Raw genomic sequence first — 57,671 nt, forward strand, 5'->3', positions numbered from 1 at the left:
CCATGAGCTGGCACAGCATCGGCCACATGGCCGCCGGTTCGGTCACCTTCATCGCCCTGATCGCCGCTTGCTACGTCCTGGCCCGGCACTTCAGGGCAGCCGGCGCGGGCGGCACGGCCGTCGCCGGAGCCATCGCCGGAACCGCCCTCCTGGCCGGCGACACCTGGGCCATGACCGGCAGCCCGGCCGGCTCCGCGACCCTGGCCGTCGGCGCCATCACCGCGATGTGCTTCCTCACCGCCGCCGCCCTGCACACCCGCCGCTGACCACCCTCCCCCAGCTGGTCATGGTGGTGGCCTCCCAACCCACGACACCACCGCCAGCACCAGCCACCAGCTCCCGGCTGGTCATGGCGGTGGCATCCGGACCGCCGACACCACCGTCAGCACCAGCCACCAGACCCCGGCTGGTCATGGCGGTGGTATCCGGAACCACGAGACCACCGTCAGCACCAGCCGGCAGATCACGGCTGGTCAGGGGGGTGGTATCCGGACCCACGAGAGCACCGTGAGCACCAGCTGGCAGATCACGGCTGGTTGTGGTGGGGGTGTGTGGGGAGCTGACCGCCGCCGGCTCACGGTCCGTCCCGGGTCCGGATCGCCGATTTCCGGTACGGGACTCGCCGGCGTACCGGAAGAGATCCTCGAAAATCCTCGGCGGAACGTGTCGGATGGCGGTGCCGGCGTTCGTAGCGGGATTGTGGAGCGGTCGGAGTGACCGCCGGGCGACAGGAGATGATCTCGATGGCGCAGTACCTGATCTCGGTGCTTCACGACGCGGCGGAGCTCGCCACCGACGCGGAGATGGCGGCGATCGACGTCTTCAACGAGGGACTGCGGGCGGACGGGCACTGGGTCTTCGCGGGCGGGCTGGCGTCGCCCGACTCGGCCACCGTCGTCGACGCGCGGGCCGGCGGGCCGATCTACACCGACGGGCCCTACCTGGAGTCCAAGGAGTTCGTCATCGGCTTCTGGATCGTCGAGGCACCGCACCTGGACGTGGCGCTGCGGCTCGCCGGGAACGGGTCGAGGGCCTGTAACCGGCGGGTCGAACTGCGGCCGTTCCTGGACGCGTGACCGGCGTCCAGGAGGCGCTCACCCGGGTTCACCGCGAGGAGTGGGCCCGGGTGGTCGCGACGCTGGCCAGGCGTTACGGCGACCTCGACCTGGCCGAGGAGATGGCCGCCGAGGCGTTCGCGGCAGCCGTCGAGCGCTGGCCCGCCGACGGTGTCCCGCCCGCTCCGGGCGCCTGGCTGACCACCACCGCCCACCGCAAGGCCATCGACCGGCTCCGGCGCGAGGCCCGGCGCGACGAGAAACACCGGGAGGCGCTGATGCTGTCCGGCACCCCGGAGCCGCTCGGCGTGATCGACGACGACCGGCTCCGCCTGGTCTTCACCTGCTGCCACCCGGCGCTCGCCATGGAAGCCCGGGTGGGGTTGACCCTGCGGATGGTCGGCGGCCTGACCGTGTCCGAGATCGCCCACGCGTTCCTGGTCCAGGAGACCGCCATGGGCCAGCGCATCACCCGCGCCAAGGCGAAGATCAAGGCAGCCCGGATCCCGTACGGGGTGCCGCTGCGTGACGATCTCCCGGCCCGGGTGACCGGGGTGCTCGCCGTGCTCTACCTGATCTTCAACGAGGGCTATCTGGCGTCCGGCCCGGGCGCCGGGGCGGTCCGCGCCGACCTGACCGCCGAGGCGATCCGGCTGACCCGGCTGGTGCACGCCCTGCTGCCGGCCGACGGCGAGGCCACCGGGCTGCTGGCGCTGATGCTGCTGACCGAGGCCCGCCGGCCCGCCCGGGTGTCGGCGAGCGGTGAGCTGGTCACGCTCGCCGAGCAGGACCGTGGCGCCTGGGACCGGGCGCTGATCGCCGAGGGGCACGCCCTGGTCCGGGCCCGGCTCGCCGCCGGGGAGGCACCGGGTCGCTACCAGATCCTGGCCGCGATCAACGCGGTGCACACCGACGCCCGGGATGTCCGGGACACCGACTGGTCACAGATCCTCGCCCTGTACGACCAGCTGGTCCGCGTCGATCCGTCGCCGATCGTGCGGCTCAACCGGGCCATCGCGGTCGCCGAGCTGGACGGGCCGGAGGTCGCGCTGGCGGAGATCGCCGGGCTGCCGCTGGCGGAGTATCACGCCTACCACGCGGTCCGCGCCGACCTGCTGCGCCGCACCGGCCGCAGCACGGAGTCGCGGGAGGCGTACGACCGGGCCATCGCGTTGAGCGGCAACACGGCCGAGACGGCACACCTCATCCGCCGGCGGGACCAGCTGGGCGCCCCGTGACGCATGACCGCCGGTCGGCTCGACGATCGACGTCCGCCGGGAGTCCGAGGCGATCGTCGTGGCGCAGCCGCCCGGCCCCGGACCTGCGCCTGCTCATCGATCGCGAGACGGAGATCCTGCTGCTGATCGCGCGCGGCCTCGCCAACCAGGAGGTCGTCGACACCCTCGCCATCTCCATCAAGACCGTGCGGACGCACATCGGCAACCTGCTGGCCAAACTGCTCGCCCGGGACCGGGCCCAGCTCGTCGCCGCCTGCGAGAGCGGCCTCGCCGGCCCACGCCACCGCTGACCCGAGCGACGGAGAGCCGTTCTCACCGGGGTGTAAAGGTTTCGGCTTGGCCGGACATCTGCTGGGTGTAGGCCAACGAGGAAGAGAGACACCATGCGTCCCGAGCAGAACTCATCGCCCCGCTCAGTCACGGTCAAGGGATCACGGACCCGCCGTCGCGTGTTCGCCGTCGCGGCCGGTTTCGTGTTGGCCGCCGGTGCCGGTGGTGTCGCGGTGGCCAACGGGCTGCCGTTCTCCGACAGCGACCCCAGCGGCGGCATGTGCGCGCGCACCCTGTCGGCCGAAGCCGACCTGTCCCAGCCGGTCGGCGAGTTCGACCCCGCCAACCCGGCCAAGGCATGCGCGGACAGCTGGCAGCAGATGTGGCCCGACACCCCGAAACCGGCCGGCTTCGTCGCCTGCCACCACCCCGGAGCCACCGCCGGCGGCTCGGTGATCTACCCCGCCGCTAAGGACGCCGACCCCGCCACCGCCTGCGCCTCGATCGGCAGCAAACCGATAACGGGAACAGCGGCGTAAGGACCTTGCGCGTGCGTGTTGCCCGCGGCCTCGGCGCCGTGGGCAACACATCAGCTTGCCGAGGGCCGGACCGCGAAAGGGAACACCTACCGATGAAGCAGATGTTCAGGTCCCGGGCGGGACACCACGACAGCGAACCCACCGGGGAGCAACGGCTCGAGAAGCTGTTCAGAGCCCACGCCGACGCCGTGCTGACCTTTCTCCGGCATCGGACCGACCACGAGACGGCTCAGGACGTGCTCACCGAGACGTTCCTGATCGCCTGGCGCAAGCTCGATGAGGTTCCGGCAGATCCGCGGGGCTGGCTCTACGGCGTCGCCCGGCGAGTACTGGCCAACCACGTACGGTCCCAGGGACGCACAGCGGCGGTCGTCGAGCGGCTGCAGACCGAGACCCGGTTCGCCCCGGACCAGTCCGGGATCGAGGACGCCATCGGCCGCCATGACGTGCTGGCCGCGCTGGCCGCGCTGCCCGAAGCCGACCGCGAGGTGCTGCTGCTGGCAGGCTGGTACGACCTCACCGGCGCCCAGGCCGCACAAGCACTCGGCTGCAGCCACGCGGCGTACGCCGTGCGCCTGCACCGCGCACGCCGGCGGCTGCGCGACATCCTCGGCACAGCGACCATCACCCGCGGCAGCTCCACCGCCACCCGCCCGGCATGGGAGGCCCACTCGTGAACGACGACCTGCGATCCGTACGCCAGACCCGGCCCACGCCCATCACCGGATGGGCCGACTCCGCCGAAGGCCGGGCGGTCCTGGACACCATCCTTGCCCGGACCCGCACCGAGATCTCCGGGCACAAGGCCAAGCCTCGCCACCGCCGGCTCGTCGCCATCGCGGCCGGTTTCGTGTTGGCCGCCGGTGCCGGTGGTGTCGCGGTGGCCAACGGGCTGCCGTTCTCCGACAGCGACCCCAGCGGCGGCATGTGCGCGCGCACCCTGTCGGCCGAAGCCGACCTGTCCCAGCCGGTCGGCAAGTTCGACCCCGCCAACCCGGCCAAGGCATGCGCGGACAGCTGGCAGCAGATGTGGCCCGACACCCCGAAACCGGCCGGCTTCGTCGCCTGCCACCACCCCGGAGCCACCGCCGGCGGCTCGGTGATCTACCCCGCCGCTAAGGACGCCGACCCCGCCACCGCCTGCGCCTCCATCGGCAGCAAACCGATCACCTAGGCGGCTGACCCATCAGGAAGATCCCGGTCCGAGCGGGCCGGAAGCGGGAGAAGCCACGGTACGACCGCTGAGCCCACGGATCACCAAGCGAGAAGGAACCCTCTGATGCGCCCGCACACCCAAGTACTCGTCGCCGTGACCGGAGCCACGATGCTGGCCCTGACCGGTTGCGGCTCGTCAACCGGTTCGACGACCGCGACCGGCCAAGCGCCCGCCGCCGTCACGAGACAGGCCACTTCCACCACCCCGACCAGCGACCCCGGCGACGGCAAGCCCGCCGCCACCCCGACCAGCGACCCCGGCGACGGCAAGCCCGCCGCCACCCCGACCAGCGACCCGGGCGACGGTGGTTGCCCGGCTCCGGCGGCCACTCTCGAAAAGCTGATGAAGCTGGATGCCGGCCACCGGATCGACAAGTCCAGCATCAAGTGTTCCCAGGGCTGGGCCGTCGCCGGCGTCATCACTGCCGACAAGTCCCAGCAGGGTGACGGGAAGTTCCTGTTCGAGTTCGCCAACTCCACCGGCAGGTGGACGGTCAAGGGCGAGGGCAGTTCGTTCGACTGCGCCACGCAGGGCATCCCGAGGAGCACCGGCTTCTGCGGCTGAGAGGGAAATCGCGGCCGGCGAGGCCGCTGGCGGAAGCTGCCAGCGAGGCCGCTGGCGGAAGCGGCCAGGCCGGCCGCTGGTGGAAGCAGCCAGCGAGGCCGCTGGAAGAAGCGGCCAGCCCGGGCAGCCCACGGCAGGTGATCAGGCGACGGCGGCCGTCAGCGTCAGGACGAAGGTCGCTCCCGGAACGGGCCGGTCTGCCACCTCCAGGGTGCCGCCAAGCCGGACGGCCAGTTCGCGGGCGAGCGACAGCCCGAGGCCCGTCCCGCCCGCGTGGCGGTCCCGTGCGGCGTCCAGCCGGGTGAACCGGTCGAAGATCCGCTCGCGGTCGGCCGGTGGGATGCCCGGCCCGTCGTCAGCGACCTCGACGCGCAGCCGCACGTGTCCGGGGCCGGCCGGCGAGGCGTCGACACGGATCTCGACGCGTTTCCCGGCGTGGCGGACGGCGTTGTCGAGCAGGTTGCGCACTATCCGTTCGAACGGCGAACGGGCCAGCCGTACCCGGATCGGGGGGTGCTCCCGGCAGGTCGTGGTGAGGCCGTCACGGGTGAGGGTCTCCGCGGCCATCCGGGTCAGCACGGCCACGACGTCGACGTCGGTCTCCGGATGCGCGGGTGCCGTGTCCGCGTCCAGGCGCGCCAGCAGCAGCAGGTCGTCGGCCAGGCCGGTGAGCCGTTGCGCCTGCGCCACCGCGGTCGCCGCGGTCGCCGGCCAGTCGGTGCGGTCCGGGTATGCCTGGGCGACCTCCAGGCCGGCCCGCAGGATCGCCAGCGGGCTGCGCAGCTCATGGGCGGCGTCGGAGACCATCCGGCGTTGCGCCTCGTCGGCCCGCTGCAGCCGGTCCAGCATGGCGTTGATGGTGACCGCCAGCGCCGCGATCTCGTCGCCGGTGGGCGGCACCGTGACCCGGTCGGCCAGACTGCTGGCGGTGACCGCCGCGGTGCGGGCCCGGATGGCCTCGACCGGGCGCAGTGCCCGGCGGGTGGCCAGCCAGGCGTTGAGGGCCACCAACCCCACCGCCGGGGGGATGGCGGCCAGGAGGATCCACTCGACCGTCGCGGTCGCCCGACCGGCCGCCAGCGGGGTGACGAAGACATAGATGGCGAACGTGGTGCCGGGCGTGCGGCGCAGCTGCTGTTCGTAGTCGCCGAAGTCGACCGGGTTCACCTGGACCCGGACGCCGGTGACCGGCTCGCCGTCGAGCTCGTGGTCGCCCGCCGGGTTCGCCAGCCGTACCGTGGGGAAGACCTGCGGGACGTCCATGGTGATATCGATGGGGAGCGGTTCCGCGGCCGGCATGACAGCGCGCCCGCCGGTCTCGTACGGGCCCAGGTCGGGGCTCGCGGTCAGCACCCGTCCGGCGGTGTCGACCACCTCGAAGGTCACGTCCGGGTAGAAGGCGGGCTGCAGCCCCGTCGCGCCGTCGATGGCCGAGACGGCCAGGCCCATGGCGTTGACCTGCCGGATGGCACTGTGCCGCCCGGCTTCCCACTGCTGCTGACCGACCAGATGGCGGACCCACCATCCGCCGCTGACCAGTATCACGGCCGCCGCCGCGGCGGCGGCGAGCGCGGACTGTGCCCGCACCGACCGCAGGCCGCGTACCCACCGGCGTCCGGCCGGCAGCCGGTCGCTCATGCCCCGGTCCGGTCGTCGACGAGCTGGTAGCCGACGCCCCGGACGGTGCGCAGGCTGCTCCGGCCGAACGGCAGATCGACCTTGCGACGGAGCCGGCCGACGCGCACCTCGACCAGGTTGGGGTCGTCCACGTCGCCGGACCACACCTGGCGCAGCATCTCGGACTTGGTCACCGGCTCGCCCGCACGATGCGCGAGCAGGTCCAGGATCGCGAACTCGCGCGGCGTCAGGGGGACCGGCACGGTACCGCGATGGCAGCTCCGGGTGGCCCGGTCCAGCACGAGATCGCCGACGGTCAGCAGCACCGGGACGGCGGCCGGGCCCCGGCGCACCAGTGCCCGCAGCCGGGCGACCAGCACCGGGTAGGAGAAGGGTTTGCTCAGGAAGTCGTCGGCGCCGGTGTCCAGGGCCTCGATCTGGTCGTAGTCGCCGTCCTTGGCGGTCAGCACGAGGATCGGCGTGCGGATCCCCTCGCGGCGCAGCGTCGCGCACACCCGGTAGCCGTTGAGTCCCGGCAGCATCAGGTCGAGCACGATGCCCGCGTAGTCCTCGAAGCGGGCCAGTTCCAGCGCGCTCACCCCGTCGCCGGCGACGTCAACGGCGTACCCCTCAGCGGTCAGCCCCCGCTGGAGGATGGTCGCCAGTTCGGGTTCGTCCTCGATCACCAACACGCGCATGGGGTGCAGCTTCGCATAGCCCGTGATCGTTTCCTGATCGGTTCGTCAGGTCGGGTCAGGTGACGGTCAGCCGGGCCGGTGCAGGGTCTCGCCATGATCACCCTCACCCGGGATGTCGTCCCGGTGTCTGTCGCCACCCCCGTACGCCGTACCGGCGGGGTGCTCGCCTGGTCCTTCGCGGCGGCGCTGGCCGTGACGTACGCGCTGCTGTCGGTGCTCGACCACGAGCGGCTCCGTACCACCGGATTCGATCTGGGGATCTTCGAACAGGCGGTCCGCTCGTACGCCGAGGGCGGTCCCGGGCTGGTACCGCTCAAGGGACCGGGCTTCCCGCAGCTCGGCGACCATTTCTCGCCCGTGCTGGTGGTGCTGGCGCCGCTGTACCGGGTCTTTCCCTCACCGCTGACGCTGCTGGTGGTCCAGGCACTGTCGCTGGCGGTCGCGGTCGTACCGATCATGTCGCTCGCCCACCGGCGTCTGGGCGGGTTCGCCGCGATGGTCGCGGGAGCCGGGTACGGCCTGTCCTGGGGAATCGCGTCGACGGTCGGCTTCGACTTCCACGAGGTGTGCTTCGCGGTGCCACTGCTGGCGTTCAGCCTTACCGCGGTCGCGGACCGGCGCCCGCGGGCAGCCGCCCTGTGGGCGATGCCCTTGCTGCTGGTCAAGGAGGACCTGGGGTTGACCGTGGCGGTCATCGGGCTGCTCGTCGCGGCCGGCGGGTCCCGCCGTCTGGGCGGCGGACTCGCGGCCGGCGGGATCCTGGGCACGGCTCTGGCGATGGGTGTCGTCGTTCCGGCCCTCAACCCGGACGACGGCTACGCCTACACGGCGACGGTCGGTTCCGGGCTGCCGGACGCGGTGTCCGGAGTCAAGCTGCTGACCGTGCTCGCCCTGCTGGCGCCGACCGCCGGTCTCGCCCTCCGATCGCCACTGGCGTGGGCCGCCGTGCCGACGCTGCTCTGGCGCTTCGCCTCCGGCAATCAGAACTACTGGGGCACCGGCTACCACTACAGCGCCGTCCTCATGCCCGTCATGATGCTGGCGTTTGTCGACGGGATGACTCGCTGGCGGATCGCTGGCGGGCGCGTCCGCTCCCGGCTGGCTTCCGCCGCGTTGCCGGCGAGCCTCGCCGTCACCCTGATCCTGCTCCCCCACTACCCGTTGGCGCGGCTCGCCTCGGCACAGCTCTGGCACCGGGATCCTCGCGACGCCGCCGCGCACCGGGTCCTCGACCTCGTTCCGGACGGCGCCACGGTGGCCGCCGCCAACCGGCTGGCCCCGCAGCTGACCAGCCGGGCGACGGTCACGCTGTTCGGCTTCGACTACCCCGACCCGGCTCCGGAGTTCATCGTCGTCGACACCCGGACCGTGGACTTCCCCCTCCAGCCCGGCAGCCAGCGCCGCAGGATCGACACCGCGCTGGGCAGCGGTTACCTACGCGTGGCCAACGACGACGGATTCCTGCTGCTGAGGCGCCCCTGAGAGGCCGGCGGGACCCGCCGCTCGATGACCGGCGACCGGCCACCGACTCGTGGTGGGTGCGGACCGCGTACCGAAAAGCGCGAAGCGCACAAGCGACCCGCAAGCGAGAAACCAACCGCACCGACCGACCCGAGGGCGAAGCCCGGGTGTCGAACCCGGAAGCGGGCAGACTCACCGCAACCATCGCACCGTGGGGTTTCCGGGGGCTCGGCCCCCGGAGCGGACAAGACAAGGGGCCCCGGTCCGCGCGTTCCGCGGACACAGAGCCCCTGCCACTTGTGGGCGATACTGGGATCGAACCAGTGACCTCTTCCGTGTCAAGGAAGCGCGCTCCCGCTGCGCCAATCGCCCGCGAACTGTGCCGTTTCCACGGCAAAGCGAGGTGGAGACGGGATTTGAACCCGTGTACACGGCTTTGCAGGCCGTTGCCTCGCCTCTCGGCCACTCCACCGAGCAGACCGGTGCCCAGTGGAACCGGCAACAGCCTCTCCGAGCGGAAGACGGGATTCGAACCCGCGACCCTCACCTTGGCAAGGTGATGCGCTACCACTGCGCCACTTCCGCGTTCGCCGCCCGGTTTCCCCGGCGACGGATGAAACATTAGCCGAGCCCCCGGCCGGATGCCAAAGCGGGTCCCGCATCTCGCGATCCGCGACACCCGGGCATCCGGACAAATCACCAAAAGAGCAGGTCAGAGGCATCAGCCACGAGCCGGCCGCTCGGATCCGGACGGGTGATCCGTGGTCCGGCTCAGATCAACACCGGTTTCCGGTACGCCCGGAGCACGGTCCCGCCCCGCGCCTCAGTGCGCGTCACCCAGCAGGCGGCGTACCTCGGCGACCAGCTCCGCCTGGAACGCCGCCACGCTGCCGTCCACCACGCCGATCCGGTAGTCCGAACCGGTCTCCGGGTCGTCGGCGAGCTGCGTGTCACGTTTCCCGGCCGAGCCGTCGGCGTGGCCGGCGGTGTACGCCAGGAATGCTTCTTCCATCATCGGGGTCTCCTCGAACACGCGCGACAATCTCGCATGACTACGGATGGCGGGGGGCCATCCGTTCGATCGGTCCGCACCGGTGAGACGTCCGTCCGAATCCGGCCGCGGGTCCGGCGGCAACGAGGCGCCCGGCCGGAACCCGCCGCCGTTCAGTTGATCGAGGCCGGCGCGGCGATCGAGCCGGCGGCCGGCGGGACGGGACCACGGCGGACACGATCAGCCGCAGACGCGCGGGACGAGACGACGGCGGACACGATCAGCCGCAGACGGGCGGGACGGGACGACGGCGGGCACGATCAGCCGGAGACGGGCGGGACGGGACGGCGGCGGGCCGGGCGGGGGCCGCGGTTCCACCACAGGGAGAGGCCGGCGCCGGTGACCACCAGCAGGGCGCCGGCCAGGACGAACCAGAAGCTGATCTCGACGTTCTCCCGGTGCAGGCCGATGGCCTTGGGCAGGTCGCCGAGCACGCCGTTGAGCTCGTCGGCGTCCTGGGCCGTGAAGTACCGGCCGCCGGTGAGGTCGGCGACCTGGGTGAGCGCGACTTCGTCGATCTCCTGGACCCGGCCGCGCCCGCCGCCGGGGAAGCCGCCACCGCCGGGGAAGCCGCTGCCGCCGGGGAAGCCGCTGCCGCCCAGGAACGAGTCGCCGCTGACCTGGTCGGCGGTGCACACCATCGGGGACGGTTCGGTGGTGCCGAAGCCGATGGTGAAGATCCGGACCCGGCGGGCCGCCGCCTGCCCGGCCGCGGTGACCGGGTCGACGCCGGTGGTGTTCGAGCCGTCGGTGAGCACCACGATGGTGTCCGGCTGGTAGTCGCCCACCGCGCCCGGCGCGGCCGGACCGGACACGGAGCCGTCCAGGTCGGCGCCGGTCGCGGCGACGTCCGGGTTCCGTTCGGCGATCGCGTCGATGGACGTGAGGATGGCCTGGCCGATGGCGGTGCCGCGGGCGGTCCTCAGGGTGTCGATCGCGTCGAGCAGCCGGTCCTTGTCGGTGGTCGGGGTGACCAGCAGGCCGGCGATGCCGGAGAAGGCGACCAGCCCGATCTTGGTGCCGTCGCCCTGTGACCTGACGAACCGGCGGGCCGCGTCGGTCGCCGCGGCCAGCCGGTTGGGCCGCACGTCGGTGCTGCACATCGAGCCGGAGACGTCGATGGCCAGCAGGATCGAGGTGTTGTTGGCCGGCACCGCGACCCGGGCCTGCGGCCGGGCCACGCCGACGGCCAGCGCCAGCAGGCCGGCCAGGAAGAGGTGGACCGGGATCCGGCGCTGCCAGGCGGACCGGCCGGGCAGCGCGGCCCGGATCAGCGCCACGCTGGAGACGGTCACCGCGGTGCGCTTCCGGCGCCGGTTCAGCCACCAGCGGGCGACCGGCAGCAGCGGGACGACCAGCAGGGCCGTCAGCGCCCACGGCCAGTGGAACGACATCACACGATCCTTCCGTGCCAGCGGGAGCCGAGCAGGCCGCCGAGCGCGAGCAGCAGCAGCGCGGCCCCGGCGAACGGCCCGGTCAGCTCCAGCGGCTCCCGCTTCGTGGTCAGGCGCAGATCGATCGACTCGGTGGTGTCGCGGAGCGTGCCCGGGTCGCCGGCCGCGTGGTACGACCCACCGGTGACCTGGGCGATCGCCGTCAGCGTGCGCTCGTCCAGCGCGGTGTTCAGCTGGTAGCCGTCGACCTTCACCGGCGCGCCCCGGGCGGTGCCGACGCCGACCGTCTGGATCCGCACCCCGGCCGCCGCGGCCAGCTCGGCGGCGGCCTGGACGTCCGGTCCGCCGGTGTTCTCCCCGTCGGAGAAGACCACGATGGTGGCCGACGGCCAGTAGCCGAGCGCGCTGGTGTCCGGGACCGAGCCGTTCGCCGGCAGGCTCACCGGTTTGCCGGTGATGGTGCCCAGGCCGACCAGGATGGCCTGGCCGAGCGACGTGCCGCCGCTGGGCCGCACCCGGCCGATGGCGGCCACCGCGGCGGCGTGGTCGCCGGTCGGCGCCTGGGTGAGCAGCGCGGTGTCGCCGAAGACCAGCACCCCGACGTCCACCGAGCCGGGTTGCCGCTCGACGAACCGGGTCGCCGCGGCCTGCGCGGCGGCCAGCCGGGTCGGGGTGACGTCGGTGGCGGCCATGCTGTTCGAGATGTCGAAGGCCAGCAGCACGGTGCCGGCCACCCGCGGCACGGCGACCTCTGCCTGCGGCCGGGCCAGCCCGACCAGGAGGATGGGCAGGGCGGCGAGCAGCAGCGCGTACGGTAGATGGCGCCGCGGGCCCCCGCCGGCCGGCGTGCCGAAACCGGCGGATCGCCAGGCGGCGGAGCGGCGGCGTTGCAGCGCGACGTAACCGGCGATCGCGCCGCCGGTCACCACTACCGCGACGAGCAGGACGACCGGATAGCGGAAGCTCATCGGCGCACCTGCCCGGCGGTGCGCACCATCCGCACCAGGGCGGAGAGCAGGTCCTGGTCGGTGGTGATCCGGTGAGCGGCCACCCCGGCCCGGCGCATGACGGCGGCCAGCTCGGTCTCCCGGGCGTCGACCTCCCCGGCCAGCCGGCCGCGCAGCAGCGGGTCGCTGGTGTCGACGAGCAGTTGCTCGCCGGTCTCGGCATCCTCGACCAGGATCAGCCCGAGGTCGGGCAGGTCGAGTTCGGCCGGGTCGACGATCCGGACGACCACCACCTCGTGCCGGTGGGTGAGCCTGCCGAGCGGGCGGTCCCAGCCCGGGTCGCCGATGAAGTCGGAGATCAGGAAGAGCAGGCTGCGCCGGCTGGCTGTGGTCTTCGCCGCCAGGTTGAGCATGGCGGTTAGATCGGTACCGGCGGCCGGCGTTCCGGACCTCTTCGGCTTCGCCGCCGGGGAGGGCTTGAGCAGCTCGTGGGCGATGCGCAGGATCTGGTCGCGGCCGGTGCGCGGCGGGATCACCCGCTGCGCGGCGTTGTCGAAGAGGATGGCGCCCACCCGGTTGCCGCCCTGTGAGACGAGCCGCGCGAGGCTGACCGCCAGCTCGGTGGCGACCGAGTCCTTCCCCTCGTGGGCGCCGAACCGCATCGAGGCCGACCTGTCCACCACCAGCCAGGCGGTGAACTCGCGGTCCTCGGTGTACTGCCTGACGAACGGCTCGTCCAGCCGGGCGGTGACGTTCCAGTCGATGTGCCTGACGTCGTCCTCGGCGGTGTAGGTGCGCAGGTCGGTGAAGTCGACCCCGGCACCGTGCCAGATCGTGCGGTAGGCGCCCTGCAGCCGCCCGTCGAGCCGGCGGCCGAGCCGCCACTCCAGGCGCCGCAGCAGCCGCTCGGGAGGGCTGCCCATGGGTCAGCGGCCCCGGCCGGTGGGCTCCGGGAACGGCAGGTTCGCCAGGATCTTGGCGAGGATCAGGTCGGCGGTGACGTCGTCGGAGAGCGCCTCGTAGGACAGCACCATCCGGTGCCGCATCACGTCCAGGGCCAGGTCGGAGAGATCCTCGGGGATCACGTACTCCCGGCCGCGGAGGTAGGCCAGGGCGCGGGCGGCGAGCACCAGGCTGATCGAGGAGCGCGGGCTGGCGCCGAACGTGACGTAGCGGGCCAGGTCGCCGAGCCCGACCCGGGCCGGGTCGCGGGAGGCGTTGGCGAGCTGCACCGCGTACTCGATCAGGGACGGGTCGACGTACACCTGATCGGTGGCCTGCTGGAGGCCGACCAGGGTGGCCGGGTCGATGATCCGCTGGATCACGGCGGCCGGGGCGAGCGCCCGCTCGACCACCACGAACTCCTCGGTGGGGCTCGGGTAGCCGATCACCACCTTCACCATGAACCGGTCGACCTGGGCCTCCGGCAGCGGATAGACGCCCTCGTTCTCGATCGGGTTCTGGGTGGCCATCACCAGGAACGGGTCGGGCAGCTGGTGGGTCTCGCGGCCGATGGTGACCTGCCGCTCCTGCATCGTCTCCAGCAGCGCGCTCTGCACCTTGGCCGGCGCCCGGTTGATCTCGTCGGCCAGCAGCAGGTTGGTGAAGACCGGGCCGAGCTGCACCTGGAACTCGCCGGTCGGCTGGTGGTAGATCCGGGTGCCGACGATGTCGGCCGGGACCAGGTCGGGGGTGAACTGGACCCGGTGGAAGTCCCCGCCGATCGCGGTGGCCAGGGACTTCACGGCCAGCGTCTTGGCCAGGCCGGGCACGCCCTCGACCAGGATGTGGCCGCGGGCGAGCAGCGCCACGATCAGGCGCTCGAGCAGGAGGTCCTGGCCCACGATGGTCTTCTTGACCTCGTAGAGCACCTTCTCGATCGGTCCGGCGGTGGCCGGCGGGGCGTCGGTCCAGCTCATGAATCCCGTCCCTCGCTTCGTTGTGCCTGTCCTGCCATCACAGCGGCGGCGCCCGGCCGGGGCCGTTGTCACCGCCGCCCAGGGCCGCGCCGATCGGCACGGCGAACCCGATGCCGATGAAGGTGCCGGCGTCGGTCGGGTTGGCCAGCGCCACCACGATGCCGACCACCTGGCCCTGGTCGTTGATCAGCGGGCCGCCGGAGCTGCCCGGGTTGACCGCCGCGTCGAACTGGATCAGCCCGGCGATGCCGCCCCGTGCGCTCCGGGCCAGCTCGCGGTCCAGCCCGGAGACCACGCCGCTGCTGGTGGACGCGGTCAGGCCGAGCGGGTTACCGATCGCCACCACCGTGTCGCCGACCTCCACGCCGCCGCCGAGAACGGCCGGGACCAGCGGGTCCGGCAGTTTCGCCGGGGCCAGGGTGGCGATGTCGAGGGCCTGGTCGCGCGAGGCGACCCGGGCGGACGAGGTGGTGCCGTCGGTGAAGGTCAGCTTGATCGTCTCGGCGCCGTCGACCACGTGGAAGGCGGTCAGCACGGTGCCGTCCTCGTTCGCGATCACGCCGGTGCCGGTGGCCGACTCGGCCGCCTTCCTCGCGTCGTGGCCGGTGGTCTGGATCAGCACCACCGAGGGGAGCAGCGTCTGGTAGACCTCGCCGACCGTGAGCGGGCCCGGTGACGCGGACGGGCTGGGCTTGGCGGCGGCTTGCGACCGGGTGGTGTCACCGCCACGGGTGAACGCCACCCAGGTGATCACCGCGGCCCAGGCGACGACCAGGGCGATCACCGCCCAGCGGCGGCGCGCGGGAGTGTTCAGGCTGCTCAGACGGCTTGGGGTAGGCTCCTCCACGGCCGGTCCCGAGGGTTCGGAACCGTCCGGCCGGAGCACGGTCATCACGGCACGACCGCCACACTCAGCATTTCTTGACGCTACAAGCGATTTCTCGGAAATCTTCATGCGTCACCCAATGGTTTCCGGTACGCAAGATCGGCCATCAACCAGCAAAGCGGGTATATCGCCTCGCCGTGGGTTTGACAGCCGACGCCTACCTCGGGGACAGGGTCCCCATGGTCCGGGCGGTGACGCTGGGGTTCCCCGACGAGCCGAGGAGCCCCGTATGAACAAGCCCGAGGAAGCCACGCTGGCGGTCGGCGCCGTTCCGCCGCGTGATCCGTGGAGTGAGCCGGCGCGGGACGCTTCCGGGCCGCCCGCCGAGATCGTGCCGACCGCTCCGGAGTGGACCCGGACCGGCCCGATCCTGGAGATCGGCGGGGCCGCCGCCGCGCCGCCGGCTCCCCCGGCCGCCGGAGCACCCCAGCGCAAGCGGTCCTGGAGTCCGCGCATGATCCTGATCGCCGCGGTTCTCGGCACGGCGGTCGCCAGCTCCGGCATCACCGCCGGCATCATGGCCGCCACCGGCGGCACCGGCTCGGCGGGCGTCACCCAGCAGCAGGGCGGCCCGGGCGGCGGCGGGATGCCGGGCGGTGGCTTCGGCGGCGGCATGCGCGGGCAGAACGGCCAGCCGGGCGGCACCCTCGATCAGGGCCAGGGCGCTACCCAGGACGGTGCCGCCGGTGCCGACGGCACCACGGGCTCCGCCGGCACCACTGGTTCCACGGGCTCCACCGGCACGTGAGCACTCCCGTGGGGCGCGGCCACGGCGGGCGCGCCCCACGGCGTACCGAAAACCGGTCCGACCGGTGGCACCGGGCGGCGGTCCTGTTCGCTCAGGCGTAGTAGTCGTCGAGCGTCTCGACCGTGGCCGTGCCCGGCAGGGGCTGGTCCCGCGCGCCGCCCGGGTACGGGATGCCCAGCTCCCGGAAGTAAACGGCGGCCAGCAGCTCGGTGTGGTGGTGGAAGATGACCGACGAGCGGGGTGACGCGGGAACCCGCTCCTTGGTGACGTTCTCCACCGCGCGGTTCAGGTATCCCCACAGCCGCAGGTGCTGTCCGGAGTAGAGCTCGCGGGCGCGGGCCCGGTCGATGTCGGTGCCCAGGAACGCCTCCGTCACCCGCTGCCGGACACCCCGCACGTAGGAGACCACCTCGTCCGGCATCGCCGCGAGCAGACCGGAGTGCTCCAGCGAGCGGGCATCCTGGTTGACGGCGGTGACCGCACCGGACCCGTCGATCCGGAACAGGCACACGTCCAGTTCACCGGCCGCCTCCAGGGCGCTCGCGGTGTACCCGGACGTCGAGTAGAACAGGTGGTACGGGCTGTCCGGGCGGGCCCCGCGCAGCTGCTGGACCACCGGGGCGCCGACCGGGGTGCCCTGCATCTTGACCTGGGCGACCGCCTCGGCGGCGACGACGTCGAGCCCGTTGTCCCGGCTGCCCCCGGTGAGCGCCGCGTCCGGGAAACCGAACTCCCGCATGTGCCGGCAGGCGATCATCTCGGCGGCACGCCAGTCGGTCGGCAGGATCGGCTGCTCCGGCAGCGGCCGGGCCGGCGCGTCGGACAGCAGTCGCGGGTCCGGCGGCAGCGGCACGCCGGGACTCTCCGGCAGCCGCATGATGTGCTCCCCCGCACCCGTCGTGAGGATGGCGAACTCCGGTGACTCCAGGCTGTCCAGGAACACCTTGAAGTAGAAGTGGCGCCCGTCGATCGCCTTGAGCGCGTTCGTCCAGCCGGTCACCTCCCAGGGGGCACCCGGATCGCTGGAGTGACCCGCGGAGGACGGCGTACCCGGCAGCACCGCGATGCCACCGGTGCCGCGGTCGACCAGGAACCAGGCCCGGAGGGTACGCACGGCGAGGTCGAGCGGCCGCTCCCGGCGGGACAGGCGGGGCAGCGGCACGAGGGTGCTCTGCGACACCGCGTCGGCGATCAGCTCCACGTGGTCGCCGGGCAGCAGGGCGTTCAGGATGACGGCGCCGACAGCCGGGTGGATCGGCTGCGGCTCCCGGCCGCCGGCGTAGCGGCGCCAGGCCCAGGCCGAGCGGGCGTCCTCATGCAGTGGGTTGGTCATGGTCCTCTGTCCCCCATCGAATGATCTTGAAGTAGATCACTCGAAGTGCACAGTGCACAGTGGGCCCGCGGTTCCCGGCTGTTCGACCGGGCCGAACTGGCCGTGAGGACGACCGCAGGAAACCGAGGAGATCCACTAACCTCGTGCTTTAAACTTAAATAAATAACTGGAGCGCTACCGTGTCACACCCGTTCCCGCCTCCGCACGGCTACACCCCGCACGGCGAACACCCGGCCGGCCAGCCCGCCTATCCGCCGGCGCCCGCCCCCGGCCAGCAGGTGCAGCAGTACCCGCCGCAGTACGGGGCGCCACCGGTGCCCGGGTACCCGCCGCAGCAGTACCCGCCGCAGCCGTACCCGGCTCAGCAATATCCGCCGCAGCAGTACCCGGCGCCGCAGTACCAGCCGTATCCGCCGCAGTACGCCCCGCAGCAGCCGCAGATCGTGATCCAGAACCACACCAGCGCCATGGCGTTCGGCGGCGGTCACGGCCTGCGCAAGCGCAACTCGGTGGGCATACACATCCTGCTGGCCATCTTCACCTACGGCCTGGGAAACATCGTGTACGCCTGGTACGTCTACGACTGGAACCGCAGACGAGGCCTCTGACCGGCGCCGCGAGGCGATCCGAGGCCCCGGGCACCGACGCCTGCGGGCCTCCGGCGTCCCGGCCCCGGGACCGGCCACAGAGTCGTGATGGGTGCGGACCGCGTACCGGAAAGCGCGAAGCGCACGAGCGACCCGCGAGCGAGAAACCAACCGCACCGACCGGCCCGAGGGCGAAGCCCGGGTGTCGAACCCGGAAGCGGGCAGACTCACCGCAACCATCGCACCGTGGGGTTTCCGGGGGCTCGGCCCCCGGAGCGGACAAGACAAGGGGCCCCGGTCCGCGCGTTCCGCGGACACAGAGCCCCTGCCACTTGTGGGCGATACTGGGATCGAACCAGTGACCTCTTCCGTGTCAAGGAAGCGCGCTCCCGCTGCGCCAATCGCCCTGGCTTCGCTTCGTGAGAAGCTTCGCGAGGTGGAGACGGGATTTGAACCCGTGTACACGGCTTTGCAGGCCGTTGCCTCGCCTCTCGGCCACTCCACCGAGTCGGCCCCGCACGGTTACCTGTGAAGGCCTCTCCGAGCGGAAGACGGGATTCGAACCCGCGACCCTCACCTTGGCAAGGTGATGCGCTACCACTGCGCCACTTCCGCGTTGCCGCCCGGTCTCCCCGGCGACGGACAAAACCATATCCGGTCACCTGCGGCTTCGCCAAACCGGGGTCCCCCGGCGTGTCGTGACCAGGGCAAACGCGCCCGGAGAAAGGGAGATGCGGCGGGGACCCGGGTGCGGTGGGATGGGTGGCATGCGGATCCGGCAGATCAGTGGCGACGAGCGGACCACGAAGATGTTCCCGCTCCAGGCCTACGCGTGGCTTCCCTCCCCGGCCACCAGCGACGAGGACGAGGTGAAACACCGGGCGAACGCGCCGTTCTTCGAGACCACCACGATGCTTGTCGCCGAGGCCGACGGGGTGGCGATGGCGTGCGCCGCCGCCCTGCCGATGCGGCAGAACGTGCGTGGGCTGGTGCTCGAGATGGCCGGGATCTCGGCGGTCACCTCGGACCCGGAGGCGCGCCGGCGGGGCGTGGTCCGGCAGCTGATGGAGCGGCTGCTCCGGCAGGCCCGGGAGGAGGGTGCCGCGGTCAGCGCGCTCTACCCGTTCCGGCCCAGCTTCTACGCCAAGTTCGGCTATGTCGGGATTCCCCGGGTGCGGGTGGCCCGGTTCGCCCCGGCCGGGCTCGGTGACCTGCTGCACCACGAGCTGCCCGGCTCGGTGCGGCGGCTGCCCGGCAAGGAGGCGTTCGACGAGTACGACGCACTGGTCCACCGCCTGCTGCCCGAGCGGCACGGGTTCGCCGTCTTCGACGCGGCACGCACCGGGGTGCTCCGGGACGAGCCGGTGTGGATCGCGCTGGCCCGGGTCGGCGACGAGGTGGTCGGCGGCCTGCGCTACCGGATCGAGCAGCACGGCGGGGACCTGAAAGCGTCGAACCTGTTCAGCACCGGCCCGCTCGGCCGGGCGCTGCTGCTGCAGTTCCTGGCCCGGCACGTCGACCAGGTGGCCACCATCGAGCTGCTGGTCGGCGCGGACGAGCTGCCCGAGCTGTGGGGCACCGACCTGGCGATGACGGTGACCGGCACGGTCGCCAACCCGGTGCGGAACGCACCGATGGTCCGGGTGCTGGACGTGCCCGCGCTGGCCGGCAGTGCGGCCGGCAGCGGCTCGGTCACCGTGGAGATCGCCGGCGACGAGCTGATCGGCGGGGTGTGGCAGCTGGGCGCGGACGACGGGCGGCTGACCGTGAAGCCGGGCGGCACCCCGTCGGTGACCCTGACCGCTGCCGGGTTCAGCGCGCTGGCCTACGGGGTGCTGGACGCCACCGAGGTGTTCACCCGCGGCCTGGGCGAGCTGGAGCCCCGGCTGGACGACTTGTTCCCGCGCCTGATGCCCTACATGTTCGCCGACTTTTAAAGAACCGGCAGCTGGAGAACCGGCAGCTAGAGAACCGGCAGCCCCGGCGAGGTGAAGGCCCGGCCGTCCTCGGTCACGACGGCCGACTCGTAACCGTCGGCGACCCGCCCGGCCAGCCAGCTCAGGCCGGGCTCACCCATCGCCAGGGCCGCTGTGGCGTAGGCGTCCGCGACCGCGAGATCCGGACCCACCACGGTGACCGAGCGCAAGCCGGTCGCCGGCTGACCGGTGCGCGGATTCCAGACGTGCGCGCCGCGCTCGTAGACGCCCGAGGTGGCCACCGCCCCCTCCCGGACCCCGAGGACCCAGGCGAGCTTGTCGGCCTTCCACGGATGCCGGACGCCGACCCGCCAGGGGCCGCCGTCCGGCCCGGCGCCGCGCATCCGGACGTCCCCGCCCGCGTTGATGTGGTGCCGGGTGGAGCCGGCCGCGGCCAGCCGCTCCGAAGCCACCTCGACGGACCAGCCCTTCACGTAACCGGACGGGTCGAGCGGCCCACCGGCGTACGCGTCGAAGTAGCCGTCCGTCTCCCGCCACAGGTCGGCGCAGCGGTCCAGGACCAGGCGCAGGTCGGCGGAGCCGGAGGCCGGGGTCAGCTCACCCCGGCGCAGCCGGCTGACCTCGCTGTCCTCCCGGTACGTGCTGAACCGCGCGTCCACCTCGTGGAGCCAGTCGCAGGTCGACGTGATCAGCTCGCGGATCCGTTCCCCGGGGAGGTCGTCGGCGATGTCGATGCTGACGACCGTACCCATGACGTGTTCGACGTGACGCACGGTGCTGGACGTTACGCCCCGGCGGCGTCCAGCGCGGCCTGCAGGGAGGTCACGTACGACTTGCTGGTGAAGGTGGCGCCGGAGACCGTGTCCACGTCGGCGCTCTGCTCCTTCAGGGTCTCCTGGCCGAGCTTGGCCACCGCGTTCGGGTTGATCGTGCCGCTGTAGCCGTTCTTCGGGTACGTCGCGTCGGCACTGGCGATCTTCCCGCCGCTCACCTTGATGGTGACCCGGACCGTGCCGTACGGATTCTGCACGGCCTTGCCCTGGTAGGTGCCGGCCTTGAGTCCGGTCGCCTCCTCGGCCGGCTCGGCCGTCTTCTTCTTCTTTTCGCCCGGCTTCTTCGACGGCGCGGCGGAGGAGGCCGGGGCCGGTTCCTCGGTCACCTCCTGGGCGGCCGGCGCGGCCTCCACCGGGACCGCCGCGGGCTGCACGCTCAGGCGGACCCCGAGGATCAGGGCCGCACCGGTGAGGGTGCCGACGGCAGCTGCGGTACTACGGCGCATGACGAGACTCCAAGAGGATGGGGGTCAGAACTCGAACGGGTCGAGGTGGAGCTGGCTGTCCGGGACCTCGAGCTGCTTCAGCGTGGCGACCGCGGCGTTCACCAGCCCGGGCGGGCCGCACAGGTAGACGTCGCGCCGGTTCACGTCGGGCACCAGGCCGCGCAGCCCGGCCTCGGTGAACAGTCGCCGCGGCCCCGGATCGCTCCGGGAGCCGACGATGTAGCGCACCCAGGCGTCCCGCTGCTCGGCCAGCTCCTCCAGCTCGGCGCGGAAGACCAGCTCGTCCGGCCGGCTGGCCCGGTAGATCACGATGGTGTCCGGCGGCATGTCCTCGAGCAGCGCCCGGATCGGCGCGATCCCGCTGCCACCGGCGATCAGCAGCGCCCGCCGCCGGGTCCGCCGCTGCGCGGTGAACGTGCCGAACGGGCCCTCCGCCCAGACCGGCGTGCCCGGCCGCAGCTCGCCCAGCTTGGCGGTGTGCCGGCCGGCCACCGTCACGGTCAGCCGCAGCCACTGCCGGTTCGGCGCGGCGGAGAGCGAGAACGGGTGCGACTGCCACCAGCCGTTGGCGTTCAGGAACCGCCAGCGCATGAACTGCCCGGCTTGGGCGGGCAGCTTGTCCAGGCGCTGCGCGGCGATGTAGATGGAGAACGTGTTGGCGCCCTCGGCGACCACCTCGGCCACGTGGAACCGGTGCCGGGCGTTCAGCCAGACCGGCTCGACGATCCGGCCCCAGACCAGCGCGGCCAGCACGAGCGCGCCCAGGCCGGGCCAGAAGTAGGAGGCGAACCGGCCGCTCAGGTCCGCGCCGGTGGCGACCTGGTGGCCGTAGCCGAGCAGCAGGACCAGGTAGCCGGTGAGGTGGATCAGGTGCCAGAGCTCGTACGGCAGGTGGGTGCGCAGCCAGCGGATCGAGGTGAACGAGAGCAGCACCAGCAGGCCGGTCGCCACCGTCGCGCTGATCATCTCGGGAAACGTGGTGATCACGCTCCACGCCTGGTCGACGACGGTGGTCTGGGCCAGCAAGGCGTACCCGTAGACGATGGTGACGATGTGCGCGAGCACCGCGACCAGCAGCGAGGTGCCCAGCCAGCGGTGCCAGCGGAGCAGGTCACGCGAGCCGACCCACTCCTCCAGCCAGGAGACCCGGCTCATCATCAGCAGCTGGATGAAGAGCAGGTAGCCGCCGACCAGGCCGCTGACCCGGCCGGCGGCCATCATCGTCGTGGCGGTGTCGCTCACCGCGCCGGCCTGGGTGTCGAAGAGCCAGAGCGCGACGCTGGTGGCCAGGCCGGAGAAGAACAGCAGCACGGTGAAGAGGCGATTGCCCGAGGTGGCCTCGGCCGGCGGCCGGTCGTCCTCCGGCATCGGGAAGCCGGTGCCGGCCTTCCAGCCGGTCGGCGAGGTGTTCGACTCGACCACGATGGCGTCGCGCCGGTAGGGGTCGGCCGGCACCGACTGCGGGCTGGGCTCCGCGGCGGGCCAGTCCGGCAGCGCGTCCCAGGACGGCGTCGGGGCGGCGTGCGACGGCCCGTTCCAGGCCGGACGGGGCTGGGCGCTGGACGGCGAGTCCCAGTCGCCGCGGGAGTCACGCAGGTCCGCGAAGTAGCCGTCGTCGTCAGGCAACTCACGCTGGTCCTGGAAGGCCGGTATGGCCATCGTCCTCACCCCAGTCGTCCCACGGCGCCCGCCTTTCGGAGCCGTCAGGAATGCGTACGCACACGGCCTCCGGATGGCTCAACCGCCGACCGGAAATTTCCGGATCCCGGGACGGGATAGGTTCTCCGGGTGCGTCTCGAGAACCCCCCGGTGGTCACCGTCGTCGGGCTCGGCGCCGGTGGATTCGCCGAGCTTTCCGGTACGGCCCGGGCGCTGCTCACCGACGCGGAGGTGATCTTCGGCGCCCGCCGGCAGCTGGACCTGCTGCCCAGCGTGGTGGCCGGCGCCCGGCGCCCCTGGCCGTCCCCGATGCTGCCGGCGCTCCCCGGCCTGCTCGAGGCCGAGCGCGACCGCCGGGTCTGCGTGCTGGCCAGCGGCGATCCGATGTTCCACGGGATCGGCGCGACGCTGTCCCGGGTGCTCGGCCCGGACCGGCTGCGCGTGCTGCCGCATCCGTCCTCGGTCTCGCTGGCCGCCGCCCGGCTGGGCTGGGACCTGGCCCGTACCGACGTGGTGAGCCTGGTCACCGCCCCGGTCCCGGCGCTCGGCCGGGTGCTGAACCCGGGCCGCCGCCTGCTGGTCCTCTCCTCGGGCGCGGACACCCCGGCCGCCGTCGCCGGCTACCTGACCGCCCGTGGCTATCCGGGAGCCCGGCTCACCGTCCTGGAGCAGCTGGGCGGGCCGGCCGAGCGCCTGCTGATCGGCACGGCCGGCGACTGGGCGATGCCGCCCGGCGACCCGCTCAACGTGATCGCCGTGGAGTGCGGTGCCGGTCCGCCGGTCGCCCTGGTCCCGGGGCTGCCCGACGGCGCGTACGAGTCGGACGGCCAGCTCACCAAGCGCGAGGTGCGGGCGGTCACGCTGGCCGCGCTGGCGCCCACCCCGGGCGGGCTGCTCTGGGACGTCGGCGCCGGCTCCGGCAGCATCGGCATCGAGTGGCTGCGCGCCCACCCGGACTGCCGCGCGGTCGCCGTCGAGCCGGACGCCGGCCGGGTCGCCACGATCACCGCGAACGCCGCCGCGCTCGGCGTGCCCGGCCTGCGGGTGGTGCACGGCCGCGCCCCGGACGCCCTGGACGGCCTGCCGGATCCGGACACGATCTTCATCGGCGGTGGCCTGACCCGCGACGGCGTGCTGGACCGCTGCCTCGCCGCGCTCCGGCCGGGCGGCCGCCTGGTGGCCAACGCGGTGACGGTGGAGTCGGAGGCGGTGCTGGCCGCCGGGTACGCGAGACTGGGCGGGGAGCTGACCCGCCTGACGGTGCAGCGCGGCTCGCCGGTGGGTGGTTTCACCGGCTGGCGATCCTTCATGCCGGTGACGATCTGGGCGGTAACCCGATGACCGTACATTTCATCGGCGCCGGTCCCGGCGCCGCCGACCTCATCACGCTGCGCGGGCACCGGTTGCTCGGCGAGGCGCCGGTCTGCCTGTACGCCGGCAGCCTGGTCCCGGCCGAGCTGCTCGCCGCGTGCCCGCCGGGCGCCCGCCTGGTGGACACCGCGAACCTCACCCTCGACGAGATCATCGGCGAGATGGTCGCGGCCACCGGGCGGGGCGAGGACGTGGCCCGGCTGCACTCCGGCGACCCGTCGGTGTTCAGCGCGGTCGCCGAGCAGATGCGCCGGCTCGACGCGGCCGGGGTGCCCTACGACGTGACGCCCGGCGTACCGGCGTTCGCCGCGGCGGCCGCCACGCTGGGCCGCGAGTTCACCGTGCCCGAGGTGGCCCAGACGGTGATCCTGACCCGGACCGCGGAGCGGGCCACCGCGATGCCGCCCGGCGAGGACCTGGCCACGCTCGGCCGGAGCCGGGCCACCATGGTACTGCACCTGGCCGTGCAGCGGATCGACGCGGTGGTCGCCGAGCTGGTCGGCAACTACGGGGCGGACTGCCCGGTCGCGGTGGTGGCCCGGGCCAGCCGGCCGGACGAGCTGATCGTCCGGGGCACCCTCGCCGACATCGCCGGGCGGGTCCGGGCCGCCGGGATCAAGCGCACCGCGGTGATCGTGGTGGGCGCCGCGCTGACCGCCGGCCAGTTCCCGGACAGCCACCTGTACTCCGCGGACCGCTGCCGGTCGTGAGAGTGCTGATCCTCGGTGGCACCACCGAGGCCCGTGAGCTGGCCGGGATGCTGGCCGGGGAACACCGGGTGATCACCTCGCTGGCCGGGCGGACCAGCGCGCCGCGGCTGCCCGCCGGTGACGTGCGGGTGGGCGGGTTCGGCGGGGTGGACGGGCTGGCCGGGTACCTCACCGAGCAGCGGATCGAGGTGCTGGTCGACGCGACGCACCCGTTCGCGGCCACGATGAGCGAGCACGCGGTGGCGGCCGGGGCGGCCGCCGGCGTACCGGTAATGATCTTGCAGAGGCCGGCCTGGACCGCGTCGCCGGGCGATGTGTGGCATCGCGTCGCGTCGCTCGCCGAGGCGGCCACCGTGCTGCCCGGGATCGGCCGGCGGGTCTTCCTGACCACCGGGCGGCAGGGCATCGGGGCGTTCGCCGCACTGGACGAGTGCTGGTTCCTGGCCCGCTCGGTGGAGCCACCCGCGCCACCGGTGCCGCGGCGGCTGGCGGTGCTGCTCGACCGGGGGCCGTTCACCGTGGCCGGCGAACGGGAGCTGCTCGACCGGCACCGGATCGACGTGCTGGTCACCAAGGACAGCGGCGGCTCGGACGCGAAACTCGTGGCGGCGCGGGAGCGGGGCGTACCGGTGGTGCTGGTGGATCGGCCGGCCGTGCCGGCGGCGGCGACGGTGACCGGCGCGGCCGCCGCCGCCGAGTGGATCAGACGGCGATCGCCGCGGTGACGCCGTACCGGACCACCCGGTTCTTGCCGGCCGCCTTGGCGGTGTACATCGCCAGGTCGGCGTGCCGGAGCAGGTCGGTGACCGAGAGGCCCGGCTCGGCGAACGCGACGCCGACGCTGGCGCCGACCCGCACCGTGCCGGCCGCCAGTCCGACCGGCGCGCCCAGGGCGGCGCACAGCCGGCGGGCCCGGCCGTACACCTCGTCCTCGTCCGCGAAACCGGTCAGCAGCAGCGCGAACTCGTCACCGCCGAAGCGGCCCGCGACGCCCTGACCGGCGCCCGCGGCGGCGATCCGCCCGGCCACCGCGACCAGCAGTTCGTCGCCGGCCGCGTGCCCGTACTCGTCGTTGACCCGCTTGAAGCCGTCCAGGTCGATGGCGAGCACCGCCACCCGTTCCCCGGCCGTCACCGCGGTGCCGGCCGCGCGCAGGAACTTGGCCCGGTTCGGCAGGCCGGTCAGGTGGTCGTGGTGCGCCCGATGGTCCAGCTCGACCCGGGCCCGGTACGCCTCGTCGGCGAGCATCACCTGGTAGGACAGGCTGCGGAAGGCGTCCACCACCTCCTCCGGCACCGCCCGGCGGCCGCCCACCACCATCAGCAGCGGTGCGGTCGAGGGGTCCGCGCCGAGCGGGTCGACGCACCAGTCCCGGAAGCCGGGGGCCAGCACGGACAGCTCGGCCGGGTCCGGCGCCGGGCCGCTCAGGCGGTGTCCGGCCAGCTCGGCGGCGGTGCCCGCGGCGAACGAGATGGTCAGGCCCTCGGCGTCCCGGGAGACGATCAGCAGCGCCACTCCCGGGTGCAACCGGACCAGCTCCTCGGCGGTCCCCTCGCCGATCCGGCGGATCCGGGCGTCGTCGGCGACGGCGAGCAGTTCCCGGCCGGCCCGGGCCAGCGTCGCGTCGCGCACCCCGGCCCGCTCCTGGCGCATCAGGCCCAGGTAGAACGCCCGGGTCAGGACGCCCATCAGGATGATCTGCGGCAGCACGCCCAACACCGACGCGGAGTGCCAGGCGATCGCCTGGGAGACCACGTCCGGCGTGATCGCCACCCCGATCGGGACGGCCGCCACGGCGGCGAACATCCTGGGGAACCAGCGCGGCGTCGTGTCGTAGAGCGAGCAGACGATCATGGTGACCATGGCGAGCCCGGTACCGCCGAGCGGATCCCGCAGCCCGGCGGCCCCGATCGCCACCACCGCCGGGATCACCGGCAACGACCACCACGAGGTCCGGCCGCGCCGGTAGATCAGCACGATCAGGACGACCAGGGTGACCAGCGCGGCCGCCGAGAGCCGCTCGAAGGCCGCCGAGCGGAGCGTGTTCCCGAGCTGGCCGAACTGGATGAGGATGGCCAGGGCGCCCAGACCGGTCGCGACGAGCCGGGTCCGGTCCAGGCTCCGGACCGGCAACGACAACCACTCTCTGCGCACGGCGTGACGATCGGCCGCGGCCCGGCCGACATGAGCGATCCGGACGCTGCGGAAACCCGACAGTTCACAACAGCCACATCGGTGCGACGCTCCAAGTATGTCGTCGGCCCGTGCGCTGCCCGCCGAGCTGGCCGCCGTGCGCGCGCTGATCGCCGAGGGGCTGGCCGAGATCACCCGGGCGGCCGATGATCCGGAGCAGTGCTGGATCCGGTCGGCGATCGAGCGGCTGGCCGCCGCGGACGTGACGCTCGCCGGGGTGCTCGCGCGGCGCTTCCGGACCGCCGCCTCGCCACCCGGCACCGCACCCCGGGTGGTCGCCCGGCCCGCGTTCGTCGCCTCGTTCCCGCTGGCCGCGTCGGTCGTGACGGCGTCGGTGACGGCCGCCGGCGCGGCAGTGGCCCGGGCGGCCGGCGCCGGGCCGGGCGGTGTCCTGACGGTGTGCGGGGCACTGCTGCTCCTGGCGCTGCACGTCGCCGGGTCGTGGCCGCGGCGCGAGGTGCCGCCGGTGCCGCCACCGGCACCGGACACGCCCGGGCCCGGGCTGGTCGCGGTGCCGGCTTCGCTGGAGCGCGCCCGGGTGCGACTGGTCTCGGCAGCGCTGCACCGGGCCGGGCCGGCGAACTGGCCGGTTCCCGCCCTGCGGCGCGCCGTGGCCGCGGATCCGGTGCTGGGCCGGTTGGCGCACGCCGACCTGCTGCTCTGCCAGGCCGTCGACTGCCTGGACCGCTACCTGGACGGCCTGGAGAAGGACCGACCATGACCGCTCCCGAGCCGATCGGCGGGCTGGACCTGGAGGAGGCGCGATGAGCCGGGACGACCCGTTCGCGGGTGGGGTCGCGCCACGGCTGCGACGCCTCGACCGGGAGCTGGCCGAGACGGTCACCGACGCGCAGTGCCGGGACTGGGTGGCCGATCGCCCCGACCGGGTGGGGTTCGCGCGGCTGGGGCGGGCCCGTCACGAGATCCGTACCGCGGCGGGCCGCTACCGGGTCGCGCCGCCGATCACCGACGGGCCGACGGCACTCGCCGCGCTCGCCGCCGGCGTGTTCGTGGTGCTGCCGCTGCTGTACCTGCTGCCCGGCCCGACCCGGCCGCTGCCGCTGGCCGGGATCGCGGTGGCCGGGCTCTGGGCGACGCTGGCGCTGCGTACGCTGCTGCGCCGCCGGCGGATCCGCGCGGCCCGCGGCGCGCCGGACGGTCCGGCGCCGATCGACGACCCCTACCTGTACGCCCGGCAGCGCCGTGGCATCGAAGCGTGTGCCCTTGCCGCCCGGGCCGACCGCTCCTACCGCCGGCGCGCCGCCGCGACAGATCTCGAGTACGCCCTCGACTGGCTGGCCGCCGCGCAGGACGAACTCCCCCGCCTCCGCTGAACCGGCACCCGCCTCGCCCGGCTCCGTGCCGCGTACCGGTGTAGGGGCCGGCGGTCACCTGACATCCCGAAGCGCGGGGAACGCGCGACGCCCCCCGATGGCCACCCGGGTGGATGTTTCCACCCGCCTCGCGCGGCGTACGCGAGGGCGCGAGCGGACCGCCGCGCGCCCTCGCGGTTCAGGAGCCGCCCCGGGGCCGGTTCGGCCGGCGACCCGACCGCCGCGTCACGCTCGGCGGCTCACCGCGTCGACGCGGCCTCGTCCCTCGCCACCTCGCGGGCCGTCCGACTCCGCCGCGCGAGACGATATCGGAGAAACTCCCCGTCGAGCGGTTCCACGGCTTCAGGACTTCGCTTTGAAGGTGCCTCGATAGCCCTGCGGGGTGGTGCTCAACCGCTGACCGAAATGGTGCCGCAGCGTCTGAGCGCTCCCGAAGCCCGCGCGGTCGGCGATGGCGTCGACGCTGAGGTCGGTCTCCTCCAGCAGGCGACGGGCGAGCAGGACCCGCTGGCCGGTCAGCCAGTCGTGCGGGGTGGCACCGGTCTCGGCCCGGAACCTGCGGGCGAACGTGCGGGGGGCCATGTGGACCAGATCCGCCATGGTCTCCACGGTGTGCTCCCGGTCCAGGGTCTCCAGCAGGTGGGTGAGCAGCGGCTGCATGGTCTCGCAGGAGACGGTGGGCATCGGGGTCTCGATGAACTGGGCCTGGCCGCCGTCCCGGTGCGGCGGGACGACCATCCGGCGGGCGATCTGGGCGGCCACCGCCGAGCCCTGCTCCTCGCGGATCAGGGCGAGCCCGCAGTCGATGGCGGCGGCGGTGCCGGCGCTGGTCAGCACGGTGCCGTCGGCCACGTAGAGCACGCCGGGATCGACCTTGGCCCGGGGGAAGCGGGCGGCGAGCCGGTCGGTGTGCCGCCAGTGGGTGGTGCAGCGGCGGTCGTCGAGCAGGCCGGCCTCGCCGAGCGCGAACGCGCCGGTGCAGACGCTCATCACCCAGGCGCCTCGCTCGTGGGCGCGGCGCAGCACGTCGATCACCTCGGCGGGGGCCTGCTGGATGTCGTTGGGCACCACGGCGACCAGGTCGGCGGTCTCGGCCGGGGTGAGGTCGTGGCTCGGGGCGACGGCGAAACCCGAGTGGGTCGGGACCGGTCCACCGTCGACACTGCAGAGCGCGAAGTCGTAGTGCGGCAGGCCCTCCGGGGTGCGGTCGTAACCGAACAGCTCACAGAGGACACCCAGCTCGAAGACCGCCACCTCCTGCATGGCGATCACGGCGACGCTGCGCAACATGCGGCAACGGTACCGCAAGGTTGGCAGTTTCTTGAAGATGTATGGCATTACTGCCACTGGTATGGGCGCGCTCGCGGGGCCAGGCTTGGTGCATGGAAATCGCAGCGCTTGTCTTCTTCGTCCTACTATTGATCGCTTCCGTGGCGGGCCTGACCGTCGACAGCCGGGACAGTGCCGATTGGAAGCCCAGCGCCGACGGCCGTCGCGCCGCGTGACGCCCCACCGGGGAAGACCGCCGGATCCGGCGGCGCCAGCCGCCGGACCACGGGGAGAGGATCAGACCCCGGCGACCGCGAGACTGCGGGTGACCACCGATCCGCGCCACTGCGGCGTCCCGATCGCGGCGACCTCGGCCGGCGCCCGGCGGGCGGTGAGCACCGCGCAGACGGTCAGCGCGCTGCTGAGCCCGACCAGGGCAGCCGCCCAGACGGCGGGCTGGCCGGTGCCGAGCCCGTAGATCAGCCACGAGCCGCTGGCCGCGGCGCCCAGCCGGAAGCGGGCCGGCGACAGGCCGGAGACGTCCTGCGCCCGGTTCCGCAGCAGGGCCAGCGGCTGCGGCAGCGCGGACAGCAACGCCCCGATGGCCAGCACCGCACCCAGCAGACCTGCCGCCCGCGCCGCGGTGACCTGCGGCAGCGCCGCCGACGCGGCGGCCGTACCGACGGCGGCCAGCACCGCGCCGGCCAGCCCGCCGGCGCCGCGCAGTGCCCGAGCCGAGCGCAGCCGGGGCTGGGTGGCGAGCAGCGCGATCAGCACGGCCACCCCGGCGACCAGGTTCAGCGCGTTGGTGACCACCTGGATCCGGTCCTCGATCAGCAGCCCGTACGTCAGCCAGCCGGCCGGCATCACCACGCCGAGCAGGCACGCGGCCGGGGACAGTCCCCCGGTGCGGCGCCGTACGCAGGAGAGGAAGACCTGGGGCCAGGCGATGGACATGGACAGGGCGGCACCGAGGAGGCCGAAGGCGTGCGCAGACATGATCCGTTTCCGAGTCGGTGGGAGGAACACCGACCGGTTCGGCAGGCACCGGACATCGCTGATCACCGGCACCCGGATCGCAACCGCCCGCACCGCGGCGGCACCCGGCGGTTGACGCGGAGGCGACCGCGTTTGGCACAGTGGACTGATGCTGACCGACGTGGATCTGCCCGCGCCCGGACTGCTCTGGACCCGCTGGGCGGCGCTGAGTGCCGCGATGACCGGCATCGACCGAGGTGAGCTGTGGTCCATCGACGAGCGCGGCGCCCGGCGCGACGACCCGGACCTCGGCTGGGCCCGGTTCGCCCTGCTCGACGGCCGGCGCGCGGTGCTGTACGGCGCCCGTCACGACCAGCACGCCGGCACCGATCCCGCCGCCGACCCGCTCACCGGCGCGCCGGACTGGCTGCCCTGGGCGGAGCTGACCCCGCTGGCCGAGAGCGGCCGGCTGGGCTTCGTGATCTGGCACGAGAGCGGCCGCTGGTCCCGGGTGCGTTACCCGCATCACCACGACGACGGGACGGCCGAGCTGCTGGCGCCGCTGCTGAGCGAGCAGCAGACGGTGACCGCGCTGCGCGCCGCCGCGCCACCGGCCGAGCTGCGCGGCCTGCGTGAGGTCGCCGCCGAGCTGCTGCACGCCGCGATCCGCGGTGAGGTGGGCGCCGGGCACTTCGACGAGTTGCTCGGCGAGTCCGCTGATCTCCAGGCCGCGCTGAGCGCCGCGGCGCGGGGCGGGATCGTGCCGGGCACCCGGCCGCCGCGGATCGAGCCCGGCCGGCGCCCGCCGATGCGCCGGGTCCGCCTGCTCAGCCAGGGCGAGCACGACCGGCTGGTGTGGGCCGCCATGCACGAGGCGACCGAGTTGCGCCGGCCCGCCCCGCCGGACACCGACGAGCTCGGCGCGCTGGTGCACTGGCTGCAGGAACGCGCGCCGGGCGGGGACGGGCGGTGCTCGCTGCTGGCGTACGCGGACGCCACCAGCTTCAGCGCGCAACCCGGTGAGCACCCGCCCGCCGATCGGCCGGGCGAGGAGCGGTACGCCGGGTTCCGCCGCCTCACCGAGCTGGTCCGGGCGCTGCGCCGGGCCGAGTCCGACCCGCGCTACGGCCGGTGGCTGTTCCTGCGGGTGGAGACCAGCGCCACCAAGTTCCGGGTCCAGCGCTGCTACGACTCGTGGCCGGCCTGGTGGCACGACGACGGGGTGTCCGGCCCGTGGCGCACCAACCTGCAGGAGGAGATGGAGGCGCGGGGCCCGCAGTGGCGCCCGTCCTGGACGCCACTGCTGGACCCCGAGGTCGCCTACCGCCCCACGTCCTGACCCTCGATCAGAACGGGGTGAAGGTGATCGCGGCGGTGCGCGGGTCGCCGTCGTGCACCAGCGACTCCTGGTTCAGCACGTCGTCGAAGGCGAACGCGTACGCCTTGCCGTCGACCATGTTCCGGTGGATCACCTTGGCGTACAGGTTGGCCGGGTCACCCTGGTAGAAGTCGGCCGCCGTGCCGCTCGGCTGGACGTCGAGCCGGCCCAGCGTGGTGCGCTGCAGGGCGGCGCAGAGGGTCCGCGCGATCGGCCCGACCACCTGGTCGTTGGGCGCGCCGAGGGCACCGTCGCAGCCCCACACGTTGGCGGTCGACGGCTTGGTGAACGAGGCGACCGTCCGGCCACCGCCATCGGTGAAGCTCATCACGTCACCGTTCGTGCGGCCCACGTACCGCACGTCCGGGCGGTCGGTGAACGGCGTGACGATCAGGTCCTTCCTCGCGTACGCCGCCCAGGCGCTCGCGATGTAGGAGTCGAGGTAGGTGGCGCTCATCAGCCCGGCGTCGGCCGCCTTGCCGGGGGCCAGCACCCGCAGCACCGTCCCGTCGGCCCGGGTGACCACGCTCTTGGCGAACGCCGGGCTCGCCTTGACCGCGTCGATCACCCGCTGCCGGCCGTTGGCGCGCACCTCGCCGGTCGCGCTGGTCACGCCGCTGCCGCCGGTGACGCTGACGATGTGCGGCACCGCGAACATGTCGACCTGCGAGCTGTTCAGCCACAGCCCTGACGCGTTGACGGTGAACTCGCTCCAGTCGAAGAGGATGTCGTGGTTCGGGTCGCCGCCGGCCCACGGCGCGGGCTGCACCACGCCGTTCGTGGTGAGCCGGAAGTCGAGCTTCCGGCCGAAGGAGAAGTAGAGCCGGCCGGAGATGTTCCGGGGGACCCGGATCGTGGTGCTGGCACCGGTGGCCGGGCCGGGGATCGAGACGTCCGGCGCGCTCACCGGCACCGCGGCGCCACCGGTCCAGGCGGTGAACGTGCCCGCCTTGTCGACGTAGCCCAGCTTGCCGGTGTCCAGGTTGACGCCGAGGACGTAGAGGTGCACGGCGTCACCGCGGCCGGTCTTGTTGGTGACGGTGACCGGGAGCAGCTTCTCCTTGGGCGCAACCGTCGTGGCGGCCGGCTTCGCCGGCTCCGCGGTCGTGGTCGGTGCCGCGGTCGGGGCCGGCGCGGCGGTCCTGGTGGGCGTCGCGGTCACCGCCGGGGCGAGGCTGGTGACGGTCGGCGCCGGGACGGTCGTCTCGCCACCGCCGCAGGGCCGGCCGTTGAGGGTGCAGTTGACCGGCTGCCCACCGGCGCCGACAAAGCCGAACGTCACCTTTCCGCCGACCGGAACGGCGCCGTTCCAGCTACTGTTCGTGAATGTGCGGTGACTGCCGTCGGCGGCCATCCGGGCATCCCAGAAACTGCCGACGGTGGCTCCGGCGGGGAGGTCGAATTCGACTTTCCATGACGTCATGGCGGACGTTCCGGCGTTGCTCACGACCACCTCGTCCTGCCAGCCGGTGCCCCAGTCGGAGACCGTACGCAGGGATGCCGTGGCCGCGGAGGCCGAAGCGGGCAGCGCGAACCAGGCGGTGCCGAGTGCCGCAACGGTCGCCAGCGAGGTGAGCAACAACGTTCTTTTCCGGCGCATCAGAAATCGCCTCCGGGGAAGATGGGATCGGGGGATTCCCAGTATGGAAACAGTCCGCGGAAATCGACGGGTTGTTTAAGGTTCCGTTAACGTGACGTCTTTTCCGGACCGGGATAACAGTTTCCGCGAGATTTTTCCGGAGGGGGGACTGCGCGAGCCATGACGGGCGGGCTATCGTACGGATTCAGTGTCCACAGGCAGCTTCAGCAAGTCTTTGGCGCGTAACTGACCAGTCAAACCACCGAATCCGTCGTCAGTCGGATCGCCAATCCACCGCACCGGGAGGTCGGATGACCAACGCACTCGACACGATGATCGCCGCACAGCCCGCCGCCCTGGAGGCGCTCGCCGATCCGGAGCCGACGGCGAGACCGGCGGCGCTCCTCGACGCGGCCACCCGGATCTGGCTGGTCGGCACCGGCACCAGCCAGCACGCCGCCGAGCTCGGCGCGGACGCGCTGCTCGACGCCGGGCGGGATGCCCGCTGGGTTCCGGCGGCCGGCTTCACCGACCGGCTGCTGCGCCCGGGCGACGCGGTAGTGGTGATCAGCCACACCGGACAGACCGCCTACGCGCTGCGGGCCCGCCGGATCGCCCTCGGCGCCGGCGCGCCGCTGCTCACCATCGCCGGGCCGGACGCCGGAGCGGGCGAGAAGTCCGAGCCGGCCCCGATGAGCGGGCAGCGGGCCGAGACGGTTCGCACCCCGGTGGCCGAGACCTCGGAGACCTACACGGTGAGTTACACCGCGGCGCTGGCGGTCCTCGCGCAGCTCGCGCACCACCTCGGCGCGCCCGGGTGCGGGCCGGAGGCGATCCGGGCGGCCGCCGGGCGGGTGCGGGCGGTGCTGGACTCCCCCGAGCCGGCCGAGGTCCCGATTCCCGGGCGGGCGATGGCGATCACCGGCCCGGGCGCCTGGTCGGTGACCGCCCGGGAGGGCGCGCTGAAGATCCGGGAGGGCGCCCGGATCCTGTGCGAGGGCTTCGACCCGGAGCGGCTGCTGCACGGCGCCGCGGTGCCCTACACCTCCGCCGACGCACTGCTGGTGCTGCAACCGGCGGCGGATCCGGACGGGCTGACCGCCGCGGTGGCCGACGCCGCCCGGCAGGCGGGCCTGCATGTCTCGACGCTCGCCGAGCCACCGTCCGCACTGCCCGGCCTGCTGGCGCAGATCCCGATGACGGTGCGGCTCCAGCTCCTCGCCCTGCGCTTCGCCCGGATGCGCGGTCAGAACGCCGACCTGGCGATCACCGGCCCCTGGGCGGAACCGTCCCTGTGGCGCCTGGGCGCACCCTGACCCACCCGGAACACCATCCTCGCTGCCGCGATGCCGCCCGATTGTCCGCGGATCCTTCTCCGGTACGACTCGGAGTCCCGTGCTCATCGGCTCGCGATGTAGCGGCCCACTCCGGACCGCGGCGCGTGTCGTGCGGGTTCGCTCGGCGCACGCGACGCTCCGGCCCCCGCACGACCGCGACGCGCCCCGGCCCTGGCTGGTCGTCACGGTGGTGTCCAGGCCCGGGACACCACCGTGCGGACCAGCCAGGGCGCGCGGTCGGTGAGTCAGGGGCAGGTCAGGCGCAGGGCGGTCCAGGAGACCCGGGGCAGGACCAGGGTGACGGTGGCTCCGCCGGTCGTGACGGCGCCGGTCGGGATGTCGGCGGTGGGGCGGAGGGTGACGCGGTCCGGGGCGTCCTTGGTGTTGGCGGCCCGGACGTCGTCGTCGGTGAGGGTCCAGGAGTCGGCGACGACCAGCGGCTCGCCGAAGGCGGACAGGTCCACAGTGAACTCGACCGGATCGGCGACGTCCCGGTTGACCACGAAGACGGTGACGTCACCGGTCGCGGCGTCGTGGGTGGCGACCGCGTCCACCAGGGCGGCCTCGCCGTACTTGGCGGTCTGGTAGGTCGGGCCGTCGATCCGGGTCTCCAGCACGTCGCCCTTGGCGAGCGCCGCGGTCCGCGCGAACGGGTGGAAGATGGTCTGCCGCCAGGCCGGGCCGCCGGGCTCGGTCATGATCGGGGCGATCACGTTGACCAGTTGGGCCTGGCAGGCGGCGGTGACCCGGTCGCTGTGCCGGAGCAGCGAGATCAGCAGGTTGCCGACCACCACCGCGTCGGCCACGTTGTACTGGTCCTCGATGACCCGCGGGGCGACCTCCCATTCCTGGGGCAGCGGGGCGTTCTGGAACCGGGAGAGGTACCAGACGTTCCACTCGTCGAACGAGAGGTTGATCTTCTTGGTGCTCTTCAGCCGCGCCCCGACGGCGTCGGCGGTGGCGACGATGCTGTTCACGAAGTGGTCCATGTCGACAGCGCTGGCCAGGAACGAACCCAGGTCGCCGTCCTGCTCCTCGTAGTACGCGTGGCAGGAGACGTACTCGACCACGTCGTACGCGTGCTCCAGCACCGTCGACTCCCAGGCGCCGAAGGTCGGCATCGACGAGCTGGAGCTGCCGCAGGCGACCAGCTCCAGATCCGGCTCGGCGGACTTGAGCGCGCGGGCCGTCGACGCGGCGAGCAGGCCGTACTCCTCGGCGGTCTTGTGCCCGGTCTGCCAGGGGCCGTCCAGCTCGTTGCCGAGGCACCAGATCTTGACGCCGTACGGCTTCTCCGCCCCGTTCGCCCGGCGCCGCTCGGAGAGCGCGGTGCCCTCCGGGTGGTTGACGTACTCGTGCACGTCGAGCGCCTCCTGGACGCCGCGGGTGCCGAGGTTGACCGCGTACATGATCTCCACGTCGGCCTTCTCGGCCCACTTGGCGAACTCGTCGATGCCCACCTCGTTCGTCTCGATGCTGCGCCAGGCCAGGTCGCGGCGGCGGGGGCGCTGCTCACGCGGCCCGATCCCGTCCTCCCAGCGGTATCCGGAGACGAAGTTGCCGCCCGGATAGCGCACCATGCTCACGCCCAGCTCGCGGGCCAGCGCCAGCACGTCGGTACGGAAGCCGTCCTCGTCGGCGCTCGGGTGGCCCGGCTCGTAGATGCCGGTGTAGACGCAGCGGCCCATGTGCTCGACGAACGACCCGAAGGTGCGGCGGTTGACGGGGGCCACGACGGCAGCCGGATGCAATGCGACTCGCGCACGAAGCATTTTGTTCCCTTTGATGGAGATAGGAAGCTTATTTGACGGCGCCGATGGTCAGGCCACCGCGCCAGTACCGCTGCAGGAGCAGGAAGGCGGCGATCAGCGGCACGATGGCCACCAGGGCGCCCGTCACGATCACGTTGAACAGCGCCTCGCCGCCGTTGCCGAGGGTGGCCGACATGTACCAGGTACGCAGCCCGACCGTCAGCGGGAAGAGATGGTCGTCGCTGAGCATCACCAGCGGCAGGAAGAAGTTGTTCCACGACGCGACCATCGAGAACAGCAGCACGGTGACCAGGGCCGGCCGCATCGCCGGCAGCGCCACGCTGGTGAACACCCGCAGCTCGCCGGCGCCGTCGATGCGGGCCGCCTCGAGCATCTCGTCCGGCACCGACTCGTGCGTGTAGACGCGCAGCAGGTAGACCCCGAACGGGTTGAGCAGCGACGGCAGGATCACCGCCCAGATCGAGTCGACCAGACCGGCCTTCGACATGAGCAGGTAGGTGGGCAGCACCAGCGCGGTGGCCGGGACCATGATCAGACCCAGCAGGAGGGCGAACAGTTTCGTACGCCCGGGGAAGCGCAGTTTCGCGAAGGCGTACCCGGCGAGCGCCGAGACGGCCGTCGCGCCGACCCCGCTGACCACCGCGTACAGGGCGGAGTTGCGCAGCCAGACCAGGTAGATCCCGTTCTCCTGGGAGAACACCGTCCGCAGGTTGTCGACCAGGTGGAAGTCGGAGAACCACAGCGGGGCGGAGAGGAACAGCCCGTCGTTGTCCTTGGTCGCGGCGACCAGCAGCCACCAGAACGGCAGCAGGAAGTAGATCGCCATCACGCCCATCACCAGGTGCGGGACGATGCCGGCGCGCTCTTTCGTCGGGTTCACAGCGCGCTCCGTTTCCTGGTCGCGAAGAGGAAGAGGTACGACCCGACGAAGACCACCGCGCCGAGCAGGAACGAGATCGCGGCCGAGTAGTTGTACTGCTGGAACGAGAACGCCTGGTTGAAGGCGTACACGTTGGGCGTGTAGTGCTGGGTGATCGAGCCCGGGTTGAGCGGCTGCAGGATCAGCGGCTCGGTGAAGAACTGCAGGGTGCCCAGGATGGTGAAGAGGGTGGCCAGGACGATCGCCGAGGAGATCATCGGCGTCTTGATCCGCCAGGCGATCTGGGCCGGGCCGGCGCCGTCGATGCGCGCCGACTCGTAGACCTCCCGCGGCAGTCCCTGCAGCGCCGCGTACAGCACGATCATGTTGTAGCCGGCCCACTGCCAGGTCACCACGTTGCCGAGCGAGGCGAGCACCCAGGAGCTGGACAGGAAGTCGATGTGCAGCACGGAGCCGAGCGGGCCGGTGTCCTTGCTGTAGAGGAAGCCCCACATCAGGGTGCCGATCACCACCGGGACGGCGTACGGGACGAACGCGGCGAGCCGGAAGACCCGGGCGAACCGGGAGGTGGCATGGTCGATCAGCAGCGCCGCGAGCAGCGCGAGGCCGATCATCACCGGCGTCTGGATCAGCCCGAACACGATCACCCGGAGCACGCCCTCGCGGACCAGCGGGTCCTTGAACGCCTGGGTGTAGTTCTCGAAGAGGGCGAAGTGCTCCCCCTCGATCAGGGTGGAGCGGTAGAGGCTGAGCTTGAACGCGTACGCCATCGGCAGCAGCAGGAACGCCACCAGCAGCACCACGAACGGGAGGACGAAGAGCCAGCCGGTCGCGGCCTCCCTGGCGTTCTTGACCGGCGACCGGCGGGCCGGGGGGCCCGCGGCCGCCGGAGCGGCCGCGGGTTTGGTCTGCACCTCGGTCATTACTGAACCTTGAAGCCCTGCTGGGTGGCGTACTGGGTGACGTTGGCCTGCGCGGTGTCCAGCGCCGCGGTCCACGAGGTCTTCTTCTCGATGGCGCCGTTGATCCCGGTGGTCAGCTGGTTGAAGTTGTAGCTGTTGAACGGGCTCCAGCTGAACGGGGCGATCGCCTTGTAGGCCGGGACGAAGACGTCGTTGACGGTCTGGCCGCCGAAGAAGTCGTACTTCTTCTTCAGGAACGCGTCCGACTCGAGCACCGGGGTGGCGGTCGGGAACAGGTACGCCTCGTCGATGCCGATCTTCCAGGCGCCGGTGTTCTTCGCGCCGTAGATCTCCATGGCGACCTTGGTGGCGGCCTGCGGGTTCTTCGCCTGGTCGGTTACCGCGAACGACGAGCCGCCCCAGTCACCCTGCGCGTCGGCGCCGGCGGTCCACTGCGGCAGCGGGGCCGCGCGCCACTTGCCGGCGGTCGTCTTGGCCACGCTGGCCAGGTAGCCCGGGCCCCAGCCGGCGGCCAGGTAGGTGACGTACTTGCCGGAGCCGAGCCCGTTGTAGAAGTCGGTGGTGCCGTACGCCTTGGTGTCGGCGAGGCCGCCGGTGACCATGCCCTCCCAGTACGACATGACCTGCTTGGCCGGCGCGTCGTTCACCGCGATGCCGATGTTCGACGGGTTCGCCGTGTCATACGCGTACGGCTTGCTCCCCGCCTGCCAGGTGAGGCCGGTCATGAAGCCGCCGTCGTTGCCACCGAAGTCGGTGATGAACGCCTTGCCGGCCGAGGCGGTCTTCAGCTTCTCGGCCTGCGCCTTGTACTCGTCCCAGGTCTTCGGGATGGTCAGACCGTACTTGGCGAACAGATCCTCGCGGTAGAGCATCGCCATCGGGCCGGCGTCGACCGGGATGGCGTAGACCTTGTCGCCCTGGCTGACCTGCTTCCAGGCCCAGTCGACGTAACTCGACTTGAGGTCGTTGGCGCCGTACTTGCCCATGTCGACCAGGTGCTTGGTGAGCTGGTACGTGGGCAGTTCCTGGAACTCCAGCATGACCACGTCGGGCGCGCCCTTGCCGGCCTTGAGCGCGGTCTGCAGCTTGGTGTACTCGTCCTGGCCCGCGCCGGCGTTGGTCCACTCGATCTTGATGTCGGTGTGCGTGGAGTTGTAGAGGTCGACGACCTTCTGGAAGGACGGGTACCACGCCCAGACCTTCACCGTGACCGGGCCGCCGGTCTTGCCGCCGTCGCCGGAGGCGTCCGAGCCGCTGCCACAGGCGGCGAGAGTCAGTGCTGTCACAGCGGCGGCTGCCGCGGTTAGCGAGCGCCGTAGACTAAACTTTCTGACGTTCACTGGGTCCTCACAGATTCGTATCCAGTTGATCGGATCAGAAGGGCCGGCCTCCGGTGCTGGCACACCGGAGGTCGGCAACTCAAGCTCTTCACTTTTCGCGAAACCTTGTTGCTACGCTTTTGCAGCGCTGCAAAACAGCATGCACGGACGTCCAATCGACGGCAAGGGGTAACCTGCCGGAAACTTGGCGCGGCAGAGGGGGCACCATTGCGTCGAGAAGTCACGCTACGTGACGTGGCGGAGCTGGCCGGGGTTTCCAGCCGAACCGTCTCCAACGTGGTGAACGGGTACGCGAACGTCACCGAGCGGACCAAGGCCCGGGTGCAGCGTGCCGTCGACGAGCTCGGTTACCGGCCGAACGTGCTGGCGCGCAACCTGGCACAGGGCCGCTCCGGGCAGATCGCGCTGGTGGTGCCCTATCTGGACACACCCTACTTCTCGGAACTGCTGCAGAGCGTGATCCGGACGGCCCGGGCCCGCGGCTACAACGTTCTGATCGACCAGACCGACGGCGACCCGGAGCACGAGCGCGCGTTCATCGCGCACGGCTCCCGGCGGCTGCTCTTCGACGGGGTCATCTTCAGCCCGCTCGGGCTCGACCAGCACGCCCTCGCCGACCACGACCCGAACCTGCCGCTGGTCGTGCTCGGTGAGCGCACCAGCGACGGCACCTTCGACCACGTCGGCATCGACGACGTGGCCGCCTCCCGCCAGGCCACCGAGCACCTGCTCGACCTGGGCCGGCGGCGGCTCGCGGCGATCGGCGACCAGCCGTACGCCACCGGCGAGGCGGCACAGCTGCGCACCCGCGGCTTCCGCGAGGCGCACGCGGCGCACGGCCTGACCGCCCGGGAAGACCTGATCATCAGCACTCCCCGGTTCAACCGGAAGGACGGCGCCCAGGCGATGGCCCGCCTGCTGGATCTCCCGGAGCCGCCGGACGCCGTCTTCTGCTACTCCGACCTGGTCGCGCTCGGCGCCATCCACACCCTGATCAGCCGGGGCCTGCGAGTCCCCGAGGACGTCGCCGTGATCGGTTACGACGACATCGAGGACGGCGCGTACGCGAACCCGTCGGTCACCACGATCTCCCCGGACAAGGAGATGATCGCGACGTCGGCGGTCGAGCGGCTGCTCCTGCGGATCGCCAGCCCGACTCCCCCACCGGCCGTCGAGCTGCGCGCCCCGCACCGACTGATCATCCGGCAGAGCACCGCCGGCCGCTGAGCGGTGACACCGATTTCCGGTACGCCCCGGCCGTACCGGAAATCGGCGGACGCCGGCCGAGGCGGACCCCGCGCCCGCCCGCGGTCCTAGGTCCTGGGCACTTCCGGTGTCTCCAGGCCGGCCCGCTCGTCGCGGTCGGCCCACTCCAGCAGCGTGGCGATGTCGTGACTCACGTCGTCGATGCCGGCGTGCAGGTCGCCCAGCTGCGCGAAGCGGGCCGGGACGGTGCGGATGGTGAACGCCTGCGGGTCGACGTCCGGGATCTCGTCCCAGGTGATCGGGGTGGAGACGGTGGCCGCGGGAACGCCGCGCACCGAGTAGGCGCTGGCGATGGTGTGATCGCGGGCGTTCTGGTTGTAGTCGATGAACAGGGCTTTCGGGTCGCGGTCCTTGCGCCACCAGGTGGTGGTGACGTCCTGCGGGGCGCGGCGCTCGACCTCGCGGGCGAAGGCGAGCGCGGCCCGGCGCACGTCCGCGAAGCCCCAGCGCGGCTCGATCCGCACGTAGACGTGCAGGCCCCGGCCGCCGGACGTCTTCGGGAAGCCGGCGATGCCCAGCTCGTCGAGCACCTCCCGGACGACCGGGGCGATCTTCCGCACGGTGCCGAACGGGCAGTCCGGCATCGGGTCCAGGTCGATCCGCCACTCGTCGGGTCTCTCCGGGTCCGCCCGCCGGGAGTTCCACGGGTGGAACTCCACGGTGGACATCTGGACCGCCCAGATCACGTCGGCCGGTTTGGTCACGCAGAGCTCGTCGGCGTGCCGGTGGTAGCGCGGGAACGTCACCCGGACCGTCTCCAGCCAGGGTGGTGCGCCGTTCGGCACCCGCTTCTGGTGCACCTTCTCCCCGGACAGGCCGTCCGGGAAGCGGTGCAGCATGCACGGGCGCTCGCGCAGCGCGCGGACGATCCCGTCGCTCACCGCCAGGTAGTACTCGACCAGGTCGAGCTTGGTGGCGCCGAGCTCCGGGAAGTAGATCCGGTCCGGGTTGGAGACCCGGACGTCGTGATCACCGACTTCGATGACGGTGGCTTTACCGGCCATCCGTCGAAACTAACCCAACCAGGCGTCCTCGAGGTCGAGAAGCAGCGTGTCGCCCGAGTCGAGCAGGTCCAGCATCGGGCCGATCCGGGGCAGCTCGTGGGTGACGAAGTACTTCGCGGCGACCCGCTTGCCGTCGTAGAACGGTCCCGGCTTGTCCCCCGCGGCGAGCGCCTGCTCCAGCCACATCCAGGCGATCACCAGGTGACCGGCGGCGTCCAGGTAGGCGGTGGCGTTGACCAGCGCCGTCGCCGGGTCGGCCCACAGTTTCGCCGTCGTGGCGGCCAGCCGGTCGCAGGCGGCGAGCACCGGGGCGCCCAGATCCGACTTCTGGGCCGTCGCCCGGATCCGGTCGAGGAGCAGGGCCAGGCCCGCGCCGCCCCGCTGGGTGACCTTGCGGCCGAGCAGGTCGAGCGCCTGGATGCCGTCGGTGCCCTCGTGGATCGAGTTGAGCCGGTTGTCCCGGTAGAACTGCTCGACCGGGTACTCCCGGGTGTAGCCGTAGCCGCCGTGGATCTGGATGGCGTGGTCGTCGGCGAGCCGGCACCACTGCGAGGGCCAGGCCTTGACGATCGGCGTGAGCGTGTCCAGGAGCAGGTCGTTCTCCGGGGACGGCTCGTCGAGCAGCTTGGCGCAGTACAGCATCAGGGCGAGACCGCCCTCGACGTACGTCTTGCTGGCGAGCAGCATCCGGCGTACGTCGGGGTGGTCGACGATCGGAACCGGCGGCGCGGCCGGATCCTTCGCGGTCACCGGGCGCCCCTGCTGCCGCTCCCTCGCGTAGGCGAGGGCATGCAGGTACCCGGTGTACCCGAGCGCGACAGCGCCGGCACCGACCCCGATGCGCGCCTCGTTCATCATGTGGAACATGTACTGCAGGCCGCGGCCCTCCTCGCCCACCAGATAGCCGGTCGCCTCGTCGAACGCCAGCACCGTGTTGGTGGTGCCGCGGTAACCCATCTTGTGGTTGAGGCCGGCCAGCGTGACGCCGTTGCGCTTGCCGTCGATGAGCTTGGGCACGATGAACAGCGACAGGCCCTTCACCCCGGCGGGTGCCCCGGCGACCCGGGCCAGGACCAGGTGGATGATGTTCTCGCTGAGCTCGTGGTCACCGCCCGAGATCCACATCTTGCCGCCGGTGATGCGGTAGTCACCCGACTGCCCGTCGGGGACGGCCTTCGTCGTGACGTCGCTGAGCGAGGAGCCCGCCTGCGGCTCGGAGAGGCACATCGTGCCGGTGAACCGGCCCTCGATCATCGGCCGGACGAACCTCTCGATCTGCTCCGCGGTCCCGTGGGTGAGCAGCAGGTGCGCGTTCGCGCCGGTCAGCATCGCGTAGGCCGAGGTGCTCGTGTTGGCCGCCTGGAACCAGAGGAAGCAGGCCCGCTGCACGACCCGGGGCAGCTGCAACCCGCCGTACTCGGCGTCCATGGTCGCGGCCAGCAGGCCGGACTCGGCGAACACCCGCAGCGCGTGGCCGACCTCCGGGATGATCGTCACCCGTTCGCCGTCGAAGGTCGGCTCGTTCAGGTCGTTCTTGCGGTTGTGCGGCGCGAAGTCGCGCTCGGCGATCTGCTGGGAGACGTCCAGGAACGCGTCGAACGTCTCCCGCGAGTGCTCGGCGAACCGCTCCCGCCCGGTCAGCGACTCCACGTCGAGCCATTCGTAGAGCAGGAAGTCGAGGTCCCGGCGGGACAGCACCTTGGAGTTCATGCACCTAGTGTGCACTAACTTCACTCCGCCGCGCGGTGCCGCCCGATACTCGCCAGCACACCGCGCGGGGCGCGACTGCCGCCGGAGCGCTTGATCTCGTACATCGCGTGGTCGGCGGCGCGCAGCGCGGCGTCCGGGTCCTCGGCCGGACCGGCCATGTGCACGCCGACGCTGGCGCCGATGGTGATCTGCTGCCCGGCGATCCGGAACGGCATCTCCACCATGGTCCGCACCCGGTTCGCGGTGGCCGCCACGTCGCCGGCGCTCAGCACCCCGGGCATCAGCACCACGAACTCGTCGCCGCCGACCCGGGCCAGCACGTCGCCGGCCCGGATGCAGCCGCTGAGCCGCTCGGCCACCTGGCGCAGCAGCTCGTCACCGGCCTCGTGCCCGTGCACGTCGTTGACCGGCTTGAACCCGTCCAGGTCGACGAAGAGCACGGCCACCGGGTCGCGGCGCAGCGAGTTGCTCAGCGCGTCCTGCATCCGGCGCCGGTTCGGCAGGCCGGTCAGCGGGTCGTGCTGGGCCTCGTGGGCCAGCCGTTCCTGGAACGCCCGGTTCTCCGAGATGTCCCGGGCGTTGATCACCACGCCGTTCAGCGCCGGGTTGGCCATCTGGTTGGACGCGGTGAAGTCGAACCAGCGGTAGTGCCCGCTGGCCGCGCGTACCCGGCACTGCAGGCGGAGCACCGCGGCCGGGTCGGCGAGCAGCGCCTCCAGCCGGTCCCGCATCGCACCCTGATCGTCCGGATGCACCATGTCGAAGACGCTGTGCCCGGCCAGCGCGCCGGACTCGAACCCGAGGATCGCCGCCGAACTGGGGCTCGTGAAGATCATCGTGCCGGCGCGGTCGATCACCGTGACGATGTCCGGGGCGTGCTGGAACAGCGCCTGGAACCGCTCGTCGGCGCGCCGCCGCTGGATCTGGCCACGGTAGCCGAGTACCGAGATGCCGACCACGCCGATCAACAGCATGGCCAGCAGCGTGATGTTCACCGTCTGGCTGCGACGGTGCACCGCGCCGTCGAACTGCGACTTGGTCTGGGTGCGCACGTAGGAGTAGCCGCTGGGCAGGCCGCCGACCACGATCGCGATCATGTCGGTGCCGCCCGACCGGTAATCCACGAAGTAGGTGCCCTCGCGCCCCAGCTTCGCGATGATCGACGCGTCGGTCCGGCCGCCGACCAGGTCGGGCACGCTGCTCGCGGCGACCGTGCCGGTACTGTCCACCACGTCGGTGCGGTGCGTGTCGCTCTGCAGCTGCTGGGTGTACTTCTGCAGCGAGGTGGTGGCCACCTGGTTGAAGCCGACCAGGAACCCGGCCGGGGCGCCGCCGAGCAGGATCGGCACGGCCACCGCGGCCAGCGGGATGTCGTCCACCGTCATCACCGCGGAGAAACCGACCCGGGCGCCCTCGGTGAACTGCTCGCGCATCGGGGCCCAGCCGGCGTCGCCGGGGTCGGGCAGGCCGGCGGCCCGGCTGGCGTTCAGCACCGACCCGTCGAGCGCGGTGAGCACCATGCCGTACTGGAAGGTGGAGCTCTTGGCCGCCGCGTTCACCAGGACCAAGTGGTCGGTGGCGTCGCCCTTGACCAGGCTCAGCGAGTGGTCGGCCAGCACCTGCGCCAGCTCCTGCGCCGAGAGCAGCTGCAGCTGCCCGGTCAGGGTGGCGTTGTTGGTGGCGAGTTCGGTGCTGTCGGCACGGTGCACCGCGTCGGCCGCGCTCAGCGCCCGCCGGTTCACGGCGATGGCGATCCCGCCGGCGGCCGCCAGCAGCAGCACGCTGACCACCACCGCGATCCAGTTCCGTACCCGCATCGCTTTCCTCCTCACCGCAGTCATCGGCAGCGCGGAGCCGGGCTGAATGAACCCGCGGCAGGAAAACCGCCCGAAAACGGGGCGGCGCGCGAGCCCATCGACCCCCGATGATGGGGGAGGCACCCGAAATTGACGTCCCCCGTCGATGATCGGAGCACCGCATGCGTGACGAGCTGGTCGCACCGCCGCCGGACAGGTTCGCGCCGCTGCGCGCCCGGATCCCGCGGCCACGCGCCGCCGCCTCCGTGGCGGATGCCCCGCCGCCGATCCGCCCGCGGATCGTGCTGGCTCCGCTCAGCCTCACCGGCGCCGGGCTGGCCGCCTTCTTCTTCTGCCTCGCCTTCACCCCCTCGCTGCTGCCCCGCACCGGGATCCTGCAGGGCGTGGTCGCCGGGATCACGGCGGCCATGGGGTACGCGCTGGGCACCGCGATCGGCGCGCTGATCCGGCTCCGGTTCCGGTTCTCCGGCCGGGCCGTGCGGATCTGGTGGCGGGTGCTCGCCGTGCTGCTCCTCCCGATGATCGCCACCTGTCTCGTGCTCGGCGTGCGCTGGCAGCGCGAGCTGCGGCTGCGGCTCGGGATGCCACCGGCCCAGGAGTACGACATCGTCCGCACCGTCGGCGCCAGCCTGCTCACCTTCGGGCTGCTCCTGCTGATCGCCCGGCTGCTGCGGCTCGCCACGCACGGCTGCGCGCAGGTGTTCCGGCTGGTCGTCCCGGACCGGGCGGCGTACTGTGCCGGCACCGTGGTGGTGGCCGTGCTCAGCTACAGCGCCTTCGACGGCCTGCTGGTCGCGCACCTGTTCGCGGTCGCCGACCGGTCGGCCGCCGTGATCAACAACGGCACCGGCAACGGCGTGCACCGGCCCTCCTCGGCACTGCGCTCCGGCGGCCCGGAGTCGCTGGTGGCCTGGGACACCCTGGGCCGGCAGGGGCGCGCCTTCGTGGCCGGCGCACCCAGCCGGCAGCAGCTGAGCGGGTTCGCCGGCCGCCCGGCCACCGAGCCGATCCGCCTGTACGCCGGGCTGGCCTCGGCCGGCACCATGCGCGAGCGGGCCGACCTGATCGTCCGCGAGATGGACCGGACCGGCGCGTTCCGGCGGCAGGTGGTGGCGCTGTTCACCCCGACCGGCACCGGCTGGGTGGACAACAAGGTCACCCAGTCGCTGGAGTACATGTACGCCGGGGACACCGCCCTGGTGTCCATGCAGTACTCCTACCTGCCCAGCTGGATCGCCTTCCTCGGCGACCGGTCCGAAGTGGTGGACGCGGCGTCGGCGCTGATCACCGCGGTGCGCGGGCGCTGGGCGGAGCTGCCCGCCGCGCACCGGCCCAAGCTGCTGCTGTTCGGCGAGAGCCTGGGGACGTACGGGATCGAGGCCACCTTCGGTACCGCCGAGGACCTGGTCGACGCGGCGGACGGGGTGCTGATGGAGGGCCCGACCTTCGCCAACCCGATCCACCAGCGACTGACCCGGGACCGGGCCGCGCCGTCCCCGGTCTGGGACCCGGTCCAGACCGGGCTGCCGGTCGACTTCGCCGACGACGCCACCGAGCTGCGGGGCCGGCCGGGCGCCCGGCCCACCGTGGTCTACCTGCAGAACTCGTCCGATCCGATCGTCTGGTGGAACTGGGACATCATGTGGCGCAAACCGGCGTGGCTGCAGGGCGCCCGCGGGCCGGACGTGACCCCGGCCATGCACTGGTTTCCCTGGGTCACGTTCTGGCAGACCACGTGCGACCTGGTCTTCGCCAACCAGGCGCCGACCGGGCACGGGCACGTCTACAAGTCGGCGACGGTGGACGGGTGGGCCACTGTCGCCCCGCCCGCCGGCTGGACGGTGGCGGACACCGTCCGGCTGCGCCATCAGCTCGGCGACTAGCGCACGGCGACTTGAGGGATCGGGGCTGAGATCCACCTCTCCGGTGGCGGCCGCGCGGTCCGCGGTGTTGCCGCTGTGACGACCGGACGGTGCTGAGGCGGCTCCGGCGGGCGATATCCGGGGCGCACTCCGCCGACCGGTCAGTCTTTCGCGTTCGAACGAGGCACGCGGACCTCCGTCCGGCGGCGCGGGCCGACGGAACACCCATGGCTGACAACTGCCGCAATTCCGACAATTTCTAGGTATCCCCCTGCCCGGAAGGTTGTCCATGAGTAGTCGTGGGTCAAGCGCCGTCGCCGCGTCGCCGGCGCCGCCGAAGTCCCGGCCGACGCGGCGCATCAGCACCCTGGTGCTGCTCAGCGTCGCCTCGGTGCTCGCGAGCTATGTCGCCGTACCGTCAGTCGCACAGGCCGCCGTGACCGTCCTGGCCGTCACCAACCCCGGCAGCCAGTACAGCGGCGTCAACGTCGCGACCAGCCTCACGATGGCGGCCGGCGGCGGCACCACGCCCTACACCTGGGCCGCGACCGGACTGCCGGCCGGGCTGACCCTGAACAGCTCCACCGGCGTCGTCACCGGCGCCCCGACGACCGCCGCGACCTACTCGGCGAGGCTGACCGCCACCGACGCGACCAAGGCCACCGCCAGCGTCACGTTCAGCTGGGTCACCGGCACCGCCCCGACCGTCACCAACCCCGGCACCCGCGCCTCGGTGGTCAAGGTCGCGGTCAGCCAGAGCATGGCGGCGACCGGCGCGAAGACCCCGTACGTGTGGTCGGCCACCGGCCTGCCCGCCGGCCTGACCATCAACGCGTCGACCGGCGCGATCTCCGGCACCCCGACCACCGCCGGTGTCTACACCACCAAGGTCACCGCCACCGACGCCGCGAAGATCCCCGGCAGCGCCACGTTCACCTGGGATGTCGCCGCGGCGGCCCCGGCCGTGACCAGCCCCGGCACCCAGCAGGCCACCATCGGCGCCGCGACGAACCTGCCGCTGGCCGCGACCGGTGGCACCGCCCCCTACACCTGGGCGGCCACCGGCCTGCCCGCCGGGCTGACCATCAACACCACCACCGGCGTGGTGTCGGGAACCCCCACCACGGCGGCGACGAGCACGGTGGCGGTGAGCATCACCGACGCGGTCAAGCGCACCGCCAGCACCTCGTTCAGCGTGGTCACCGCCGCCGCTCCGACGGTCGCCAACCCCGGCGCCCAGACCGGCACGGCAGGCACGGCCGCCTCGAAGACCATCACCGCCTCCGGCGGGACGACGCCGTACACCTGGGCGGCCACCGGCCTGCCCGCCGGGCTGAGCATCAACACCACCACCGGCGTCATCAGCGGCACGCCCACCACCGCGGGCAGCAGCTCGGTGACCGTCACCGCCACCGACGCCACCAAGCGGGCCGGCCAGGTCACCTTCACCTGGACGATCGCTGCCGCGCTGACCCTGCCCAACCCCGGCAGCCAGCAGGTCACCGTCGCCAAGCCGGCCACCATCACCCCGAGCGCGGCCGGCGGCACCAGCCCGTACACCTGGACCGCGACCGGCCTGCCCACCGGCCTGAGCATCAACACCACCACCGGCGTCATCAGCGGCACGCCGGCCGCGGCCGGCACCTCGTCGGTGACCGTCACCGTCAAGGACGCCGCCGCGCGCACCGCCACCGCCACGTTCTCCGTGATCGCCGGCATCGCCCCCTCGGTGACCGGCCCGGGCACCCAGTACGGCACCACCGGCGTGGCGGTCACCAAGACCCTGACCGCCACCGGCGGCACCAGCCCGTACAGCTGGGCGGCCACCGGCCTGCCCGCCGGGCTGAGCATCAACGGCGGCACCGGCGTGATCACCGGCACCCCCACCACCGCCGGCAGCGCCGCCGTCACCGTCACCGTCACCGACGCCTCCGGCCGTACCGGGACGACCACCTTCACCTGGGCCGTGGCCACGCCGCTGGTCGCCACCAACCCGGGCGCCCAGAACGGCACCACCGGCACCGCCACCACGCTGACCCTGACCGCCACCGGCGGCACCAGCCCGTACACCTGGACCGCGACCGGCCTGCCCACCGGCCTGACGGTCACCAGCGGCGGCGTCATCAGCGGCACGCCGGCCGCCGCCGGGACGTCCACCGCCACCCTGACCGCCACCGACGCCGCCGGCCGCACCAGCGCCGTCTCCGTCACCTGGACGGTCGCCACGCCGCTGGTCGCCACCAACCCGGGCAGCCAGAACGGCACCACCGGCACCGCCACCACGCTGACCCTGACCGCCACCGGCGGCACCAGCCCGTACACCTGGACCGCGACCGGCCTGCCCACCGGCCTGACGGTCACCAGCGGCGGCGCCGTCACCGGCACGCCGGGCACCGCCGGTGACTACACCGTCGCGGCCACGGCCACCGACGCGGCGAGGCGGACCAGCGCCGTCACCTTCACGATCGCCGTCAAGGGCCCGGTCGCGGTGATCAACCCCGGCGCGCAGACCAGCGTCCTCGACAAGGCCACCACCCTGACCCTGGTGGCCGCCGGCGGCAGCGGCACCTACACCTGGTCCGCGGCGAACCTGCCCGGCGGGCTCACCCTCGACCCGGCCACCGGCGTCATCACCGGTACGCCCACCACCGCGGCCACCGGCTCGGTCACCGTCACCGCCACCGACAGCGCCGGGCGCGGCAACGCGGCCACCTTCGGCTGGACCGTCGTGACGCCGATGACCGTCACCCCGCCGGCCGACCAGGTCGGCCTGGAGCAGCAGAGCGTCAGCGTCGCCGCCGGCGCGGCGGGCGGCACCGGCACCTACACCTGGGCCGCCACCGGCCTGCCCGGCGGCCTCACCATCGATCCCGCCACCGGCAAGATCACCGGCACGCTGACCCTGGCCGGCTCGGCCACCCCCAAGATCACCGCGACCGACGGCGCCGGCCAGACCGCCACCGCCGGGTTCCGGTGGGAGGTGCTCGCCACCTACCGGAGCACCCCGGTGATGGACGCCGGTTCGGTCGCCACGATCACCGCGGACGGCGCGCTCGCCGGTACCGGAGCCGCCACCAACGGCATCGCCCTGCTCGGCGGCTTCGCCTACCTGAACAAGGGCACCCAGCTCGTCAAGGTCAACAAGAGCAGCGGCGCGGTCACCGTGGTCGCCGGCTCCGCCGCCTCCACCGACTGCGGCAACGCGGCACTCGGCACTGACGTCCGGTTCGCCGCCCAGCTGCGGGTGATCGGCTCCGACGGCCGGTTCGTCTACGTCTACGACGAGTGCGGCCTGCGCCGCGTCGACCCCGCCACCGGCGCGACCAGCACCGTCGGAATCCCCCAGCTCGACTACAACTACGTCTACGTCAAGTACGGCACGGTCGCCGGCAAGTACGCCTACCTGGTCGCCGAGACCGGCACCGTCTACCGCTACGACCTCACCTCGACCGACGCGAAGACCTACCCGTACGTGCTGAGCAGCACCGGCTACGGGTACGGCGCGAACGCGATCGCCGCGGACGACACGTACCTCTACGGCCTGCGCCCCTACGACAACATGCTGTACCGGATCAACCTGGCCACCGGCGAACGCGCCGATCTCGCCCGCCTGCTGGTCTCCGACGTGTACGCGATGACCTCGGTCGGCAACTACCTCTACGCCGCCTACCGGGACATGTCGAGCAACCCGGCGCGAGCGCTGACCATCGTCCGGATCAGCAAGACCGACGGCAGCAAGGTGCTCGTCGCGCCGAGCGGCACCGGCACCACAGCCCTGGCCGGCGTGGTCGGCATCGCCAGCGACGGCACCAAGCTCTACCTGGCCGACCGGGACACCACCGGCACCTGGCTGCGCTCGCTCACCTCCGTCACCGCCCCCGCCGTCGCGGCTCCGGCCACCACTCCGATCATGGACGCCGGCTCGGTCTCGACGATCACCGTCAACGGCGCGCTCACCGGCACCGGCCCGGACACCAACGGCATCGCCCTGCTCGGCGGCTTCGCCTACCTCAACAAGGGCACCCAGCTCGTCAAGGTCAACAAGACCAGCGGCGCGGTCACCGTGGTCGCCGGCTCCGCCGCCTCCACCGACTGCGGCAACGCGGCACTCGGCGCCGACGTCCGGTTCGCCGCCCAGCTGCGGGTGATCGGCTCCGACGGCCGGTTCGTCTACGTCTACGACGAGTGCGGCCTGCGCCGCGTCGACCCCGCCACCGGCGGCACCAGCACCGTCGGCGTGCCGCGGCTCGACTTCAACTACCTCTCCGTCAACTACGGCACGATCGCCGGTAACAAGGCCTACCTGGTCGCCACGAACGGCACCATCTACCGCTACGAGCTGACCTCCACCGAGACCGGCGTCTACCCCTACGCCCTGCAGGCCGAGTACTACGGCGCGAGCGCCATCGCCGCCGACGACACGTACCTCTACGGCCTGCGGTACTGGGACAACATGCTGTACCGGATCAACCTGGCCACCGGCGAACGTACCGAGTTCGCCCGCCTGCTGGTCTCCGACGTGTACGCGATGACCTCGGTCGGCAACTACCTCTACGCCGCCTACCGGGACACCGCCACCAACAGCCCGGCCCGCGCGCTGACCATCGTGCGGATCAGCAAGACCGACGGCAGCAAGGTGCTGGTCTCGCCCAGCGGAGCCGGCACCACGGCACTGACCGGCGTGGTCGGGATCGCCAGTGACGGCACCAAGCTCTACCTGGCCGACCGGGACACCACCGGCACCTGGCTGCGCTCGCTGACCTCGGTCACCGCCCCGGCCATCGCGGTGGCGCCGACCGGCCCGGTGATGGAGGCCGGCGCGGTCACCACCGTCGCCCCCGCCGGCACCCTGGCCGGCACCGGCCCGGCCACCAACGGCATCGCGCTGCTGGACGGGTACGCCTACCTCAACAAGGGCACCCAGCTCGTCAAGGTCAACAAGTCGTCCGGCGCGGCCACCGTGGTCGCCGGCGCCGCCGTCGACGCCAACTGTCAGAACGACTCGACGGGTGACGGAGTCCGGTTCTCCAGCCAGTTCCGGGTGATCGGGTCGGACGGCCGGTTCGTCTACGTCTACGACGAGTGCGGCCTGCGCCGGGTCGACCCCGCCACCGGCGGCACCAGCACCGTCGGCGTGCCGCGGCTCGACTTCAACTACCTCTCCGTCAACTACGGCACGATCGCCGGCAAGAAGGCCTACCTGGTCGCCACGAACGGCACCATCTACCGCTACGAGCTGACCTCCACCGAGACCGGCGTCTACCCCTACGCCCTGCAGGCCGAGTACTACGGCGCGAGCGCCATCGCCGCCGACGACACGTACCTCTACGGCCTGCGGTACTGGGACAACACGCTCTACCGGATCAACCTGGCGACCAGTGAGCGCACCGCCGTCGCCCGGCTCGGCAGCAGTGACGTCCGCGCGATGACGCTGGTCGGCGACTACCTGTACCTCGCCGTCCGCTCGGGCGCCGACCAGTACGCCATCAGCATCGACCGGATCAACAAGGTGACCGGCGCGGGCGACGGCATCGTCGGCGGCGTCATCTCCGGGCTGCTCGACGGGCCCTACTACGACGCCCGGTTCAGCCAGATCACCGGCATCGCCAGCGACGGCAGCTACCTGTGGGTGGCCGACGGCACCGCGCTGCGCAAGGTCAAGAAGATCAAGAAGCCGGTCGACCCGGGTGGCCCCACGCTGCCCTACGAGACCGCCGGCGGCAGCAACCCGTCGAACGCCTACCCGTGCAGCTCCACCTGCTACGGCGACCCGGTGCAGACCGACACCGGCGCCCTGACCGAGCCGGCCACCGACCTGAGCGTCAACGACCACGGCGGCGCCTTCTCGATGACGCGCACGTACAGCTCCACCACGGCCGGCACCAAGAGCGTGCTCGGCTACGGCTGGGCCTGGCCGTACGGCATGAACCTCGCCCAGCCCTCGCCGTCCACGGTGCGGGTGACGCAGGAGAACGGCAGCGCCGCGGCGTTCGCGAAGCAGGCCGACGGCACCTACCAGGGCGCCCCGCGCCTGCAGGCCACGCTGGTCAAGAACGGTGACGGCACCTGGACCTTCACCCGCAAGCGCGAGCTGACCATGGTGTTCGACGCGGCCGGCAAGATCGTCCGGCAGGTCAGCCGCAACGGCATGACGATGACGTTCTCCTACAACGCGTCGTCGCAGCTGACGACGGTCACGCTCGGCTCCGGCCGGGCCCTGGCCTTCACCTACGACAGCGACGGTTACCTGGAGACGGTCACCGCGCCGTCCGGCGCGAAGGTCACCTACACCCGGGACAGCGCCGGCAACCTGACCACGGTCACCGGCCCCGAGAACATCACCAACAGGTACGAGTACGACAGCAAGCACCTGCTGACCAAGTACACCGACCCGCGCGGCGCGGAGACGGTGAACGAGTTCGACGAGTTCAGCCGGGTCGTCAAGCAGACCGAGCCGATGAACCAGGTCTGGGAGTTCGCCTACGCCACCGGCGACGTGGTGGGCACCTCGACGGTGACCATCACCAAGCCCGGCAAGATCAAAACCATTGAGGAGTACGTCGACGGGCAGCTGCGCAAGCGGACCGAGGCGGCCGGCACGGCGGTGGCGGCCAGCACGTACTGGGACTACGACCAGGCCACCTCGCAGCCGGTGAGCATCACCGGCCCGGACGGCACGGTCAACGAGTTCACCTACGACGCCGCCGGCAACACGCTCAGCCACACCGACCCGCTGCACCGCACCACGCCCTGGACGTACGACGCCTACGGCGACAAGCTGACCGAGCAGACGCCGGACGGGCAGACCAGCCGCTTCACCTACGACGACCGGGGCAACCTGCTCACCAGCACCACCCCGAGCGGGCAGGTCAACAAGCTGGCCTACAACGCCGACAACACGCTCGACTCGCGGGAGACCGACGAGGGCCACAAGACCACTTACCAGTACGACACCAACGGCGACCTGCTGAAGGTCATCGACCCGATGCAGCGGCCGGTGACCTACGGCTACGACCCGGACGGCCGGGTCCGCACCGTCACCAACGCGCTGCTGCAGGTCACCAGCACCACCACGTTCGATGACGCCGGCCGCACCGTCGCGGTCGTCGACGCGAACGGCGGCACCACCGCCTACGAGTACTACCCGGACGGCACCCAGTACTCGGTCACCGACCCGGAGACCAACCTCAAGAGCTACACCGAGTACGACCTCGCCGGCCGGCTCACCCGCACCACCGACCGGGCCGGCCGGCACACCGACTACACCTACACCGCGGCCGGTCAGGTCGAGAAGGTCACCGACCCCAACGGCAACACCGTCGAGTACACCTACGACGCGCTCGGCGACAAGCTCACCGAGAAGACCGCGGCGGGCACCACCAAGTTCACGTACGACGCGGCCGGGCGGCTGCTGACCACCGAACTCCCGTCGGGCGCCGTCACCAGGACGGTGTACGACGACGCCGGCCAGGTCGTCAAGACGATCGACGCCAAGCTCAAGGAGACCGTCTACACCTACGACCAGGCCGGTCGGGTCGCGTCCGTCACCGACCCGGACCACCGGGTGACCCGCACGGTCTACACCGCCGACGGCCGGATCGACACGGTCACCAACGCGGACGGCTCCACGGTCCGGTACGAGTACTACGACGACGGCGGCCTGAAGCAGGTCACCGACCCCGACCAGGGCGTCACCAGCTACACCTACAACGACGCCGGCCAGACCGACTCCCGCACGCTGCCCGGCGGCATCGTCACCCGCTACACCTACGACGAGGCGGCCCGGCCCAAGGACACCGTCCAGAACGACGGCACCACCGCGACCCGCCACTACGACAAGGCCGGGCGGGTCAGCGACCTCACCTACGACGACCCGGCGACCGCCGCGGTGCACTACGAGTACGACAAGGCCGGCCGCCGCACCGGCATGGCCGACGGCACCGGCACCACCAGTTACCAGTACGACCACGACGGCCGGCTGACCAGCAGCCGCAACGGCGCCGGCAACACCGTCGGCTACGAGTACGACGCCGCCGGCCGGCTGCACAAGCTGACCTACCCCGGTGGCGACACGCTCACCTACGAGTACGACGCCGCGAACCGGATGACCTCGGCCACCGACTGGACCGGCAAGGTCACCACCTTCGGCTGGACCGCCGACAGCAGCCTCGACGTCCAGACCACCCCGGACGGGGTCACCGACGACCTCGACTACGACCGCAACGGCCGCATCTCGTCCATCCGGATCACCAACCCGGCCGCCAACGTCACCGCCTTCACCTACCAGTACGACGACGCCGGCCAGCTCACCACGAGCAACGGCCCGACCGGCAACCAGAACTACGACTACGACCAGCGGGGCCAGGTCGCCTCGGTCACCACGACCAGCGGCGAGGGCGCCACCGGTGCCTACACCATCACGCCGAACGGCCTGCTCACCGCCCTGCCCGACAAGACCACCAACGCCTACGACGCGGCCCGGCGGCTGACCAGCACCACCGCGCCGAGCGGGGCGGTCAGCGGCTACGGCTACGACCAGCGCGGCAACCGCACCAGCACCGGCATCGCCGGCGCCACCCCGACCACCTACACCTACGACCGGGCCAACCGGATCACCGCCGTCACGCGCGGCACCACCGCCGTCGCCTACACCTACGACGGCGACGGCCTGCGCACCGGCCGGACCAGCGGCGGCACCACCCGCGACTTCGTGTGGGCCGCCAAGGGCGCCCTGCCCCTGCTGCTAGACGACGGCGCCAACCGCTACCTGTACGGGCCGAACCTGACCCCGTACGCGCAGGTCTCCCGCACCGGCGCCGTCACCTACCTGCACACCGACGCTCTCGGCTCGGTCCGGGTCATCACCGACTCGACCGGCACCGTCGCCGGCACCAACACGTACGACACCTACGGCAACCGCACCCTGCACACCGGCACCGACAGCGCGATCGGCTACACCGGAAACTGGACCGACCCGGTCACCAGCCTGCTCTACCTGCGGGCCCGCGACTACGACCCGGCCACCGGCCAGTTCCTCACCATCGACCCCAACGTCGACCAGACCCTGCAGCCGTACGCGTACGCCGAGAACAACCCGCTGCAGAACACCGACCCCTCCGGCCAGTGCCCGCTCTGCGTCAGCGCCCTGGTCGGCGGCGTGATCGGCGGCGTGGTCAGCGGCGCCAGCTACGCCTGGCAGCACCGCAACGACGACAACTTCAACTACACCGACATGGCGAAGGCGGCGGGCAAGGGCGCCCTCACCGGAGCCATCGCCGGTGCCCTGATGCCCGGCGCCGGCATCCTCGCGGCCAGCGCCCTCGGCCTCGAAGGCGCCGCCGCCACCGCCACCGCCTGGGCCGTCAACGCCGCCGTCGGCGCCGCCTTCACCTGGGCCACCAACACCATCGACTGTCAGCCCACCACCGCCATGGACCTGGCCATCGGCGCCGTCACCGCCGGTTTCGGCAGCAAGTTCCGCGGCACCCGAACCGCCGCCGGCGGCCGAGCCGCCGAACGCGACCTGGCCAGCGGTACCTGCAGCTTCTCCGGCGACACCCGGGTCCTGATGGCCGACGGCACCACCAAGGCCATCGAGGACATCAAGCCGGGTGACGACGTCGCGGTGACCGACGCCGAGCACGGTACGGACTCCACGCGTGAGGTCATCCACACGTGGGTGCACCAGGACGACCTCTACCAACTGGTGATCGACGGCCAAAAGCTGATCACCACCGAGAACCACCCGTTCTGGGACGTCACCGACCAGGCGTGGGAGCGAGCCGACCAACTCGACGCCGGCGACCTCCTGCGCACGCCGAACGGCGGACACGGCCGAGTCGACTCCTTCGACCCGATCTCCGTTGCGCAGGGCCTTGCCTACAACCTCACCGTCGACGGCATCCACACCTACTACGTCCTCGCCGGTTCTGAACCTGTACTCGTACACAACATCTGCGACCCGTTCGACAGGGCCCTGTATTCCGGCAATCGTCTTCGCTTGAACGAGGGCCCGGTCCCCAAGAAGGCGCTGGATGTGCTCAACCACGTCGACACCAAGAAGGCGGCACCGCCGGGTTATAAGGGAAACAGGCCTTGGGGAAATGACGGCTCGCGGGGTTCTTCAATTCTTCCCGGGCAGAACTCAGTAAAATACACAGAATGGGATGTGAATCCGAAGGTAAGAGGCCAGGACCGAGGCGGGGAGCGCCTGGTTACCGGCAACGATGGATCGGCCTGGTACACCGATGATCACTACGCCTCCTTCTATCGAGCGCGGTAGCGAGATCAGCAATCTAACCGGCACCCGACGAAGGTTCAGTTCCACCCAATGAGTCGTCAGTAGTATCCGCAACACGATAGGCCCGCCCCGTCCAATCACAGCAGCATGGACGGGGCGGGCCACTTCACATGTCGACCACAGCGAGAACACAACCAACCAATAATCGCCACTTACTACCTGGAAGAAGCGCGGGTTTTACCTCAAGACCACACAACTCGGCCGTCGTGTCTACACTCCAGATGTGGATATGCCGGCATGGGAGCACCTC

47 protein-coding genes and 6 tRNA genes (2 of these 53 running past the window's edge) are annotated in these 57,671 nt (G+C 72.0%); 24 read left to right on the top strand and 29 right to left on the bottom strand.

Annotated features, from left to right (window positions below; all coding sequences use genetic code 11):
- The 8 genes from Actob_RS36275 to Actob_RS36310 all read left to right on the top strand — a co-directional run.
- Window positions 1-266: the 3' end of a DUF998 domain-containing protein gene (locus tag Actob_RS36275; RefSeq protein ID WP_284916469.1), read on the top strand. Its footprint begins 418 nt before the window's first position; the window shows 266 of its 684 coding nt (coding positions 419-684); the start codon falls outside the window, past its left edge; its stop codon occupies window positions 264-266.
- A gap of 477 nt (window positions 267-743) precedes the next feature.
- Window positions 744-1,076: a YciI family protein gene (locus Actob_RS36280; RefSeq protein WP_328518451.1), complete on the top strand. Its 333-nt coding sequence runs from the start codon at window positions 744-746 to the stop codon at window positions 1,074-1,076.
- Window positions 1,073-2,293 carry an RNA polymerase sigma factor gene (locus Actob_RS36285; protein ID WP_284916472.1) on the top strand — a complete coding sequence of 407 codons (1,221 nt, stop codon included), beginning with the start codon at window positions 1,073-1,075 and terminating at the stop codon, window positions 2,291-2,293. The genes Actob_RS36280 and Actob_RS36285 overlap by 4 nt, the downstream gene beginning before the upstream one ends.
- Complete coding sequence (locus Actob_RS36290; protein ID WP_284916473.1) at window positions 2,290-2,583, top strand: response regulator transcription factor; 294 nt, start codon at window positions 2,290-2,292, stop codon at window positions 2,581-2,583. The genes Actob_RS36285 and Actob_RS36290 overlap by 4 nt, the downstream gene beginning before the upstream one ends.
- A gap of 159 nt (window positions 2,584-2,742) precedes the next feature.
- Window positions 2,743-3,102: a hypothetical protein gene (locus Actob_RS36295; protein ID WP_284916474.1), complete on the top strand. Its 360-nt coding sequence runs from the start codon at window positions 2,743-2,745 to the stop codon at window positions 3,100-3,102.
- Between the two features lie 92 nt (window positions 3,103-3,194).
- Window positions 3,195-3,779: an RNA polymerase sigma factor gene (locus tag Actob_RS36300; RefSeq protein WP_284916475.1), complete on the top strand. Its 585-nt coding sequence runs from the start codon at window positions 3,195-3,197 to the stop codon at window positions 3,777-3,779.
- Window positions 3,776-4,276, top strand: coding sequence for a hypothetical protein (locus Actob_RS36305; RefSeq protein ID WP_284916476.1), 501 nt, complete (start codon window positions 3,776-3,778; stop codon window positions 4,274-4,276). Before Actob_RS36300 ends, Actob_RS36305 begins: the two co-directional genes overlap by 4 nt.
- Window positions 4,277-4,381: 105 nt before the next feature.
- A complete protein-coding gene (locus tag Actob_RS36310) occupies window positions 4,382-4,882 on the top strand; it encodes a hypothetical protein (protein ID WP_284916477.1) in 501 nt (166 codons plus the stop codon).
- 141 nt (window positions 4,883-5,023) lie between these two features.
- On the opposite strand, the gene Actob_RS36315 is transcribed toward Actob_RS36310, so the two are convergent.
- Together Actob_RS36315 and Actob_RS36320 are read right to left on the bottom strand one after the other, a co-directional pair.
- Window positions 5,024-6,520, bottom strand: a complete 1,497-nt coding sequence (locus Actob_RS36315; protein WP_284916479.1) for a HAMP domain-containing sensor histidine kinase — start codon at window positions 6,518-6,520, stop codon at window positions 5,024-5,026.
- A complete protein-coding gene (locus Actob_RS36320; RefSeq protein WP_284916480.1) occupies window positions 6,517-7,197 on the bottom strand; it encodes a response regulator transcription factor in 681 nt (226 codons plus the stop codon). Before Actob_RS36320 ends, Actob_RS36315 begins: the two co-directional genes overlap by 4 nt.
- A gap of 93 nt (window positions 7,198-7,290) precedes the next feature.
- On the opposite strand from Actob_RS36320, the gene Actob_RS36325 reads away from it, so the two are divergent.
- Window positions 7,291-8,679, top strand: coding sequence for a DUF2079 domain-containing protein (locus Actob_RS36325; protein WP_284916481.1), 1,389 nt, complete (start codon window positions 7,291-7,293; stop codon window positions 8,677-8,679).
- A 279-nt stretch (window positions 8,680-8,958) separates the two neighbouring features.
- Here Actob_RS36325 and Actob_RS36330 read toward each other — a convergent pair.
- From Actob_RS36330 to Actob_RS36370, 9 genes are all read right to left on the bottom strand, one after another.
- Window positions 8,959-9,030: transfer RNA gene (locus tag Actob_RS36330), tRNA-Val, on the bottom strand.
- 29 nt (window positions 9,031-9,059) lie between these two features.
- Window positions 9,060-9,130 (bottom strand) — tRNA-Cys (locus Actob_RS36335).
- A 41-nt stretch (window positions 9,131-9,171) separates the two neighbouring features.
- Window positions 9,172-9,243 (bottom strand) — tRNA-Gly (locus tag Actob_RS36340).
- 238 nt (window positions 9,244-9,481) lie between these two features.
- Entirely contained in the window at window positions 9,482-9,673 is a 192-nt protein-coding gene (locus Actob_RS36345) for a hypothetical protein (protein ID WP_284916482.1), read from the bottom strand.
- Between the two features lie 296 nt (window positions 9,674-9,969).
- On the bottom strand, window positions 9,970-11,103 hold the full coding sequence (locus Actob_RS36350) for a VWA domain-containing protein (protein WP_284916483.1): 1,134 nt from the start codon (window positions 11,101-11,103) through the stop codon (window positions 9,970-9,972).
- Complete coding sequence (locus tag Actob_RS36355; RefSeq protein WP_284916484.1) at window positions 11,103-12,071, bottom strand: VWA domain-containing protein; 969 nt, start codon at window positions 12,069-12,071, stop codon at window positions 11,103-11,105. The genes Actob_RS36350 and Actob_RS36355 overlap by 1 nt, the downstream gene beginning before the upstream one ends.
- Window positions 12,068-12,973 carry a DUF58 domain-containing protein gene (locus tag Actob_RS36360; protein WP_284916486.1) on the bottom strand — a complete coding sequence of 302 codons (906 nt, stop codon included), beginning with the start codon at window positions 12,971-12,973 and terminating at the stop codon, window positions 12,068-12,070. The genes Actob_RS36355 and Actob_RS36360 overlap by 4 nt, the downstream gene beginning before the upstream one ends.
- Window positions 12,974-12,976: 3 nt before the next feature.
- The gene (locus Actob_RS36365) at window positions 12,977-13,969 is read right to left on the bottom strand and encodes an AAA family ATPase (protein WP_284916487.1); all 993 of its coding nucleotides are present in this window, start codon (window positions 13,967-13,969) and stop codon (window positions 12,977-12,979) included.
- Window positions 13,970-14,006: 37 nt separating this feature from the next.
- Complete coding sequence (locus Actob_RS36370; RefSeq protein ID WP_284916488.1) at window positions 14,007-14,816, bottom strand: S1C family serine protease; 810 nt, start codon at window positions 14,814-14,816, stop codon at window positions 14,007-14,009.
- A gap of 268 nt (window positions 14,817-15,084) precedes the next feature.
- Here Actob_RS36370 and Actob_RS36375 point away from each other — a divergent pair, with 268 nt between their 5' ends.
- Window positions 15,085-15,603, top strand: a complete 519-nt coding sequence (locus tag Actob_RS36375) for a hypothetical protein (protein WP_284916489.1) — start codon at window positions 15,085-15,087, stop codon at window positions 15,601-15,603.
- A gap of 91 nt (window positions 15,604-15,694) precedes the next feature.
- Here the strand turns inward: Actob_RS36375 and Actob_RS36380 are convergent, their stop codons facing one another.
- Window positions 15,695-16,936, bottom strand: a complete 1,242-nt coding sequence (locus Actob_RS36380) for a restriction endonuclease (protein ID WP_284916490.1) — start codon at window positions 16,934-16,936, stop codon at window positions 15,695-15,697.
- Between the two features lie 179 nt (window positions 16,937-17,115).
- On the opposite strand from Actob_RS36380, the gene Actob_RS36385 reads away from it, so the two are divergent.
- Window positions 17,116-17,544, top strand: a complete 429-nt coding sequence (locus tag Actob_RS36385; RefSeq protein ID WP_284916491.1) for a hypothetical protein — start codon at window positions 17,116-17,118, stop codon at window positions 17,542-17,544.
- A 314-nt stretch (window positions 17,545-17,858) separates the two neighbouring features.
- On the opposite strand, the gene Actob_RS36390 is transcribed toward Actob_RS36385, so the two are convergent.
- The 3 genes from Actob_RS36390 to Actob_RS36400 all read right to left on the bottom strand — a co-directional run bounded on the left by Actob_RS36390 (window position 17,859) and on the right by Actob_RS36400 (window position 18,138).
- Window positions 17,859-17,930, bottom strand: a tRNA-Val gene (locus Actob_RS36390).
- Window positions 17,931-17,957: 27 nt separating this feature from the next.
- Window positions 17,958-18,028 (bottom strand) — tRNA-Cys (locus Actob_RS36395).
- A gap of 38 nt (window positions 18,029-18,066) precedes the next feature.
- Window positions 18,067-18,138, bottom strand: a tRNA-Gly gene (locus tag Actob_RS36400).
- A gap of 152 nt (window positions 18,139-18,290) precedes the next feature.
- Between Actob_RS36400 and Actob_RS36405 the strand changes: the two genes are divergently transcribed.
- The gene (locus tag Actob_RS36405; RefSeq protein WP_284916492.1) at window positions 18,291-19,460 is read left to right on the top strand and encodes a GNAT family N-acetyltransferase; all 1,170 of its coding nucleotides are present in this window, start codon (window positions 18,291-18,293) and stop codon (window positions 19,458-19,460) included.
- 26 nt (window positions 19,461-19,486) lie between these two features.
- Here Actob_RS36405 and Actob_RS36410 read toward each other — a convergent pair whose 3' ends face one another.
- Genes Actob_RS36410 through Actob_RS36420 form a run of 3 tightly spaced genes read right to left on the bottom strand, consistent with a single transcriptional unit; the run spans window position 19,487 to window position 22,398 of the window.
- Complete coding sequence (locus Actob_RS36410; protein WP_284922449.1) at window positions 19,487-20,212, bottom strand: FAD:protein FMN transferase; 726 nt, start codon at window positions 20,210-20,212, stop codon at window positions 19,487-19,489.
- A 32-nt stretch (window positions 20,213-20,244) separates the two neighbouring features.
- Window positions 20,245-20,739, bottom strand: coding sequence for an FMN-binding protein (locus Actob_RS36415; protein ID WP_284916493.1), 495 nt, complete (start codon window positions 20,737-20,739; stop codon window positions 20,245-20,247).
- Window positions 20,740-20,763: 24 nt separating this feature from the next.
- Window positions 20,764-22,398, bottom strand: a complete 1,635-nt coding sequence (locus tag Actob_RS36420; protein WP_284916494.1) for a ferredoxin reductase family protein — start codon at window positions 22,396-22,398, stop codon at window positions 20,764-20,766.
- A 129-nt stretch (window positions 22,399-22,527) separates the two neighbouring features.
- On the opposite strand from Actob_RS36420, the gene cbiE reads away from it, so the two are divergent.
- From cbiE to Actob_RS36435, 3 genes are read left to right on the top strand one after another with little or no spacing between them, the layout of a single operon-like run.
- On the top strand, window positions 22,528-23,739 hold the full coding sequence (gene cbiE / locus Actob_RS36425; protein ID WP_284916495.1) for a precorrin-6y C5,15-methyltransferase (decarboxylating) subunit CbiE: 1,212 nt from the start codon (window positions 22,528-22,530) through the stop codon (window positions 23,737-23,739).
- Window positions 23,736-24,479: a precorrin-4 C(11)-methyltransferase gene (gene cobM, locus Actob_RS36430; RefSeq protein ID WP_284916496.1), complete on the top strand. Its 744-nt coding sequence runs from the start codon at window positions 23,736-23,738 to the stop codon at window positions 24,477-24,479. The genes cbiE and cobM overlap by 4 nt, the downstream gene beginning before the upstream one ends.
- On the top strand, window positions 24,476-25,204 hold the full coding sequence (locus tag Actob_RS36435) for a cobalt-precorrin-6A reductase (protein WP_284916497.1): 729 nt from the start codon (window positions 24,476-24,478) through the stop codon (window positions 25,202-25,204). The genes cobM and Actob_RS36435 overlap by 4 nt, the downstream gene beginning before the upstream one ends.
- Here the strand turns inward: Actob_RS36435 and Actob_RS36440 are convergent.
- A complete protein-coding gene (locus Actob_RS36440) occupies window positions 25,182-26,633 on the bottom strand; it encodes a GGDEF domain-containing protein (RefSeq protein ID WP_284916498.1) in 1,452 nt (483 codons plus the stop codon). The two genes, Actob_RS36435 and Actob_RS36440, sit on opposite strands and share 23 nt — an antisense overlap.
- 97 nt (window positions 26,634-26,730) lie before the next feature.
- Between Actob_RS36440 and Actob_RS36445 the strand changes: the two genes are divergently transcribed.
- The gene (locus Actob_RS36445; protein ID WP_284916499.1) at window positions 26,731-27,393 is read left to right on the top strand and encodes a hypothetical protein; all 663 of its coding nucleotides are present in this window, start codon (window positions 26,731-26,733) and stop codon (window positions 27,391-27,393) included.
- Between the two features lie 43 nt (window positions 27,394-27,436).
- The gene (locus Actob_RS36450) at window positions 27,437-28,006 is read left to right on the top strand and encodes a hypothetical protein (protein WP_284916500.1); all 570 of its coding nucleotides are present in this window, start codon (window positions 27,437-27,439) and stop codon (window positions 28,004-28,006) included.
- Between the two features lie 342 nt (window positions 28,007-28,348).
- On the opposite strand, the gene Actob_RS36455 is transcribed toward Actob_RS36450, so the two are convergent.
- Window positions 28,349-29,296: a GlxA family transcriptional regulator gene (locus Actob_RS36455; protein ID WP_284916501.1), complete on the bottom strand. Its 948-nt coding sequence runs from the start codon at window positions 29,294-29,296 to the stop codon at window positions 28,349-28,351.
- A 92-nt stretch (window positions 29,297-29,388) separates the two neighbouring features.
- Between Actob_RS36455 and Actob_RS36460 the strand changes: the two genes are divergently transcribed.
- Window positions 29,389-29,511: a hypothetical protein gene (locus Actob_RS36460; RefSeq protein ID WP_284916502.1), complete on the top strand. Its 123-nt coding sequence runs from the start codon at window positions 29,389-29,391 to the stop codon at window positions 29,509-29,511.
- A gap of 61 nt (window positions 29,512-29,572) precedes the next feature.
- Here the strand turns inward: Actob_RS36460 and Actob_RS36465 are convergent, their stop codons facing one another.
- Window positions 29,573-30,274, bottom strand: a complete 702-nt coding sequence (locus Actob_RS36465; protein ID WP_284916503.1) for a SemiSWEET transporter — start codon at window positions 30,272-30,274, stop codon at window positions 29,573-29,575.
- Between the two features lie 148 nt (window positions 30,275-30,422).
- On the opposite strand from Actob_RS36465, the gene Actob_RS36470 reads away from it, so the two are divergent.
- Window positions 30,423-31,592, top strand: a complete 1,170-nt coding sequence (locus Actob_RS36470) for a hypothetical protein (protein WP_284916504.1) — start codon at window positions 30,423-30,425, stop codon at window positions 31,590-31,592.
- Between the two features lie 7 nt (window positions 31,593-31,599).
- Here the strand turns inward: Actob_RS36470 and Actob_RS36475 are convergent, their stop codons facing one another.
- On the bottom strand, window positions 31,600-33,231 hold the full coding sequence (locus Actob_RS36475) for a beta-1,3-glucanase family protein (protein WP_284916505.1): 1,632 nt from the start codon (window positions 33,229-33,231) through the stop codon (window positions 31,600-31,602).
- A 290-nt stretch (window positions 33,232-33,521) separates the two neighbouring features.
- Between Actob_RS36475 and Actob_RS36480 the strand changes: the two genes are divergently transcribed.
- Window positions 33,522-34,526: an SIS domain-containing protein gene (locus Actob_RS36480; RefSeq protein WP_284916506.1), complete on the top strand. Its 1,005-nt coding sequence runs from the start codon at window positions 33,522-33,524 to the stop codon at window positions 34,524-34,526.
- Window positions 34,527-34,792: 266 nt separating this feature from the next.
- On the opposite strand, the gene arfA is transcribed toward Actob_RS36480, so the two are convergent.
- The 4 genes from arfA to Actob_RS36500 are packed head-to-tail and all read right to left on the bottom strand — an operon-like array spanning window position 34,793 to window position 39,408.
- Window positions 34,793-36,319: an arabinosylfuranosidase ArfA gene (gene arfA, locus Actob_RS36485; protein WP_284916507.1), complete on the bottom strand. Its 1,527-nt coding sequence runs from the start codon at window positions 36,317-36,319 to the stop codon at window positions 34,793-34,795.
- Between the two features lie 28 nt (window positions 36,320-36,347).
- On the bottom strand, window positions 36,348-37,199 hold the full coding sequence (locus Actob_RS36490; protein ID WP_284916508.1) for a carbohydrate ABC transporter permease: 852 nt from the start codon (window positions 37,197-37,199) through the stop codon (window positions 36,348-36,350).
- Window positions 37,196-38,122 (bottom strand): carbohydrate ABC transporter permease, encoded by a 927-nt coding sequence (locus tag Actob_RS36495; protein ID WP_284916509.1) that lies wholly within the window; start codon window positions 38,120-38,122, stop codon window positions 37,196-37,198. The genes Actob_RS36490 and Actob_RS36495 overlap by 4 nt, the downstream gene beginning before the upstream one ends.
- Window positions 38,122-39,408: an ABC transporter substrate-binding protein gene (locus Actob_RS36500; RefSeq protein ID WP_284916510.1), complete on the bottom strand. Its 1,287-nt coding sequence runs from the start codon at window positions 39,406-39,408 to the stop codon at window positions 38,122-38,124. The genes Actob_RS36495 and Actob_RS36500 overlap by 1 nt, the downstream gene beginning before the upstream one ends.
- A gap of 261 nt (window positions 39,409-39,669) precedes the next feature.
- Here Actob_RS36500 and Actob_RS36505 point away from each other — a divergent pair, with 261 nt between their 5' ends.
- Window positions 39,670-40,689, top strand: a complete 1,020-nt coding sequence (locus Actob_RS36505; protein ID WP_284916511.1) for a LacI family DNA-binding transcriptional regulator — start codon at window positions 39,670-39,672, stop codon at window positions 40,687-40,689.
- An 86-nt stretch (window positions 40,690-40,775) separates the two neighbouring features.
- On the opposite strand, the gene ligD is transcribed toward Actob_RS36505, so the two are convergent.
- From ligD to Actob_RS36520, 3 genes are read right to left on the bottom strand one after another with little or no spacing between them, the layout of a single operon-like run.
- Window positions 40,776-41,732, bottom strand: a complete 957-nt coding sequence (gene ligD, locus Actob_RS36510; RefSeq protein WP_284916512.1) for a non-homologous end-joining DNA ligase — start codon at window positions 41,730-41,732, stop codon at window positions 40,776-40,778.
- 9 nt (window positions 41,733-41,741) lie between these two features.
- Complete coding sequence (locus Actob_RS36515; protein ID WP_284916513.1) at window positions 41,742-43,442, bottom strand: acyl-CoA dehydrogenase; 1,701 nt, start codon at window positions 43,440-43,442, stop codon at window positions 41,742-41,744.
- Window positions 43,443-43,462: 20 nt separating this feature from the next.
- Entirely contained in the window at window positions 43,463-45,259 is a 1,797-nt protein-coding gene (locus tag Actob_RS36520; RefSeq protein WP_284916514.1) for a diguanylate cyclase domain-containing protein, read from the bottom strand.
- A 161-nt stretch (window positions 45,260-45,420) separates the two neighbouring features.
- On the opposite strand from Actob_RS36520, the gene Actob_RS36525 reads away from it, so the two are divergent.
- The 3 genes from Actob_RS36525 to Actob_RS36535 all read left to right on the top strand — a co-directional run.
- A complete protein-coding gene (locus tag Actob_RS36525) occupies window positions 45,421-47,142 on the top strand; it encodes an alpha/beta hydrolase (RefSeq protein ID WP_284916515.1) in 1,722 nt (573 codons plus the stop codon).
- A 268-nt stretch (window positions 47,143-47,410) separates the two neighbouring features.
- Window positions 47,411-57,403, top strand: coding sequence for a putative Ig domain-containing protein (locus Actob_RS36530; RefSeq protein ID WP_284916516.1), 9,993 nt, complete (start codon window positions 47,411-47,413; stop codon window positions 57,401-57,403).
- Between the two features lie 247 nt (window positions 57,404-57,650).
- A protein-coding gene (locus tag Actob_RS36535) for a DUF2716 domain-containing protein (RefSeq protein WP_284922450.1) crosses the window boundary here: on the top strand, window positions 57,651-57,671 show its 5' end (the start). 480 nt of this gene lie beyond the right edge of the window; only the first 21 of its 501 coding nucleotides appear in the window; the start codon lies at window positions 57,651-57,653; the stop codon falls past the right edge of the window.

It is taken from the genome of Actinoplanes oblitus, from assembly GCF_030252345.1.
In the GTDB taxonomy this organism is placed as follows: Bacteria; Actinomycetota; Actinomycetes; order Mycobacteriales; family Micromonosporaceae; genus Actinoplanes; species Actinoplanes oblitus.

Bases quoted from the DNA above. Each gene is read 5' to 3' on its own strand.
- Actob_RS36280 (WP_328518451.1), top strand. From the start codon at position 744: ATGGCGCAGTACCTGATCTCGGTGCTTCACGACGCGGCGGAGCTCGCC.
- Actob_RS36300 (WP_284916475.1), top strand. From the start codon at position 3,195: ATGAAGCAGATGTTCAGGTCCCGGGCGGGACACCACGACAGCGAACCC.
- Actob_RS36310 (WP_284916477.1), top strand. From the start codon at position 4,382: ATGCGCCCGCACACCCAAGTACTCGTCGCCGTGACCGGAGCCACGATG.
- Actob_RS36315 (WP_284916479.1), bottom strand. From the start codon at position 6,520: ATGAGCGACCGGCTGCCGGCCGGACGCCGGTGGGTACGCGGCCTGCGG.
- Actob_RS36320 (WP_284916480.1), bottom strand. From the start codon at position 7,197: ATGCGCGTGTTGGTGATCGAGGACGAACCCGAACTGGCGACCATCCTC.
- Actob_RS36325 (WP_284916481.1), top strand. From the start codon at position 7,291: ATGATCACCCTCACCCGGGATGTCGTCCCGGTGTCTGTCGCCACCCCC.
- Actob_RS36345 (WP_284916482.1), bottom strand. From the start codon at position 9,673: ATGATGGAAGAAGCATTCCTGGCGTACACCGCCGGCCACGCCGACGGC.
- Actob_RS36350 (WP_284916483.1), bottom strand. From the start codon at position 11,103: ATGTCGTTCCACTGGCCGTGGGCGCTGACGGCCCTGCTGGTCGTCCCG.
- Actob_RS36355 (WP_284916484.1), bottom strand. From the start codon at position 12,071: ATGAGCTTCCGCTATCCGGTCGTCCTGCTCGTCGCGGTAGTGGTGACC.
- Actob_RS36360 (WP_284916486.1), bottom strand. From the start codon at position 12,973: ATGGGCAGCCCTCCCGAGCGGCTGCTGCGGCGCCTGGAGTGGCGGCTC.
- Actob_RS36365 (WP_284916487.1), bottom strand. From the start codon at position 13,969: ATGAGCTGGACCGACGCCCCGCCGGCCACCGCCGGACCGATCGAGAAG.
- Actob_RS36375 (WP_284916489.1), top strand. From the start codon at position 15,085: ATGAACAAGCCCGAGGAAGCCACGCTGGCGGTCGGCGCCGTTCCGCCG.
- Actob_RS36380 (WP_284916490.1), bottom strand. From the start codon at position 16,936: ATGACCAACCCACTGCATGAGGACGCCCGCTCGGCCTGGGCCTGGCGC.
- Actob_RS36405 (WP_284916492.1), top strand. From the start codon at position 18,291: ATGCGGATCCGGCAGATCAGTGGCGACGAGCGGACCACGAAGATGTTC.
- Actob_RS36410 (WP_284922449.1), bottom strand. From the start codon at position 20,212: ATGGGTACGGTCGTCAGCATCGACATCGCCGACGACCTCCCCGGGGAA.
- Actob_RS36415 (WP_284916493.1), bottom strand. From the start codon at position 20,739: ATGCGCCGTAGTACCGCAGCTGCCGTCGGCACCCTCACCGGTGCGGCC.
- Actob_RS36420 (WP_284916494.1), bottom strand. From the start codon at position 22,398: ATGGCCATACCGGCCTTCCAGGACCAGCGTGAGTTGCCTGACGACGAC.
- cobM (WP_284916496.1), top strand. From the start codon at position 23,736: ATGACCGTACATTTCATCGGCGCCGGTCCCGGCGCCGCCGACCTCATC.
- Actob_RS36445 (WP_284916499.1), top strand. From the start codon at position 26,731: ATGTCGTCGGCCCGTGCGCTGCCCGCCGAGCTGGCCGCCGTGCGCGCG.
- Actob_RS36450 (WP_284916500.1), top strand. From the start codon at position 27,437: ATGAGCCGGGACGACCCGTTCGCGGGTGGGGTCGCGCCACGGCTGCGA.
- Actob_RS36455 (WP_284916501.1), bottom strand. From the start codon at position 29,296: ATGTTGCGCAGCGTCGCCGTGATCGCCATGCAGGAGGTGGCGGTCTTC.
- Actob_RS36460 (WP_284916502.1), top strand. From the start codon at position 29,389: ATGGAAATCGCAGCGCTTGTCTTCTTCGTCCTACTATTGATCGCTTCC.
- Actob_RS36465 (WP_284916503.1), bottom strand. From the start codon at position 30,274: ATGTCTGCGCACGCCTTCGGCCTCCTCGGTGCCGCCCTGTCCATGTCC.
- Actob_RS36470 (WP_284916504.1), top strand. From the start codon at position 30,423: ATGCTGACCGACGTGGATCTGCCCGCGCCCGGACTGCTCTGGACCCGC.
- Actob_RS36475 (WP_284916505.1), bottom strand. From the start codon at position 33,231: ATGCGCCGGAAAAGAACGTTGTTGCTCACCTCGCTGGCGACCGTTGCG.
- Actob_RS36480 (WP_284916506.1), top strand. From the start codon at position 33,522: ATGACCAACGCACTCGACACGATGATCGCCGCACAGCCCGCCGCCCTG.
- arfA (WP_284916507.1), bottom strand. From the start codon at position 36,319: ATGCTTCGTGCGCGAGTCGCATTGCATCCGGCTGCCGTCGTGGCCCCC.
- Actob_RS36495 (WP_284916509.1), bottom strand. From the start codon at position 38,122: ATGACCGAGGTGCAGACCAAACCCGCGGCCGCTCCGGCGGCCGCGGGC.
- ligD (WP_284916512.1), bottom strand. From the start codon at position 41,732: ATGGCCGGTAAAGCCACCGTCATCGAAGTCGGTGATCACGACGTCCGG.
- Actob_RS36515 (WP_284916513.1), bottom strand. From the start codon at position 43,442: ATGAACTCCAAGGTGCTGTCCCGCCGGGACCTCGACTTCCTGCTCTAC.
- Actob_RS36520 (WP_284916514.1), bottom strand. From the start codon at position 45,259: ATGCGGGTACGGAACTGGATCGCGGTGGTGGTCAGCGTGCTGCTGCTG.
- Actob_RS36525 (WP_284916515.1), top strand. From the start codon at position 45,421: ATGCGTGACGAGCTGGTCGCACCGCCGCCGGACAGGTTCGCGCCGCTG.
- Actob_RS36530 (WP_284916516.1), top strand. From the start codon at position 47,411: ATGAGTAGTCGTGGGTCAAGCGCCGTCGCCGCGTCGCCGGCGCCGCCG.